The sequence below is a fragment of the Amycolatopsis sp. NPDC059021 genome (assembly GCF_042739895.1).
Lineage (GTDB): Bacteria > Actinomycetota > Actinomycetes > Mycobacteriales > Pseudonocardiaceae > Amycolatopsis.
Genome location: NZ_JBHYIQ010000037.1, coordinates 1 through 55,051 on the forward strand (window position 1 = coordinate 1; position 55,051 = coordinate 55,051).

Here is a 55,051-nt window from a genome sequence, read left to right on the forward strand (position 1 = left end):
GCGGCCTGTTTCGGGCCCACCCCCGGGCATTGTGGACGCTGCCCGACCGGGCCCCAGGTTCAACGTCACGAACGGAGCGTTCGCGACAAGGGTGGGACGCCCAGCCACGCCGTGCCGGTGTCGTGAACGACGCGTTCGAGACGCTCACCGTCCCCAACGGAGCGTTCGCGACAACCTCCGGCGGCCCGAGCCCGCGGACGGCGGTCCTCACGCCCGGCTCACGCGCGGCCGTGGGCGCCCGGAACCCGGCTCCGGGGTCGGCCGCGCCCCGAACGGCTACCCCGATCGGGGGCTTTTCGATGCGCCGTTGTAGCCGGTCGAACGCCCTACCGCGTACTTCACCCGCCCGGCAAGAATCGATCGGCCCCAGTCGGACACACCACGATATTCAGGTGCGGAAACGGCGGACATCTCACGGAACCGGAAGTCAAGCCGCAGCCACCGCGGGAAGCGGGGCGAGGTCGTGGAATCGCTATCGCCAGGAAATGATGAGGAAGGTCTCATGATCCCACCCGAGCATTGGTGGAGCGTCAGTCGAAGTTATGTCTCGGAAATCCTCTCGGTGCTCGCGGCCGCGCCGGATCGTCCTGCCGCGTATTGGCGGGGCAAGGCGTTCTCCGGTGGCGATCTGATTCGCTCCGTGACCGAAACGCTCCACGCGCTGCGTACTTGCGGAGTCGGCAAAGGGGACATGGTCGCGATTCTGGTCGCGCCCAACAGCCCGGAGATGCTCACGGTGCGGTACGCGGCGCATCTGCTCGGTGGCGCCGTCTGCTATCTGCGGACCAGTAATCCCGGGACCAGATCGACGGTCCTTCCGCTGGACGACCAGATCCGGATCTTGCGCGAAACCGACGCCATGACCGTGTACGCCGACGCCGAACACTCCCAGCGTGCCAGGGAGATCGCCGAAGGCGGAGGCGGCCTTCCGGTAGCCCGGCTTGATCACGCGGACCGCGATGGGGCCGGGCAGGTCGACATCGCCGACATCCTGGGCGCCGTATCCTGGGATGCGGACGCGCTGGCCGCGGTCACCTTCACGAGTGGCAGCACAGGACGGCCCAAGGGCATCCGGATGGCGGGCCGGGCATGGGAATGCGCGGTACAGGCATTCATCACCGTCGGTCGCCAGGTCGAATGTGCGACGATGCTGGTGTCGACACCGTTGAGCCATTCCGTCGCCCCGATCGCGGACGCGACTCTCGCACTGGGCGGAGCGGTTCATCTCCTCGAAAACTACAGCGCCGAGGAACTCGTGAAGACCGTCTCCGAAGGAGACATCACGTGGACCTACATGGCGACCACACACGTGTTCCAGCTCATCGACCATCTCCACGAGCAGGGAATTCGCGACATCGAAGCAGCGGGCTTGTCGTCGCTGAAGCGGATTTTCTACAGCGGCAGCCCCGCTGCGCCCGCGCGAATCGCGCAGGCTTTCGCTCTTTTCGGCCCCATCCTGGCGCAGGGATACGGCTCGATGGAGACCGGCCGGGTCACGTACCTCACCCCCGACGAGCATGGTGACCCGTCGCTCGCGACCACCGTCGGGCGCCCTCATCCCCAGGTGGAGGCCGTCGTCTGCGACTCGGAATCGGGCGCACAGCTGGCGACGGGGCAGATCGGCGAAGTCCGCGTGCGCTCTCCGCAGATGATGGACGGCTACACCGGCGACCCGGAACTGACCGCACGCGCTCTTCGTGACGGCTGGTATTTCACCGGAGACATCGGCTATTTCGACGACGAAGGCTACTTGCATCTGACGAGCCGGGTGGCCGAGGTGATCAAGGTCGACGGCGTCAAGGTCCATCCGATCGTCGTCGAGGGAGAAATCCTCTCCCACCCGGGTGTCCGGCACGCTGCCGTCTATGGCGTGCAGGACCGAGACGGGACCGAGCACATTCACGCCGCGATCGAATGCGATCCGGACGCGGTGATCGAGGTGGACAGCATTCGCGACCGTATCGCCCGGTCCCTGTCCGTGGTCCACGTGCCCGAGAAGATCACCGTCCTGAGCACTCTTCCGCTGAACGCCAACGGCAAGCCCGACAAAGTGCTGCTGCGGTCGCAAGGTGCCTGATCACTACGTCGAGATGAGCGAACAGGAAATGTCCGATCAGATCTCCCTCAACCACTGGCTGACCGCGCCGCGTCCGGGCCATGGACTCCATATCGCGGCCGGTCCTGGCGAGTGGTCCTATCATCCGTACGCGGAACTCGCGACGGAATCCTTGCGCACCGCGCAGCGCATCTTGGCCGCCGGGGTCCGGCCCGGGTCGGTGATCGTCCTGGCGGTCGGAGACCCGCTCCAGTTCACGACCGCCTTTTTCGGGGTGCTGGCGGCAGGGTGCACGCCGTCTCCGCTGGCGACGCCCGCCACCTTCGGCAATGACGAGCGATACCTGGAGCACGCCGCCAACATCATCTGCGTATCCGGCTGTACGGCCATCGTTTTCGACGACCTGCTGGCCCGGTACGCCCGCGAGGCTTCCGAGCGCGTCGGGTCGGGGCCGGTGCTCGTTTCGAGCCAAGACTCCGGTTCCGGCGCGGAAGCCACTGCCCCGCTGCCGCTTCCGGACCTGGCGCTGTTGCAGTACACCTCCGGATCCAGTGGTGCGCCCAAAGGCGTGCGCGTCAGTGTCGGCAACCTTGTTTCGACCATCGCCGCGCAACGGGACTGGCTGGGGCTCACCCCGGACGACGTCTTCGCGCAGTGGGTACCGCTTTATCACGACATGGGTTTGATCACCATGGTGCACAACGTGGTGCTGCAGAACAGCCTGTACCTGATGGCACCGCAGGACTTTCTGCGCGATCCCCTGTCCTGGTTGCGCCTGCTCGGGCGGGGACTCGCCACCGCCACCTCGGCGCCCAGCTTCGGCTATGCCTACGCCGCGAAGCGAGTGCGTCCCGAACAGCTCGAGGGGCTCGACTTCTCCCGATGGCGAGTCGCCATCCTGGGCGCCGAGCGCATCGACCCCACCGGTATGGGCCGATTCGGCCGACTGCTGTCCCCCTTCGGGTTCGACCCGTCCGCTCTCGTGGCCGCGTACGGCATGGCCGAGGCGACGCTGGCGGTGACCGGAGTGACTCCCGGGACCGGCACGGTGATCAGGGAGGTGGATTCCCCCGTCATCGCCGAGGGCACTCCGGTCAAGTTCGGCGACGCGGGCGTGCTCGGCGTCGATCAGCCGGCGACGGGCACCTGGCTGACCGGCTGCGGCGCCGCGGTGCCCGGGATGTCGGTCGACATCATCGACGAGCAGGGGGCCGAACTGGCCGAAGGGTATCTCGGCCAGATCCGGGTCCGCGGTACCGCCGTCGCACAGGGCTATCAGGGTGACGTCGCCCCGGGCCGGTTCACCGCCAAGGGATACGAGACCGGGGACGCCGGGATCATCGTCGACGGCACCCTGTTCGTCGTCGGCCGGATCGGGGACAGCCTCAAGATCCGGGGCGCCGCGGTGCACGCCGAGGACCTGGAGCTGGAGATCGCCACCGAACTCGGGGTCACCCCGAACCGGGTCGTGGTCCTGCTCGGCACCGCCGACCTCGTGGATCTGGCGGTGGTGATCCTCGCGTGCGGCGACCGGGAGATCGACCCGCGCCCGATCGCCACGCTGCTGCGGTCGCGGACCGCCGAGTCCGTCGCGCTCGCGATCGTCCGGGGCGCGCCGGATGCCATCGAGCGGACGTCGAGCGGAAAACCGCGCCGGCGGGTGCTCTGGCGTTCGGTGCTCGCCGGCGAGTTGCGCGGCGAAGTGGTCCACAGCACCTGGGGCGAGGTGTCCGGCAAACCGGCTCCGTGGGATTCGGAAATGCGATCCGAAGACGGAGGTCCGCGGTGACCACTGCGATCGACGACGAACTGGAGTCCGTGCTCACCGACCAGCCCGCGAGCGGCACCGAACGGGGAGTCGGCACTCACGCGTTGTATCAGCGTTGGGAAAACCAGCATTGGGCGGTCGGTGAGCTCGACTACGACCGTGATCGCGCGGTGTGGGCGAAGCTGCGTCCGTTTCACCGCCAGGAATTGATGCGCTCACTCGCCGAGATCGAGGTCGGCGAGGCATCGGTCACCGCGACGCTCAGTTCCCTGATCGAGCACGCGCGATTCGAAGGCGATCAGCTGTATCTCGCGACTCAGATCGCCGACGAGGCGCGGCACGTCAAGTTCTTCCAGACCTACCTCGAGCAGGTCATCGGCATCGACGTGGCCGCCGAAACCCCGCAGCTGCGAGCCGGGACCGACTACGGGCACTACTTCGATCCGGAACTGCGGCGGGTGACCAAGAACGTCCACCTGAATTCCGGTGATCCGGTGGCGTGGCAAGCGGCGTCCACGTATTACCACCTGGCGACCGAGGGAATCCTGGCCGCGACCGGCCTGCGCACCACGCGGCGGCTGGCACGCACGCTCGGGCTGCCGGTGCTCGATGCCGGGCTGACGAACGTGACTCGCGACGAATCCCGGCACATCTCCTTCGGGCTCCTGGCCGCACGACGGGCGGTGTCCGAAGGGCTGGGCGCATCGCTGGCCGCGACCTACACCGAGGCGATCGAGCTCGCCGCGCTGGTCCTGGTCGGGCCGCGTACCAAACAACCGACACCGGTCATCCGCGTCGGACTGGAACAGCGCGCCGCCCAGTTGCGGGGCGTGTGGTCGACGGCTCGCGAGCGAGTGGCGCGGCAATTGCACAGTATCGGGCTGCCCGCCGCGGTACCGGCGGCCACGGACGCGTTCGACCGGGCAATCGACCGGGCGCTCGACGCGTACTCCGGTCAATGGGACCTGCCGCATCCGGTCCGGTCCGTGCCGGCCTCGGACGCCGAATAAGAAAGGCTAGGAGAACACGTGGCAGACAGTAAAGTTTCCGCGCAGGTGCGGGAGATCATCACCGAGATGTCGCCGCTCGATGATCACACGGTTTCCAGCGCGGATCGCTTGATGGAGGATCTCGGCCTCGACTCGATGACGCTGGTCGAGTTGTCGCTGGTGCTCGAATCCGAATTCGAACTGGGTCCCATCGACGACGACGCGCCCACGCTGGTCACCGTCGGCGATGTCGAAGAGCTGATCGGCCGAGCCGTCGCGGACCGTATCTGATGAAGGCGGCCGGTGCCCTGCGGGCGCGTTCGGATCTCCCGGTGGACGACTGGCTCGCGACGCTGGACGCGTTGTTCACCATTCCGCCGGGCTATCGGCGGGAGGACGTCGACCGGGCCGGCGCGCTGGATATCTTGCGCTGCTCGGACGAGGTGCTCACCGAGCTGGTGAACGCGGGACTGCCGCACTCCGGTGACGGCGAGCTGTTCGACCGGCACGACCTGTTCAATCTCGCGCTGTACTCGAAGTCCGGGGTTTCGGCCGCGGAAATGGGAATTCGTTTCGCGTTGCGCTGGATGACGCGGGATCCGCACACCTGGTTCCAGCCCATGCGATGGAACTACTCGCTGACCATGACGGGGCCTTCGGGCCACGGCGGAGAGGCGACCTTTTCGGTGGCCAGGCCGCTGCCGGAGGCATTCGGCGGGCAGGTCGAGCGCCTCGACACGACGCCGGGGAACCGGGACGCGGAGACGCCTGGCCCCGACGTCGTCGTGGTGACGGATGGCGACACCGCGCAGGTGGACGCGGTGCTGCGGACCGTCGGGGAACCCCGCACGCTGCGATCGCGCCGATTGCGCGAGATCGTCAGCGAGTATTCACACGGGGACTACCGGTGGGCGCGGATGCCGGAGGAACTGCAACGGCACCCGGAACTGGTGCTGCCCCACGGGGTGGCACCGTGCATTTCGGTCAGTCTGGACCTGGCCGGGAAGGCGCGGGCCGCGGGGTATCCCGCGCGCACTCGGCGGGGCTGGATCCTCGGCATGCTCGATCTCGCGCATTCCTGGCTGGAGGTCACCGACGACGACGGGCAGGTGAAAATCGTCGACCCGATTTTCGCCGGTCTCGCCGACCATGCGGGACGAGCGCATCCGGACTTCCGCGAAGCCTGCTTCGGATCGGCGCTCAATCGCCTGCTCCCGACGGCGCACGAAGCCGATAACGGGCTTTACCACCACAGTCGCGGCGGCACATCGACAGTGCCGAAGTCCACTCTGACGATCCGCGCCGTCAAGGAGCTCAACGCAGTTAAGGGGGAACCGCTATGACGAGCCTGCTGTCTTCGTCCGATCGGCTGGTGACGATTCTCGACCGGCTGGTCGGCATGTCGAAATCCGATTACTACAATCCGTACGAGGTGTTCGACTGGCCGGAGTCGCTGCCGGAGAAGCAGTACTGGATGAGCCCGGAACTGATGTCGACGTACGGGACCGAGGTCGCCGGCGAGCTGTCGGAAGAGCAGCTCTGGGCGATCAGCAAGTGGGAGAGCATCAACTTCTACAGCCTGAACGTCCACGGTATCCGCGAATTGATCGTGGAGATCATCCAGCGGATTCACACCGACGAGTTCCGGATCTCCTCCGAGTACTTCCACCACATGATCGGCGAAGAGAACGAGCACATGTGGTTCTTCGCCACCTTCTGCCTGAAGTACGGCGACAAGATCTACCCGAACACCTCCTTCCGGCTCGACATCGAGTCGGCCGGCCCGTCGGCGCACTTCCTGGTGTTCGCCCGGCTGCTGCTGTTCGAAGAGATCGTCGACTACTTCAACAGCCGCATGGGCACCGACGACCGCCTGCACGAAACGATCAAGCAGGTCAACTACATCCACCATCAGGACGAGTCGCGGCACGTGGCCTTCGGCCGCCAGATCGTCTCGGTCCTGCACGCGGATCTGCGCACGCGGTTGTCGGCGGCGGAACTCGCCGAACTGGAGACTTACGTCAAGCGCTATCTCAAGCGTTCCGTCGAGAGCCTGGTCAGCCCGGCCGTCTTCAAGGATGCCGGAATACCCGATCCGTACGCGCTCCGGCGGCGGATCCTGGCCGATCCCGCGAACGCGGAGTACCAGGCCAAGATCCTGAAGCGGTCGATGAAATTCCTGCTCAACGAGGGCATCCTGTCCGACGACGTGCTGCCGGGGCCGGCATGAGCGGCACCGAGACCACCGATCCCGTCGCGGTCGTCATCGACTACCTGCTGGCGAAGAAGCCGGACCTCGAGGACATCCCCCGCGATCTGGATCTCATCGAGAACCGGATTCTGGACTCGCTCGGATTCGTCAACTTCCTGTACCTCCTGGAGGAATTGACAGGACGGGAGATCACGATGGAGGAAGTGGCCCCCAACGATTTCCGGACCATCGACGCCATCGAAGCGAGGTTTCTTCGATGACCACATCGACATCGCCAGGAGCGGCCGACGTCAGCGCGCGGTCCGGGCTGCCCACCCTCGGCCCGGAGACCTTGCGGTTGCGGGCCGAACTGGAAGCCCTCTACCTCCGCTGGGCGGCGGATTTCGCAGCGGTGCCGGTGCAGTATCCCCCGCTGCTGAGCACCGCGGACCTCGAATCCTTGGACTACTTCAAGAATTTCCCGCAGCTGGCCGTGCTGGGGAGCCGGATCCGTGGCGACGCCGCGGAGAAGTACTCTCGATCCGGACTTCCCGGACCCGCGGTGGAGGCGGCGGATCTGGAGCCTGCCGGGTTCGCCCTGCCCTCCGCCGCCTGCTACAGCGTCTACCTGAGCTTGCGCGGCGCCCGGCTCGCCGGGCCCCGTCGCATCACCACGGTCGCCACGTGTTTCCGGCACGAGACGCACTATGACGGATTGCGCCGGCTGCTGGGCTTCTCGATGCGCGAGATCGTCTGCGTCGGTTCGCGCGCGGATGTGCTGGAGCATCTGGCGCGGAGCAAGCGGATCGTGACCGGTTTCCTCGCCGAGCTCGGCCTGCCGGTCGAGGTGCAACCGGCTACGGACCCGTTCTTCGATCGCGACGGCGCCCGGAGCCTGATGCAGAAGCTGTTCCCGGTGAAGGAGGAATTCGTGTTCGGCGGCGACCTCGCCATCGGCTCGGTGAACTTTCACCGCAACTTCTTCGGCGAACGGCTCGACATCCGGCAGGACGACGGCGAATACGCTTTCACCGGATGTCTCGCCTTCGGCGTCGAACGCTGGATCAGCGCGCTGACTACCCATTTCGGCGAGACGCCGGCGCAACTGGTGGCCCGGATCCGGTCCGCGAGCCGATGAGTGTTCGCACCGAGGCGACCGCGCTCACGGTGTCGGTCGTCGGTCGCCAAGACGGCGATCGCGACGTGTGGGCCTGGTCGGTCGGCAGGCAGGACGACCGGTGGCCAGCGGCGGCTCGGGTGCTGAGCGAGGCCGAGCTGGGACTCGGCGAGCGCCTGCGTTCCCGGACCGCCCGCGCCGAGTTCCGCAAAGGACGCATTGCCTTGCGCACAGTACTGGGCAAAGTATTGGGAGTGTCGCCGGCCGAGGTGCCGCTCGTGCCGACTGCGGTGGGCAAAGTGCGCGTCGCCGGTGGGACTGGTCTTGAGGTCAGCCTCAGCCACGCCGGGGACATGTTCGTGGTCGCGGTCGGCGACCGGGTGCGGGTCGGGGTCGACGTCGAATCGGCCGACCGCGGCGATCTCGCCGAGCACGTGGCCCGGCGCTGCTTTTCCGAGGCCGAGCAAGCCGAATTGCGCGGGCTCGCCGGTGACCGGCGTGACCGGCGGTTCGCCGAGATCTGGACGCGGCGGGAGGCGGTGGTGAAGGCCATGGGCAGTGGCGTGCCGGCCATGCGTTCGGCCGCGGACGTGATCCGTGCCGGCGAACGCTGGCGGACGACCACGCTGCGGCTGCCGGATCCCTACGTCGGAACGCTTGTTTCGGCGCCCGGACAGGACCGATGAGGACAGCGGAAATGATCGACTACATCGTCGTCGGCGCGGGTTCGGCCGGTTGCGTCCTCGCGAACCGGCTGACCGAACGTGGTGACCGCGCGGTGCTGCTGATGGAAGCGGGTCCGCCGGATGCCAGATCCGAGATTCGCATTCCGGCGGCATACCCCAAGGTGTTCGGCACCGAATACGACTGGGATTTCCGGACCGTGGCCCAGCCGGGGCTGAACGGACGCGAACTGCGCTGGCCGAGGGGCCGGACGCTCGGCGGCAGCGCGGCGATCAACGCCCAGATCTGGACCCGCGGGCACCCGGCGGATTTCGACGAGTGGGCGCGGGCAGGCGGCCCGGAATGGCGCCGAGAGCGGGTCCGCGGTCAGCTTGTCCGGGCCGAACGCCCGGTGCCGGGTGACGGCTCCGGCCCGCTGTGGGTGGGCCCGTTGCGTGACCCGGATCCGCGAGCTCGCGAATTCGTGCGCTCCTGCGGTGAAACCGGACTGGCCACTGTGGACGGTCTCGCGTTGTCCGAGGCCGAGGGCAGCGGACTCACCTGGGTGAGCCAGCACGAGGGGCAGCGGTTCAGCGTCGCGGATGGCTACCTGCGTCCGGCACTCGAGCGGGGAAATCTGACTGTGCGGGCCGGAACCTGCGTGCGGCGGATTCTTTTCGACGGGACGCGTGCGGTCGGGATCGAGTACGAGGACGCGGACGGTGTCCGGCGGGAGGAGTACTGCCGGCGGGAGGTGATCCTGGCGGCCGGAGCGATCGGCAGCCCGCATTTGCTGCTGGTCTCGGGGATCGGGCCGCCGGGCGAGCTGGCGCGGCGCGAGATCCCGGTACTGGTCGCGGCGCCGGACGTCGGTGCGCACCTGGTCGACCACCTGCAGGTTCCCGTCATCGGTGTGCCGTCCGAAGCGGGCGAACCGGCTTGGGATCTCCGCCGTTATGTCCAGACCCGCCGGGGACCGCTGAGCTCGAACCTGGCGGAGGCCGCTGCCTTTGTCCGCCTCGATCCCGCGGCTCCCGGTCCGGATGTCGAATTGCTCTGGATGCCGGTGCAGTTTCGCGATCACGGCCGATCCGGTACCGGTGCCGGCAGTACCGTCTGTGTGGTGCTGCTGCGACCCCGCAGCCGGGGACGGCTCGGTCTTGCCGCGGCCGACATCGCGACCGCGCCGACGATCGACCCCCGGTACCTGGCGGACCCTGCCGATACGGAAACCCTGGTCGCCGGAATCCGGTTCACCCTCCGGGTACTGTCCCGATTCCCGGCCGACGCGGCGTTCGAGCCGGAAACCGTCTCGCTTGCCGCGGATGCCGGCACCGGCGAGATCCGTGACTACATATCCCACAATGCCGAAACCCTGTACCACCCGGCGGGGACGTGCCGGATGGGCCAGGACCCGGCCTCCGTGGTCGACCCCCGGCTCGAGGTGCGTGGCGTCACTGGTCTGCGGGTGGCCGACGCGTCGGTCATGCCGCATTTGCCTGCCGCACACCCGAACGCCGCGACGGTCGCGATCGCCGAGAACGCGGCCCGGCTGATCCTGGAAGGGACGCGGAATGCATGACCTGAATGGACGGGCCGACACCGTCGCGGAGGTTGTCGGCCGGTACCGGCGGCATCTCGGCCAGGCTGCCGCGGACATCGCGGAGAAGACCCGCCAGCCCGTCGAATCCACCGGTGAAGGCGCCTGGATCACCGACTCCGCGGGCCGCCGTTATCTCGATTGCGGCGGGTACGGCGTGTTCCTGCTGGGGCACAGCCACCCCGACGTCGTCGGCGCGCTGCAGCGGCAATTGGGTACGCGGGCGCTGTCGACGCGCAGCATGCTCAGCGCGGAACTGGCGCTGGCCGCCGAACGACTCGCCGGAATCGCGCCGCCGGGCCTGGATTACGTCTACTTCGGCACCAGCGGCGCCGAGGCGGTGGAGACCGCGCTGAAGCTCGGCCGGGCCACCGGTCATCGGCGGGTGATCTGCGCGAAGGGCGGCTTCCACGGAAAGACGCTGGGAGCGTTGAGCATCACCGATCGCCTGATCTATCAGCGACCGTTCAAGCCATTGCTGCCCGACGTGTCGACCGTGCCGTTCGGCGATGCCGCCGCCCTGGCCGGCGAGCTGGCCGCGGATTCCCGGCGAGCCTGCGTCGTGCTGGAACCGGTACAGGGCGAAGGGGGCATCCGCATTCCGCCGCCGGGATATCTCCGCGAGGTCCGGGACGCCTGCGATCGCCATGGCGCGATGCTGGTGCTCGACGAGGTGCAGACCGGCATCGGCAGGCTCGGTGCTTGGTGGGGCTGCTCGATCGAGGACGTCGTGCCCGATGTCCTGCTGGCGGGCAAGGGTCTCGGCGGCGGCTGCATGCCGGTCAGCGCGGTGATCGCGACCGACCGCGCGTTCGCCCCGATCAACCGGAACGCGCGTGTCCATTCGTCCACTTTCGGCGGCTCGCCGTTGGCGGCGGTCGCGGTCACCACGACGCTCGATGTCATCGAACGGGATGACCTGGTGGCGCGGTCGGAGCGGCTCGGCGATCGGCTGCTGGCGGAATTCACCGAGATCGCCGCCGTCGCGCCGCAGTTGATCCGGGAGGTGCGGGGACGCGGGCTGCTGCTCGGTATCGAGTGCGCGCGGGTCGAACTCGCGGGGGCCCTGCTCGGCGGGCTGTCGGACGCCGGAGTGATCGCCACCGCGACGCTCGGCAGCGACATCGTGGTCCGGATCTCCCCGCCCGCGATCCTGTCCGACGCCGAATTCGCCTTCCTGTGCGCGGGATTCCGCAGCGCGGTGCGGGAGCTCGTGGCGGGCACCGATGTCCGATCCGGCCCACATTCCGAGAACTAGGGGACGCCCATGACCGAAGCACTCCCGGCAGCACCGCGCTACCTGAACGAAACGGAAGATCCGCGCACCCTGGACCCCGGGGAATCGGACCGCCTGCTGGCCACCGCGCCGTGGCGCCGCTTCGCCGTGATCGGTGACAGTGTCGCCGCTGGAGCGGGCGAGGACGTCGACGGCTACGGCAGCGGCGGGTGGGCCGACCGCATCGCCGCGGCGGTGAAATCGGCCACCGGCAGTCTCGAATACCTGAATCTGGGCAAGCGAGGTCTGCTGCTTTCCGAGGTTCGTGAGCAGCAATTGGCACGCGCCTTGGCGTTCGAGCCGGACCTGGCCGTGGTCGCCTGCGGCGGAAACGATGTGCTGCGCCGGGACTTCGACCCAGACAGGTTCACGCGGGCGTTCACCGATCTGGTAGCCGAGTTCACCCGGCGCGAGATCACCGTGATCACCGTCGGGGTGTTCGACATCTCCCGTGCCGGATTCCTGCCGTCCCGGCTGTCGGCGTTGCTGGGTCCGAAGGTGCGGACGTTCAGTGAGCGCACCGCCCGGGTCGCGGCCGAACTCGGTGCCGTGCATTTCTCGCTGACCTGGCTGGACGCCGCCGAGGATCCTTCCATCTGGAGCGAAGACCACCTCCATATCAACGGCCGCGGCAATGCCATTGCCGCGGCCGTGGCGATCCGGGAGCTGGCGGGCCGGCTCGGGACTGATGCGCGCTTCCCGCGGAAGTGAGAATGACATGACGGACTCGACCACTTCGCTGCGCATCTGCGCACTGTGCGAAGCGGCCTGTGGGCTCACCATCGTCCATGAGCCGGGCAGAGTCCTCGCCGTCCGGGGCGACGAGGCGGACGTGTTCAGCCGGGGCTACCTGTGTCCCAAGGGTGCGTCGCTGGGCGAATTCAACGACGATCCGGACCGTCTCGACGCGCCGCTGGTTCGCCGGGACGGCGAGTTCGTCGAGGCCGGCTGGGACGAGGCATTCGCCGAAGTCGCACGAGGGCTGGGGGCGGTTCAGGCCGCCCACGGCCGCGACGCGGTCGCCTTGTACGTCGGAAACCCGATGGTGCATACGCTCGGCATCTCGCTGTATTTCGCCCCGCTGCGAGAGGCGCTGGGGACCCGGAACGTCTATACCTCGGCGACCTTGGACACCATGCCCAAAAGCGTCGCGTGCGGGCTGATGTACGGCGACCCGCTGGCCATCCCGGTGCCCGACGTCGACCGCACCGATCTTCTGCTGATCCTGGGCGCGAATCCGTTCGAATCGAACGGCAGTCTCTGGACCGCTCCCGACATTCCCGGCCGTATCCGGAAGCTGCGCAAGCGTGGCGGGCGGCTCGTGGTGGCCGACCCCGCCCGCACCCGCACCGCCGCGGCCGCCGATCGGCATGTCCGCATCACGCCCGGCGCCGATCCGTACCTGCTGGCCGGGATCATCCACGTGCTGTTCGCCGAGGATCTGGTCGCACCGGTGAGTTCGGACCGGTTCGACGGCTTGGACGTCGTGCGGGCGATCGCCGCGCGTTTCCCGCCCGAGCGGGTGGCGTCAGCGTGCGGTGTGGAGCCGGACAGCATCAGGGAGCTCGCGCGCGAGCTGAGCACGGCGCGGACCGCGGCGGTCTACGGGCGGCTGGGCACCAGCACAACCCGGTTCGGCACGGTGACCAGCTGGCTGATCGAGGTGGTGAACATCTTGACCGGCAATCTCGACCGGCCGGGCGGCACCCTGTTCGGCCAGGCTCCGCATGCGGTCCCGCGGCCCGCCGAACCGTTCACCACCGGTCGCTGGCACAGCCGGGTCCGGGGCCTTCCGGAGGTGTCGGGCGAGCTGCCCACGGCGACTCTTGCCGACGAAATCGCGACACCGGGCCCCGGGCAAGTACGCGCGCTGATCGGGGTGGCCGGCAATCTGGTGCTCGCGGCGCCGAACGGCGAACGCCTGGACGGAGTCCTCGGCGACCTGGAGTTCATGGTCAGCGTGGATCCCTACCTCAACGAAACGACGCGGCACGCGGACGTCATCCTGCCGCCCCCGCGGCCGCTGCAATCGCCACAGTACGAAGTGGTGCTGGCCCGGCGGGCCGTCCGGCGGGTCGCCCGGTACTCGCCGCCCGCGTGGCCGCTCGAACCGGGGCGGCCGAGCGAGGCCGCGATGATGGCCCGGTTGGTGCACATCGCCGCCGGCCGCGGTCCGGCGCCGCCCCCGGACGCGGTGGACGACGCGGTGATCGACCGGGCATTGCGTGCCGCGGCCGCCCGGCCGGGTTCTCCCCTGGCCGCGCGGGAAATCGGCGAGCTGGCGGCGCGGTTGACGGGGGCCGATTCGGTCGAGCGCCGGATCGATCTGATGCTGCGGCTGGGCCCGGCAGGCGATCTGCTCGGCTCGCGCCCCGGGCTGAACCTGGCGGTACTGAAGGAGAATCCGCACGGCGTCGATCTGGGTGCGCTGGAACCGGCGCTTCCCGGTGTGCTGCTGACCTCGAACCGGAAGGTCCAGCTCGCACCCGGGAAGATCGTGGCCGACGTCGACCGGCTGGAGCGGCGGCTGGACGCACCGCGGCCGGGCTATCAGCTGATCTCGCGACGGCAACTGCGCTCGCTCAACAGCTGGTCGCACAACGTCGGGTCGCTGGCAGGCGGATCGACGGTGTGCCGGTTGCGGATCCATCCCACCGACGCCGCCGCGCTGGGCGTGTCCGACGAGCAGCCGGTGGCTGTTCGCGGCCGACACCGGGAGGTGGTCGCGGTCGCGGAGCTCAGCGAAGCCATCAGGCCGGGTGTGGTGAGTCTGCCCTACGGCTGGGGTCACGGCCGGCCAGGCACCCGGCAGCACAAAGCTGCCGAAGAGCCGGGCGTCAGCATCAACGCGCTGACCGACGAGCAGGAAGTGGATCCCCTCTCCGGCACAGCGGTGTTCAACGGGGTGGCGGTCGAATTGAGCCCGGTCACCGCGTAGCTCCGCCGCTGCGGCCGGGTTCGCCGCAGCGGCGCGTATGGCGTATTCCGGCTTGACGTTTTGTGTGCTGCCGGCGCCCGGCGGGTGCCGTTAGGGTCGCCTGCTTCCGGGACCTCGCAACCGGTTCCGGTGGACCATGGCGGTGATATGGGTGTGTGCCCGGCAGGGAGTGGTGCTGTCGATGACGGCCAGACTTGGCTCCGGCCAGGCCGGAGCCAGGATTACCTACGCGCACATCACGGTGGATGGGCGGCTGCTGCGACGGGAGGTCGAGGAGGGTCTGGAACAGACGGAGTGGGGCCCGTTCCAGGCCGGGTTGTTCGCCGCGGTCGCGCAGGACGTGGACCCGCACCATCAGCGCAGCAACGGGATCACGCTGCCGGACGGGTTGTGGGTGCGCATGGCCGACGCGGTCGAGTTCGAACCGGCGCTGTATCCGCACAACCCGGTGGCCACCATCGTGGTCACCACCCTCGCAGGCCGCAGCCGGCCGTGTTTCGGCGCGATCGTGATCCTGGGCGCCGAGGACCCGGAGACCGGGCTGACTTCCTCGCTCACCCCTGGCCAGCTGGCCGCGATCCACACGGCACACCACCTCGCCCCGCGGTGCCGGGCCCACGAGCGGGAGGCGCTGTGACGGCCGGGCCGGGCAGGGCACCCGTACCTGCGACGCCGGGGTCAGCGACCGTCGCGCTGCAGGGTGTGGCTGGGCGGATAGCCGTAGGTGGCGCGGTAGTGACGGGCGAACCGGCCAGGGTGATAGAAACCCCAGCGCGCGGCGATCTCGGTCACCGTGACACCGCTGCCGGGATCGGCGGCCAGCAGCGCCTGGTGAGCGTGGTGAAGACGGGCCTGACGCAGGTAGCTCATCGGCGTGGTGCCGCGGTGGCGGCGGAAGGCGTGCTGCAGCGCCCGGATGGAGACGTTGGCCGCGGCGGCGATCTCGGTGACGCTGATGTCGTGGTAGGCGTGGTCGTCGATGAAGGCGATAGCCCGGCGCAGCGTGGTCGAGTGGGCGTCGTGGCGGTCCTCGATGGTGGGATCGATCAGCGCGGTGTTGGGGAAGGTGGTCAGTGCCACGGCGGCCAGCAGCCGTCCCGCCGTCCCGGTCACGAGCGGTTCCGCCATGGTTTCGGGACGGTCGCGCACGCTGGTGGCAAGATAGTCCATGGTGGCGATCAGGTGGCGTGCCGTGTCCGGGGTCGTGCTGCGCAGGTCGGTGAAGCGGACCGGCTTCGGGCGGCGGGTCTCCGGCGCGGCGGCCACCTGGTCGAGCAAAAAGAAAGGAAAAGTGACGGCCTGAACGGCGCCGTTGTGCCACCACGCCTGAATGGGGGGATGATCCTCGGTCGTGTTGGACAAATGCACTTCGCCGGGGCGGAAACAGTGCGCGGCGCCACCGTAGCGGTAGTGCACCGGCGCGGTAAGGGGACGGGCGATCATCAGCGAGGGCACGGCCTCCAGGGTGTAGCCGATTTCGGCGCTGTGAACGGCAGTAACGAAAGTGAACGTGTTGGTGATCCGCCAGCTGAGGTGGACGGGTGCGCCTTTCCTGCCAAGGCCCAGCCGGAAATTTCCGCCGTAGATGCCGGTCAGGTACTCGCCCGCCTTGTCGTGGTCGGTGGTCTCGAACAGCACGTGCCGAGGTGCTGCGGGGGCGGCGGCCATCGTGGGAACTCCTTGGCATAACCGAACACTGGCGACGTGGGGGTCCAGCCACCGCCACCGGGACGACGGGCAGCCTCCTCCTCTCGGCGCGGGATCGGGAGCCCCCTCGGAGCACTGTCACGCGGTCGGAGCAACCGGCCGGACGAATTTCCCCCGGCCGGGTGCAACAAGCGTCCCACCGGACTCGGTGATTTGCTTTACGCGCCGAGGGAAACCCCGAATCCCGCTTCGTAAATCCTGCGAAGGACCTCCCAGGACAGCAATTCGATGTTGGTCTGGACAGAGATGACGTGTTCGCCGTCGGCGGTGCTCACCGTGAAGAACATGGCTCCCCAGTAACTGCCGCCCACGCCGCGCAGCGTCCGGCCGCCGGTGGCCGCCTTCTCGAACTCGAACACGCCGAGGCCGTATCGGGTGTGCGGCAACCAGTTGGCGCCTTCGGTGGAGACCGTGGTCCACATCTGGCGGTGCTGAGCAGGCGGCAGCAGGGTGCCGCTCGCCAGCGCGCCGACGGCGCGGATCATGTCGCCGGTGGTGGAGACGATGTTGCCGGGCTCCCACGAGGTGTTGAATTCGGTGACGTCGAGCGGATCGAGCCCGGGATCCTCGAGCAGCGACTCCCAGTTCTCCCCGGTGACCGCGGACATGTCGGTGCCGTCCTTGAAGAACTGCCGGGAGTACGCGCGCGGGTGCGGCTCACGGTAGCTCGTTTCCCCGCGCGGCCGCACGTAGGTGCTGGTCAGGCCGAGCGGCCGGAAGACCCTGCGTTCGACCTCCTCGGCGAAGCTGTTGCCGGTGATCTTCTCGATCATCGCCTCGGCGAGGTAGAAACCGCCGTTGGCGTACAGGAAGCGTTCGCCGGGCTCGCCGGCCGGCGGCTGGGAGACCGTCATCCGGAACAGGTCCTCGGTGGTGAATTCGTCGAAGCGATGCTCGAGGAACGCGGCACGGGTGGCGTAGCGATCGGTCAGTTCCGGCGCCAGCCCGGTGGCGAACAGGCCACCGGTGTTGCTGAGCAGGTGCCGGATGGTGATCTTGTCGCCGTCGTAGCCGTTGACGTCCAGCACGCCCGGCAGCCACGTGTTCACCGGGTCGTCGATGCTGAGCCTGCCCTCGGCCTCCAGCCCCAGGAGCACCGTGGCCATGAACGCCTTGCTGCCGCTGCCGATCTGCGCGTATTCCCCCGGTCGACGGCGGGCGCCGGTCTCGCGATCGGCCACGCCCGCGGTGCCGAACCAGGTCCGGCTCCCCTCCTTGACGTCGACGACGATGCCGGGGACGCCGACCTCGGCCACGGCCCAGTCGAGTACCTGCTGGATATCGGTGTTGGTCATGTCGCTGCCTTTGCGTTACGAACGTTTCTGATATCAAAAAAGTTACGTTGCATACACGATATGGTCAATCAGCTTCCACTGACGCAACGACTGAATATGCAGGTCAGAGGCCATGATTCGTTGCGCGGCGCTGTCGGCTAATGCAATGATCATGTTGCGTTATGGTGTTCCGACACCGAGGAGTCAGGGGTAGGAGATGGCCGGCGAAAGACTCACCAGGCAGGACCGGCGGCAGATCGCCGCAGGATTGCGTGACGGGCTGACCTACGCCGCGATAGGCCGCGGCATCGGGCGGCCGACCTCGACCGTCACCCGTGAGGTGATGCGCAACGGCGGGCCGGGCGGCTACCGCGTCGACCAGGCCCACCGGGCCGGAACGCGGAATGTGCGCAGCCGCAAGACCACTCCACCGGCTCCGCCGCCGCGAGGTGCCGGACTCGGCGGGCGCGATCCGCGGGTCGTGCACGGGGTGGCCGCGCACAGCACGGAACTGTTCGTCCAAACAGGACTCCCGAGGATGATGGCCAGGGTGCTCTCCGCGCTCCTCACCACCGACAGCGGCAGCCTCACCTCGGCCGATCTCGTGCGACGCCTGCGCGTCAGCCCCGCCTCCGTCTCCAAGGCCGTCGGCTACCTGGAGGCAAGGGAAATCATCAAACGCGAACGCGATCCCCACCGCCGGGCGGAACGCTACGTGGTCGACGAAGACATGTGGTTCCAGGCCATCATGGCCAGCGCGCGCATCGACATCCAGATCGCCGACGCCTGCGAGACGGGCGCACGGAGACTCGGCGCCACCACCCCCGCGGGCACCCGGCTGGAGAACATGAGCCAGTTCCTCCGCCGCGTCAGCGAGGACCTGACCCGCTCGGCCCAGCACTGGCGCCAGGTCTACGCCACCCACGCGCCTGCCAGGACCGGCGACGAGTCCGCGGTCGAACTCGGGGACTGAGGTGCTGCCCCGCACCGGAAGAGAAGCACCTTCCCGGCGGGCCGGGCAGGATTCTCGGCACCACACCCGGAGAACGGATGCGCCGATGAACGAACTGCCCGAGAACGCGCCCGACGACGTCGTATACCGCTATCTGCGCACAACGATCAGCACGTTGGTCACGTCGGCGGCGGAGGACATCGGCGACCGCACGGTCCCCGCCTGCCCGGAATGGACCGTCCGCGACCTCCTCGCCCATCTGGCGGACATCGCCGCGCTCGTCACCCGCCGGCTGGGAGGCGAACCGGACACCGACGCGGAATCAGCCGCCCAGCACGGCTCGGTCCGCGTCGTGCTCGACGCGTGGGCGGTCCTCGGCGAGCAGGTGGCCTCCCTCATCGCGGGAGGCGGCGGCCACCTGATGATCATGGACGCGCTGAGCCACGAACTCGACCTGCACCGGATCCTCGGCACCGCGCCCGAGCGCGGGCACCCGGCCTTCCGGAACTCGCTCGACGTCGTCGTCCGCGGAATGGGCGAGCACCTCGCCAAGCACGACGTCCCCGCGCTCGAGGTGCGAGCGGCAGGACAGCGGTGGTCACTGGGAGACGGCGCCCCCGCGGCGACGGTGACCGGCGCCGACTACGACATCCTGCGCTCGTTCACCGGCCGCCGCTCCAGCGACCAGATCCGGGCCCTGGACTGGAGCGCCGACCCCGCTCCCTGGATCCCCGCCTTCACCTGGGCGGCCTTCCAGCCACCTGCCGCCCCCACCGAGCCCATGGCCGGCGAGGACGGCCTGCCACGGCAGTGGCGTTAACGCCTGAGCACTGAAGCCGTGTCAGGCGGAGACGGTGACTCCGCCCTCGGGGCGATCGGTGGACAGGCTGAGCTCCTGCCAGGTGTCGATGTCGTTCTGCACACGCCGGCGTCCGGCCGCCACGAGGCGCAGGGCGTCCGAGCCGAGCAGCAGGTGCACGGGTGGCGTTTCGGCGTCGAGCACGGTGAGGATGGCCTGGCCGGCGCGGTCGGGATCGCCGATCCCCTGGCCCGCCAGTGCCTGGCGGCGGGCGCGGATCGGCTCGAACAGCTCGTCGTAGTCGGGGATGCCGCGGGGCACGCGGGCCAGCGACCTGCCCGCCCAGTCCGTCGCGAACGCGCCGGGGGCCACCGCGGTCACCCGCACCCCGAACTGCGCGACCTCCTGTGCGAGTCCGTCGGTGATGCCCTCCATCGCGTGCTTGCTGCCCTCGTAGAACGACAGGCCGGGGAACGTGGTCATCCCGCCCATCGAGGTGATCACGAAGATGTGCCCGCTCCGCCGTTCGCGCATCCCGGGCAGCACCGCCTTCATGGTGGCCACCGTGCCGAACACGTTGACCTCGAACTGGCGGCGCAGCTCGGCCATCGGAGCCTCCTCGAAGGTGCCCTCGACGCCATAGCCCGCGTTGGCCACGAGCACCTCGATCGGCCCCAGCGCGGCTTCGGCGGCGCGCACGGCCGGCTCGATCCGGTCCTCGTCGGTCAGGTCGAGGACGAAAGCCCGTGCGCGGTCGGGGTCGAGGGACTGGAAGGCGGCCGCGTGCCGCTCGGTGCGCACCGTGCCGGCCACCCGGTGCCCGGCCGCCAGTGCCTGCCTGGCAATCGCCAGTCCGAGCCCGGTGCTGACACCGGTGACCAGGAATGTCTTGCGCATCAAGGATTTCCTTTCATGGGTGCGGGGGCTGCGGACTCGCTGCCCCAACTGGCGAGCAGCCGCAGGCGCTCCTCACTGGGAGAGCCGGTCGGGGCGGAGTAGACCAGCATCGACAGGCTCGGGTCGGCGACCGGGGTGAAGATCTCGAACTGCAACTCGAGGTCACCGACGAGGTGGTGGTGGATCCGTTTCCTGCCGGTGCTGCGCTCGTGGACACGGTGCTCGGACCACCACGCCGGGAACTCCGGCGACCGCACCATCAGCTCGCCGATCAGGGTGGCGATGCGCTGGTTGCGGGGCTGGTCCGCGGCGGCCAGCCGCAGCACGTGGACGTAGTCACGGGCCACGCGCTCCCAGTCGCACCAGACCAGGCGCGCGCGGGGATCCAGCAGCGTCCAGCGGACCATGTTGCGTTCCCGGCGGGGCAGGGCGGCGATATCGGGAAACACCAGTGCCCACAACGCGTTCCCGGCGACAATCTCGAGATTGCCGTCACGGACGTAAGCGGGGCACAGATCCATCGACTCCAGCACCTGGCGCATCGCCGGCCGCAGTCGCGCCGAGTGCCCGCCGCGGTCCCGCGTCCCGGACGCGGTGCCGGCGAGGGTGAACAGGTGCCGCCGCTCGATGTCGTCCAGCCGCAGGGCGTCGGACAGGGCGAGCAGCACCTGCTCGGAGGGCTGTCCGGCGCGGCCCTGTTCGAGCCGGGCGTAGTACTCGGCGCTCACCCCGGCCGACCGGGCGACCTCGCCGCGCCGCAGGCCGGCGACGCGGCGACCGGGACCGGCCTCGACCGGGAGCCCGATCTCCTCCGGGGTGAGCCCGGCGCGGCGGGCGCGGAGGAAGTCGCCCAGTTCCTTGTTGACCATGCCTCAAGTCTGAGCTCGCCGTGATCATCCGCCAATGGGGTAGGTGGCCCTGCGAGGACCACCCAGGCAGATCCCCAGGAGCGGATCGGTCACCGGACGGCGCGGTCCTGGACGCGGCGGGCGACGGCGAGCACGACCGGTGCCGCGAGCCAGCACAGGTACGCGCCGGTGTTCGTGGTCAGGAACGAGACGGGAACGGAAATTCCGAACACCGCGGCCAGGCAGATGCTGCGCACCAGGCTCTGGGCGAGCTCCCGGGGCGGGACGCCCGTGCGGTACAGGTGTTCGCGCCGGATCTCCCGGATGATCAGCGCGAACGTCGCGGACGCCAGGACCTGCGCGATCGCGTAGAGGCTGAACCGGGGCGGGAAGGCGCCGGCCGCGGTGATCACCCGTGTCGCGAACGGCATCAGGACCTGCATGAACAGCCAGGCCAGGGTGAGGCTGGTCAGGCGGCTGCTCAGCGAGCCGACATAGCGGAAGATCTCGTGGTGGGCGCGCCAATGGGCGGCGATCACCGCGAAGCTGAGCACGAAGGCCAGGTACTCCTTGCCGTGCTCCCCCACCGAACTCAGCATCGCGCCGGTGGTGTCACCGGTGGGAATGGGGAGATCCAGTGCCAGCAGGGTGAGCGCGATCGCGATCACCGCGTCGACGAACACGGTGAGCCGGTCGGCGGCGACCGCCCGCGCCTGGCCGGTCTCGTCGCCGGGTCGGTGGCTGAGATGAGTCGTCATGGTGAGAACCAGTTCCCGCGGTGTCAGGCGGCGATTTCGGCGGCAGGCCGGGGCGTGGCCGCCAGTCGCCGGGAGCGCACGGCCAGGATGATCATCACGGCCGGGATGAGGATGTCGGTGATCAGGACTCCGCCGGTGTTGCCGGGCGCGTGGTCACCGCCCGCGAACCACTGGTAGACGTGACCGACCACGGCTCCCCACAGGAACATCCCGGCACCGAGCCCGATGGTGATCCGCTCCCGCGCCGACGCCGACGCGGCGCGGAATCCCATGACGGCCAGCCCGAGGTTGGCGAACGCGATCTCGAACAGGAACGGCGTCCGCCCGAAACCGATCGCGGTGGCCATCACGTCCGGGACGGCGAGGAACGCGACCGTCATCCACAGACTGCCGATCCCCATCGCGCCGATGGCCCACCAGCGCTGCCAGATCTCCAGCCGTTCCCGGGCCGAGGCAGCACGGCGGGCCCGCACGAACGCGCCGATGGCCGGGACCAGGATCCAGACGACAGGGAAGGCTGACTGGGCGAGGTAACTGACGTTGTCCATGCCCTCATTCTTACCTAGTTAATATTAACGTGTCAACACTCTGCTACGCTGATGCCATGGACGAAGGACTCGCGGACCTGCTGCACCGGGTCGTCATGCTCCTGGGCGAGGCGACCCGGCGGCGCACCGATGATCGTGACGGCTTGACCTACAGCCAGATACGGCTTCTGGGCACGCTGGAGGACATCGAGCCGGTGACACAGCACCGGCTCGCACAGGCACTGTCGGTATCCGACCCCGCGATCAGCCGGGCACTGCGACCACTCGAAGCGGACGGCCTGGTCCAGATCACCATCGACCCCGAACACGCCCGGCGACGACTGGTCCGCCTCACCGAGACCGGCCGGAAAGCCTTCCACACCGCCGGAAAACCCCTCTACGACGAATTCCGCACCGCACTCATCGCCGCCGGCTTCCCCTACGAACGCTACCTCCAAGACACCCTCCGGCTGGCCGAAATCCTCACCCCCGGCTGAGCGCCCCTCCGCGTTCCGCGACCGGGAAAGCCCAGGCGGAGAGGGAAAACTGGTTGAGCGAACATCGTCGCCGCGACGATCATGTCCGGGTGATCGAAACCTCCGTGTCCGCGCCTGGTGGCGTACGGATCGCCACACAGGATCACGGGGGCACCGGTCCCGCGATCGTGCTGCTGCACGGCCGGGGCCGCGACCAGCAGGACTGGCACCGGTTGCTGCCCTTACTGCGGAAGGCCGGTCTGCGTCCGGTGACGATGGACCTGCGGGGGCACGGCCGGTCGAGCGCGGCGCCATGGGGATGGGCGGAGGCGGTGGCCGACCTCGAAGCCGTTGTCGATCACCTTGGCCTGGACCGGCCGGCGATCGTCGGGCACTCCCTCGGCGGCATGGTGGCGGCGGTGTGGGCGCGCGAGCACCCGCGGTGCCCGCTGGCGGTGAACGTGGACGGCCACCCCGGCCCTGCCGGCCCGCACAGCTACGACGAACCGGACCCGGCCGCGGCCGCCGCGGCACACGCCGTGGTCACCGCTTTCGAGACGGAACTCGACGCCGAGGAGGGGCCCGACCCCGGCTGGGAGCAGTACCTGTCGACGTTCGAGGGCTTCGACCTGCTCGAGATCTATCGCAAGACTCGCTGCCGGCTGCTTGTTGTGTCCGCCGAGCACGACGAAGACGAGGACGATCTCCCACCAGAGGTGGCCGCAGCCTTCGCGTCGCACCGTCGCGGCATCGCACGCGATCTGGCCTTCGTGGCCGGGCAAACGCCCTTGTTCTCCGCCACCAGCCTGCCCACCACGCACGACGTCCACCTGGAAGACCCCGCCGGGCTGGCCCGGCTGGTGTTGGCGGAACTCGCTTAGCCCGCTTCTGCCGCTCCCTGGCAAGCAGGACCGAACCCACCTACCGAACCGGAGAAACCGATGACCCGCACCGCCATCGACGCCGCTTCCGCTGTCGCCGTCGGCCCCTACTCCCACGCCGTCGATACCGGGAGCCTGATCCTGCTGTCCGGCCAGACCCCGCTCGACGGGAGCACCGGGGCCTTGGTGGACGGCGGGATCGCGGCGCAGACCCGTCAGTGCTTCACGAACCTGTTCGCAGTGCTCGCCGCCGCCGGCCTGTCCCCCGACGACGTGCAGAAGTGCACCGTCTTCCTCACCGACATGAACGACTTCGCCGCGATGAACGAGGTCTACGCCGAGATGTTCGACCAGCCCTATCCCGCTCGCACCACCATCGGCGTCGCCGCCCTGCCGCTCGATGCCGCGGTCGAGATCGAAATCATCGCGAAACGCCGTTGAACAGCCAGCAGTGTCGTGAATGGTCCATTGGGGACGCTCAACGCCGTCAATGTCCCATTCGCGACACTCCAGCGCCGGGCCCCGTGTCCCGAACGCGCCGTTCAGGACGCTCACCGTCCCCAACGGAGCTTTCGAGACATCGGCACCACCACAGCCCACCCCACCCGGGGTCAGCTGTTCCGCCGGCGTTTCCGGCGTCCCGCGGTGCATTCGTAGATGAAGCCGAAGAGTGTCATGGAGAACATGCCGGACTGGACGACGGCCAGTCGTTTGCCGGCTTCGGCCTGTGTGGCGGCGCGCCAAGACCCGGAGGACAGCACGGCGGCCGCGCCGGCGAGGTTCATCGCCGCCCACACGAGGTTCAACCGCGGCGAGGAGTCCTCGCCGCCCAACGGGGTCAGACAGCGCTTTCCCGTGAGGCCCATGACCGCGTGCGGGATCACGTTGACCAGCAAGGCACCGGCGAGCAAGTCCCGTTTCATGACATTCCTTCCAGTCAGCTGGAGATCGAATCCGTTCGGCGGCGCCTCAGCCGCCACGCGAACGCGAAACACGGCAGGGCGGGAAGGAAGCCCACGAACAAGGCGGGCAGACTGCCGTGACGGACGGCCAGCAGGTCCGTCGCTCCGGCTACGACGAGCAGCACGATGTACCACGCGGCCAGTCTCCTGCCGGACATCGCGGTGTGCCCGCGCCTCGCACAGCTCGGCACGCCCCCGCGCCCGGCCAGTGCCGCAGCGAAGATCGCCGGCGCCATGATCAGCAAGGCGCCCACGGCGCCGTCCGGGGAGAGCAGCTCGCGCGGCGCCACGCCGACCACGGCGAAGAAGGCCACGGTGGCCACACCCCACGCCGTCAAGGCGCCGGCACCGGGCATGCGCTCCGCGTGTTCCGCCTCGAGATCACTCACCCGGCGCCCCCTCCCCTCGCGTGACGGCCATCGTGCACTCCACCCATAAATGAACGGTGTACATTCAGCTGACACAGCACGCTATATGAACGGTGGCCATATGACAAGCCCCGGGCGCCGCCGCGGCGCTCCGCCCGCCGGACAACGCCTGACCAGGGACAAAGTGATCGACACGGCGACCGGGCTGATCGAACGCGACGGCGTCGACGCCTTCAGCCTGCGATCCCTGGCCAAAGAACTGGACGTGCGCCCGGCCGCCCTCTACAACCACGTCGCGGGATTGGACGACCTGCTGGCCGCGGTCGCCGCCGGGTTCCTCGCCGGTTTCGAACTCGCCGAGACCGCTGCCTCGTGGCCGGACTGGGTCCGGGCGGTGGCATCGGGAATGCGCCGGCGCATGCTCGCCCGGCCCGCACTGGCCGGACTGGCGCTGTCCCGGGCTCCCGCGACCACCGCCGGGCCCGCGCTCATGCGCCGGTTCCTCGATCACCTGACGGCCGCGGGCGTCTCGCCCGCGACAGCCCACGTCGCCTGGCACGCGGTCCTGACCGTCGTGATCGGATCGGTCCAGCAGGAACGCGCCCGGGATCGCGACCAGGCCGACACCTTCGAGGCCGTCCTCGGCGTCACCGTCGACGGACTCGTCGCGGCCGCGAGCGGACCGCCCGACGACCAGGCCCTCGCGCTTCTCGGCAACCACGCGGTGGAACTCGACTGAGAAGCCGGCGCCGATCAGCGACACCCTCGAGCCAGGTTACCCGTCGGTAGCATATTGCCGGCGTATCGAAAAGCGCATACGGGACGGCAACAGCCCGCCGGTTTGACTGGGCGGCATGACCTCCAGCGAATCAGCCAGGACGGCGGTCCGCCGCACCCGGTCGCCGGCGTCCCCGTCTTCCACGCCCGGTCCCGCGGCAGGCATCACGATCTATGGTTGCGAGCAGGACGAGGCCGTTTTGTTCCGGGAACTGGCACCGTACTGCGGTGTCACGCCGACCATCACCGACGCCGCGGTGTCCGAAGCCACTGTCACGCTGGCATCCGGAAACCGATGCATCAGCGTTGGTCATAAAACGCGCGTCACCAACTCCACCCTTCGCGCGCTCGGCCGAGCCGGTGTGCGGTATATCTCCACCAGAAGCGTCGGATACAACCATATCGACGTGGAGTACGCGGAAAGCGTCGGAATCTCCGTCGAGAACGTCGCTTATTCGCCCGACAGCGTGGCCGACTACACGCTGATGCTGATGCTGATGGCGGTACGGGGCGCGAAATCCCTCGTCCGGCGCGCGGATGTTCATGACTACCGGCTGAACGACACGCGCGGGAAAGAGCTGCGTGATCTGACCATCGGGGTGATCGGGACAGGACGCATCGGCGTGGCGGTCATGGACAGGCTGCGCGGCTTCGGCTGCCGGGTACTGGCCCACGACAGCCGGCCCAGGAACTCCGCCGATTACGTTCCTCTCGACGAGTTGCTGCAGCTGAGCGACATCGTCACGCTCCACATCCCGCTCGACGCGGGCACGCACCACCTTCTCGATCGCCGGCGTATCGAGCAGCTGAAATACGGCGCGTTCGTCATCAACACCGGGCGCGGTCCCCTCATCGACACCGAGGCCCTCGTCGCGGCCTTGGAAAGCGGCAGGCTGGGCGGCGCGGCGCTGGACGTCATCGAAGGCGAGGAAGGAATCTTCTACGCCGACTGCCGGAACAAGTCCATCGAAGGCACTCCACTGGCGCGGCTGCAAAGCATGCCGAACGTGCTCATCAGTCCGCACACCGCCTACTACACGGACCACGCACTGAGAGACACCGTGGAAAACAGTCTCTTCAACTGCCTGAATTTCGAAAGCGGGAAACAGCATGGCTAGGGTGAAGGTCGGCATCTTGTTCGGGGGTGCTTGCGAGGAGCATCCCGTCTCCCTCAAGTCCGCCCGGGAGTTCGCCAAGAACCTCGACACCGGGAAGTACGAACCGTTCTGGATCAGAATTTCGCAGAGCGGTGCCTGGGAGCTTTGTGACGGTGTGAGCCCGGACGGGGAAAGTAGCGACGGCCGGCCGGCCGTGCTGTCACCGGACCGGGCCGTCCGCGGCCTGCTCGTCCTGGACCACGGGAAGTACGAAGAGATCGGCCTGGACGTCGTGGTGCCCGTCCTGCACGGCAGGTTCGGCGAGGACGGCGCGATCCAGGGCCTGCTGGAGCTCTCCGGCATCCCCTACGCGGGCTGCGACATCCAGAGTTCTGCCTTGTGCATGGACAAATCCCTCGCCTACGCGGTCGCCCGCGACGCGGGGATCGCCACACCGAAGTTCTGGAGCGTCTCGCCGGGCGAGGCTCTCGATCTCGACCAGTTCACCTATCCCGTCTTCGTGAAGCCGGCTCGTTCGGGCTCGTCCTTCGGCGTCAGCAAGGTGTACTGCGAGGAAGAGTTCCCGGACGCGCTGGAAACCGCGCGGCAGTTCGACTCGAAGGTACTGATCGAAGAGGCGGTCATCGGCAGCGAGGTCGGCTGCGCCGTCCTGGGGAATGATCCGGATCTGACGGTCGGCGAGGTGGACCGGATCGCGCTGACCCATGGCTTCTTCAAGATCCATCAGGAGACCGACCCCGAAAGCGGCTCCGAGAACTCGACACCGATCGTTCCCGCGGACATCCCGGCTGAGACGCGCGCGCTCGTCCAAGAGACAGCGAAGGCCATCTACCGCGCCCTCGGCTGCGGCGGGCTGGCCCGGGTGGACATGTTCCTCACCGAAGCCGGCGAAGTAGTCCTCAACGAGGTCAACACCTTGCCCGGCCTCACCTCCTACAGCCGCTATCCGCGCATGATGGCCGCTGCCGGGCTGCCGATGGCCGAGGTGATCGACCGGCTCGTGTCGCTGACCTTGGCGGGTAGCCGGCGATGAAGGCCGATTTCGTCTTCGTGGACGAGCTCGTCCCCGGAATACGATGGGACGCCAAGTACGCCACCTGGGACAATTTCACCGGCAAACCGGTGGACGGCTACCTCGCCAACCGTATCGTCGGTACGACGGCTTTGTGCGCGGCTTTGGAAAAAGCGCAGGAAAAGGCCGCGTCCCTCGGCTTCGGCCTGCTGCTCTGGGACGGTTACCGCCCGCAACGCGCTGTCGACAGTTTCATGCGCTGGTCGAAACAGCCGGAGGACGGCCGGACGAAACAGCGGCACTATCCGAACATCGACCGGCCCGCGATGTTCGAGCGGGGATACGTGGCCACCAGGTCCGGCCACAGCCGGGGCAGCACGGTCGACCTGACCTTCTACCGGCCGGCCACCGGCGAACTCGCCGCCATGGGCGGCGACCACGATCTGATGGACCCGATCTCCCATCATGGCGCGCGCGGAATCACGGAAGCCGAAGCGAGAAATCGCCGGCATCTCTGTTCCATCATGGAGGCCTGCGGTTTTGCCCGCTACGACGCGGAATGGTGGCATTATTCACTGCGCGACGAACCCTATCCGGACACCTATTTCGATTTTCCCATCACCAGTGCCGAAAGTCTGCTGGTCCATGGCTGAGATCCGGTGGGCGGTAAGGAAGTCCCGGGCGTGACGGCACCGCGCGTCGTGGTCGCCGGCGGCCATTCGGCAGGGCACATCGAACCCACGATGAACTTCGCCGACGCGCTGCGCCGGCTGGAGCCCACGGCCGAGATCACCGCTCTCGGCACCGTCCGTGGCCTGGACACCACGCTCGTCCCGGCCCGCGGCTACCCGCTCGAACTCATCCCGCCGGTACCGCTGCCGCGCGGCCTGAACCGGGCCCTGCGGCACACACCGGGCAGGCTGCGCGCCTCGGTGCGAGCGGCCGGGGCCGTGCTCGACCGAGTGCGCGCCGAGGTCGTAGTGGGCTTCGGCGGCTACGTGGCCTTCCCCGCCTATCTCGCCGCCCGACGGCGAGGCCTGCCGATCATCGTCCACGAGGCGAACGCCCGGCCCGGAGTGGCCAACCGGCTGGCGGCCCGGATGACGCCGCACGTGTTCACCGCCGCGCCGGGTGTCCGGCTGCCGCATGCCACCGCCGTCGGTATCCCGCTGCGCCCGGAGATCGCCGGGCTCGACCGGCCCGCGCTGCGCGACGCGGCCCGGCGGCGGTTCGGCCTACGGCCCGACGGGCCGGTGTTGCTGGTCACCGGCGGTTCGCAGGGCGCCGGGGCGATCAACGCCGCGGTGTCCGGCGCGGCCGCGGCGCTACGGGCGAGCGGCGTGCAGGTACTGCACATCACCGGACAGCGGCACGTGGTCGACGTGCCGGACGGTGCCCCGCCCTACGTCGTCACCCCGTACGTCGACGAGATGCGGTACGCCTACGCCGCGGCCGACTTCGTGCTCTGCCGTTCGGGCGCGATGACGTGCGCCGAACTGGCCGCTGTCGGCCTGCCCGCCGCGTACGTCCCGCTGCCGCTGCGCGGTGGTGAGCAGCGGCTGAACGCCGAGCCGGTCGTCGAAGCCGGTGGGGCGTTCCTCGTCGACAACGCCGACCTCGACCCGGCCTGGATCGAGACCGCCCTGATCCCGGTGCTCACCGACCCCGGGCGACTCGCGGCGATGTCCGCCCGCGCGTCGGCGTCCGGCGCCCCGGACGCCGACGTCGTGCTGGCCCGGCACGTGCTCAGCGTGGTCGCCGGGCGACGGAGGTGTCCGGCGCCTCGGCGGGGAGCCGCACCGTGACGCGGAGCCCGCCGTCGAGCCGGGGGGTGAGGGTGAGGGTCCCGTCATGTGCTTGGGCGATGCTCTTGACGATGGCCAGCCCGAGGCCGACGCCCGCGTGGTCACTGCGGATGCGTTCGGTGCCGCGCTGAAACGGCTCGACCAGCGTGGAAACCAAATGCGGGGAAAGCTTCTTGCCGGTGTTCTCGACGGTAAGGACGACGTCATGGGGATACGCGCCGGTCATGACCCGCACGATGCCCTGTTCGGGGAGATTGTGGACGATCGCGTTGTGCACGAGATTCGTGGTCAGCTGCAGCAGGAGTGTGTGGGAGCCGACGACGGGGGCCACGTCGCCGGAAGTCTCGATGGTGAGGCCGCGTTTTTCCGCGAGGGGAAGGAGTGTTTCAGAGGCTTCTTCCGCTATCAGGGAAAGGTCGACGGGCTCACGGGTGAAGGACCGTCGATCGGCGCGGCTGAGCAGGAGCAGCGCTTCGGTGAGATCGATCGCCCTGCTGTTGACGTAGTTGAGGCGCTCGACGAGTTCACCCGTGTCGCGGCCCGGATCGTTGCGGGCCACGTCGAGCAGTGTCTGCGTGATCGCCAGTGGGGTGCGCAGTTCGTGGGAGGCGTTGGCCGCGAATCGCTGCTGTTCGGCGACGTGTGCTTCGAGCTGTGCCAGCATGGCGTCGAAGGCGTCGGCGAGCTCGCGGAACTCGTCTTCGCGGCCCTCCAGCTCGATCCGGTGCGAGAGCGACCCGCTCGCCGCCCTGCGGGTGGCCTGGGTGATGCGAGTCAGCGGGGCGAGCATGCGACCGGCGAGAAGCCACCCGCCCAGCAGGCCGAACACCAGCAGGAACAGCAGCGCCGCGGCGGCGGCCTGCACGAAGCCGCCGATGAGGGAGGAGCGGATCAGGATGCCCCCTGGCACCTCCGCCTCGGCGGGCAGGTGACGCAGGACGAACACCCACACGACCGCGAGCAGCAGGATGCCCGCGACCATGAGGAACCCGGCGTAGCTGAGGGTGAGTTTGAGGCGAACGCTCCAGCCGGGATCCCTAGCCACGGTCCTGTCCCCCGCGATCGGCGTCGATGCGGTAGCCGACGCCGGGCACCGTGGCGATCAGCCAGGGTTCGCCCAGCCGTTTGCGCAGGGCCGAGACCGTGATGCGCACGGCGTTGGTGAACGGGTCGGCGTTCTCGTCCCACGCCCGTGCCAGGAGTTCCTCGGCGCTGACGACGCCACCTTCCGCGGCGACGAGGACCTCGAGCACGGCGAACTGTTTCCTGGTCAGCGCGACGTAGCGGCCGTCGCGGTAGACCTCGCGGCGGAACGGATCCAGCCGCAGTCCCGCGATCTCCCGCACGGGCGGCCTGTTGTGCGCCCGCCTGCGGTCGAGTGCCCGGAGGCGGAGCACGAGTTCCCGGAGTTCGAACGGCTTCGTCAGGTAGTCGTCGGCGCCGAGTTCGAACCCGGTGGCCTTGTCGTCGAGCCGGTCGGCGGCGGTGAGCATCAGGATCGGCATACCGCTGCCGGAAGCGACGACGCGTTTGGCGATCTCGTCACCGGAGGGGCCCGGAATGTCGCGATCGAGGACGGCGATGTCGTAGGAATTGACGCTCAGCAGTTCCAGCGCGGTGTCCCCGTCACCGGCGATGTCGGCCGCGATCGCCTCCAGGCGCAGCCCGTCGCGGATGCCTTCTGCCAGATAGGGTTCGTCCTCGACGATCAGCACACGCACATTCTCGATCCTACGAGCAGGCGCATATCGCCGGCATATCCAAAACCGCGTACGCGCCGGCAACACCGTATCGCCTTGGCTTGGCGGTATGACCTGCAGCGAACCAGCACGAACGACGACCGGCCGGCTTCCCGGCGGCCTGGTGACCACGACCCGCCGGATTCGCAGGACTCTCGCCGCCGGTCCGCGAGTCGTCATCGCGGCGGTCGTCAAGGCCCTCGGCTACCGGTTGGTTCGCGTCCAGTACCACGGCACGCTCGGCGAGGCCGATGGTGCCGTCCCCCGCGGCACGACGGTCTTCGACGACGAAGTTCCGGCCGTGGCCAACCTCGATCCGGCTCTCCTCGGTGCCCTGCGCGAGGCCGCGAAGGACGCCGCGAACGACGGCGTCGAATTCTTCGTCAACAGTGGCTGGCGTTCACCGGAGTACCAGAACCGGCTTCGCCGGGAAGCGGTTTCCCGGTACGGCTCGGAAAAGGAGGCCGCCCGCTGGGTGGCCACCCCCGGCACGTCTCCCCACGTTTCGGGGAACGCGGTCGACATCGGACCTTCCGAGGCCAAGGCGTGGCTGTCCGAGCACGGCGCCCGGTACGGGCTGTGCCAGATCTACCGCAACGAACCCTGGCACTACGAACTGCGCCCCGAAGCCGTCGAACACGGCTGCCCGCCGATGTACCCCGACCCTTCGCACGACCCACGAATGCGACAGTGAGCCAGTTTCTTCGGCACCACCAGCGCGGGCGCCCGACGACGGGACGGTCAGGATCACGAGTCCGGGTTGTCCCGGCTCCGGAAGCCGCCTTCCGCACCGGGGAGGCAAGATTGCTGTTCCCAAAGGGCATACCCGCGTCGGCGTGACATACCCGTGACATGACCTGCCTACCGTCGCGATCGATGATGCCCCGTGCCAAGGAGCGGTCTTTGTCTGCGCCGAGCGATACCCTTCCGCTGCCACTGCCCCGCGAACGAGAGTGCCCTTTCGGCCCCGCGCCCGAGATCGCCGGCCTCCGGCGGGAGGCACCGGTGACGAAGGTGCTGTGCCCGACCGGGATCGAAGCCTGGCTGGTCACCCGCTACGCCGATGTCCGGGAGGTGCTGGGCGACCAGGAGCGGTTCAGCGCCCGGTCGGGCCAAGCCGGTCACGTGCTGCTGAACCAGCCTCCCGGTGCCGCCGTCGAGGAGGGCGACTTCAACCGGATGGACAGCACGGATCACCTGCGCTTCCGCCGGGTGATCGCGCCCGCGATCACCACCGTCAAGCGCACGGAGCTGTTCCGGCCGCTGGTGCAACGGGTCGTCGACGAACTGCTGGACGCCCTGGCGGGCGAAACCGGTCCCGTCGACCTGCACGCCAGGTTCTCCACGCCGCTCACCTCATCGGTCATCGCCGAGTTGCTCGACGTCCCGCCCGAGGACGGGGTGCTGTTCCACAACGCCGCCAGGGCGTTGTTCGACGGGCACGTCGACACCGAGGAGCTGGAGGCGGTGAAGGTCCCGCTGTACGCCTACGTGGCCGAACTGGTGGCCCAGCGCGTTCAGGAGCCCGGCGAGGACGTGATCAGCGTGATGGCCGCCAAGGCACAGGCGGCTGATCAACCACTCACCCAGCTCGAACTAACAAAGGTGGCCTCGGGCCTGCTGGCCGCCGGCTACGACACCACCGCGAGCCTGATCACCTACGGCATACTGGCGTTGCTGCGCAACCCGGACCAGCTCGCGCTGCTCCGCGAGGATCCGAGCGCGGCCCCGAACGCCGCCGAAGAACTCCTTCGCCTGCTGAGCAACGGAAGCGGCCTAATGCGAGTGGCCACAGTGGACACCGAAATCGCCGGCACCCGCATCGCGGCGGGCGACTACGTCGTCGTCGCGCTCCAGTCCGCCAACCAGGACCCCGAGCGGTTCCCCTTGCCCGAACGGCTCGACCTCGCCAGGCCGCGTGGTGCACACCTGGCTTTCGGCCACGGTCCGCACCAGTGCCCCGGCCAGCACATCGCCCGGCTGGAGCTGACCACCGTGCTGGCCACGCTGCCGCGCCGGATCCCGTCGCTGCGGCTGGCGGTGCCGTTCGAGGAGGTCCCGTTCAAGAAGGACGCCGCCGTGCTCGGGCCCGCCCGGCTACCGGTCGCCTGGGACGAGGTGCTGCCCGCCGGGTAAGCATCCGGCTGTGTCGCGCGTCACGGAATGCCTGTCGATCTTCAGCGCTACACAAAGATAAGCGACGTTGTAGCCAAGGAGTGACATGTCCCCCACCACCGCCCCGGAAGAAGCCGCCCCGCTGGCCGTGCCGGCGCTCGACGACTTCGACTTCCCGCTGACCGACGGCGCCGCCTGCCGCATCGACGACCCTGACTGCGAAGCCTGCCAGTGAGGCGACTGTCCATTTAGGATGGAATGGAACCCGGCCGGTGCCACGGCTCCGCGGGGCCACCGCCCGGGCCTTTTCCGCCGGGGGACGGGTCAGGCGGTGGGAGCGGTTCCCGGGGTCAGCGCGCCGACGTCGACGGTGTGGCTGTCCGGACCGGCGTCGACCGGGCCGAGACCCCAGTCGAGGGTGACGTTCGGGTTGATGTAGTCACCGTGGGCGTTGGAATCCGACGGCGCGCTGAACGTGACGCCGTTGGGCGTCTGCTGCTGGGCGTCGGACCCGATGGCGGTCCAGTGCAACGGGACGTAGGCCGAGGAGCCGTCGACCAGCGCGACCGGCGGTGCGTCGGCCGGAGCCTGGTTGTCGACCAGCACATCGTGCGCACCGACCAGGCCGACGTGGAGCTTGCCCGGCAGGAGGCAGCGTTCCCCGGGGTTGGCGGTGAACTGGATGGCCGCGTTGCGGTTGCCCGCGCCGGCCCCGCCGTAGACCACCTTGCTGGTGAACTGGTTCGAGGTGCACGGGGAGACACTCGGGCCATAGCCGTTGTCGGCACTCGCGGTACCGGCGGCCAGCGCGGTCAACCCGGCGGCGGCTCCCGCGACGGCGAGGGCGGCGACGCTGCGGCGAAGGTAGGTGCGGGCTGTCATGGCTGCCCCTTTCCGGTCGTGCCCGGGCGGACCTTCCACCCGGCGGCCGGGCGATCGGCCGGTGATTCATTCACCTCGATCGCCCTCACCCCGGAAGACGTCCACGCGGCGGACGGGGTGCATCACTGTGGGATCACCCGCACCCAGGCAACCCGAACCCGCCTCACACGTCACCACAACGGAAGCGCGCGAAGCCTCATCGATTCTGCCCGAATTCACCCGCCGCACTATCCAGGCGGCCTCGATGACGAGCCGATCGAGCTGCTCCTTGCCGACCACCGCGTCAGCCAGGACACCTTGGCCGAGGACGACACGCTGTTCGCCACCCACCTGCCCTCTGGGCAGGCAGCTGCTTCCGACGCCGCGGCACGCGTCGTAGATCCGTCCCGCTCAGCATGATTGGTGCGAACGCCGGACGCCGAACACCGGCCGAGTCCGCCAGAATTCCCCTACCATGCCTGACAATTTCACGCCCACCGGCGCGTCGGAAGCGGCGGCCGACCGGCTGCTCGCCAACGTCGAGAAACCCAGCCCCGCCCGCATCTACGACTACCTGCTCGGCGGCGAGAACCACTACGCCATCGACCGCGAGTTCGGCGACCGCCAGAAGCGCGTCATGCCCGACATCGTGCGCGCGATGCAGGCGAACAGGGCGTTCCTCGGCCGTGCCGTCCGCTGCGCCGTGGCGCAGGGGATCCGGCAGTTCGTCGACATCGGCTCCGGCCTGCCCACCAAGGGCCAGGTGCACGAGATCGCCGACGAGGCCGCCCCCGGCGAATGCCGGGTCGTCTACATCGACAACGAGCCGATCGCCTACGCCCACGCCGACGCACTCCTGGGCACGCACGCGGACCGGCGCCGCCACCACGCCCTCTATGCGGACCTGCTCGAGTACACCGACCTGTGGCACCAGGTGTCGACGATCGACGGAATCGACCCGGAGGAACCGACCTGCCTGCTCGTGGTGGCGTTGCTGCACTTCATCACCCCCGAACAGGCCCCGGAAAAGGCACTGGAGTTCCTGCGCGACTGCCTCCCGGCCGGGTCACTGCTGGCCATGAGCCACGGCTGCGACGAGCTGGACGACCCCGGCATCCAGCAGGTCGTGCGCAACTACTCGACGGAGTCCACCACCCAGACCTGCCTGCGCACCCGAGCCGAGTTCACCGCGTTCTTCGGCGACTTCGAACTGCTCGACCCGGGCGTGGTGTGGGTACCGCAATGGCGGCCGGACAACGACTCCGTCTGGAGCGAACACCCCGCCACCTCCCGCTACCTGGCCGGCGTCGGCCGGAAACCGGCCCCTCTCCCCCACGCCGGGGCTTGATCGTCATCCCGATGACAGTGGGTCACGGGCACGATGTACACTCACTCCTCAGCAGGTCCGAGTGGCGGAATGGCAGACGCGCTAGCTTGAGGTGCTAGTGCCCTTAACGGGCGTGGGGGTTCAAGTCCCCCCTCGGACACACTCGTTAACCATACGCAGAGAGGCCGTCACCATGACGGCCTCTTTTTCGTGGTGGCAGCGCGTCCAACCTGGCATAGACCTCCGCCCGGTCGATCGTGACCGCTTCCGGTAGGTGCCTCAACTCAGCCTCCGCGGCCTGCCGCTCGGCCTGCGCGGTGTTAATCCTCGAGCCGCTTCGCCACCACCGCCCGGCCGGTGTCGCAGAAGGCGCGTCGCCGGATGGTTCAGGCGCTAATGTCGACGCTGAGGCGGACCACGGAGGAATGGGTGTCGGAAGACTGGACGGCGGTCGCGAAGGCCATCAACGAGCGCGTGCATGAGCTCGGATGGCGGCAACGCGAGCTTGCCGAGCGCTCTGCCGTGTCGCAGGCGATTGTGCGGGAAATCCAGCATCAAACGGTGGAGCGCAAGCGAAGTGCGCGAACGCTCGAAGCCCTCTCCACCGCGCTGGGCTGGCATCCACAGCACCTGTCGGCCTTGCTGAACGGCCGGATGCCCCCGACGCTCGGAGAACCGAGAGAAGACCTGAACGATGCGGTGTCCGCACGGCTCGCCGTCATCGAGCGGAAGCTGTCCGCCATCACGGAACAACTCGCCGATCTGAGCGCCGACCTTGCCGTATTGGTGCGTCGCGGAGAAGGCGGAAGTGAATAGCCGCTGGGCTTCCAGTTCCCCGCCGGCCGCGGACGAGGTTCGTTCTCGCTGTCTGTCATGGCACCGAGAAACGCCATTTCGCCAATGCGCAGCAGCTGGCGTCGGCTGACGCACCCGTGTTATTTCCGGAGCTCGAAGCCGGTCCGAGCGAGCGCGGCCATGAAGCTGAGAACCTCTTTGAGCGCGGCCCTTACCGGTCACCTCGGCCGTGACGTTCTCTCGAAGGTTCCGCAACTCGGCGGCCAGTGCTTCGAAATCCACTACTCTTACTTTCTGTTCTAATCGGCTGCCTTGCACCCCCAGGGAAGTTATCACCATTGTCGCCGATCACTTCACGATTACCGGGTCCGCGTTGGCAAGCCCCCATGGAACGGCGGTTTCAGCGCAGCTTGCCGAAGAATTCCCGTACGTCGTCGATGAGCAGGTCGGGAGCCTCCATCGCGGCGAAATGGCCGCCACGGCCGAACTCGGACCAGTGCACGATGGTGTGTTCCCGTTCGAGGGTGCTCCGGATCGACACGTCCATGGGGAACACCGCGACCCCGGTCGGCACCGTGGATCGCTCGTTCGCGCCCCAGGCTCCGGCGTGCGCGGTCTCGTAGTAGCAGTTGGCCGAGGAGCCGGCGGTGCCGGTCAGCCAGTACAGCATTACGTTGGTGAGCAACAGATCCCGGCCCACGGCGTCCTCGGGCAGTTCGGCGGCCGGATCGGTCCACTCCTTGAACTTCTCCACGATCCAGGCCAGTTGCCCGATCGGCGAGTCGTGCAGCCCGTGTGCCAGCGTCTGCGGCCGGGTGATCTGGATCATCGCGTAGCCGGACTGCTCGGTCTTCATGTACTGCAGGTGCTTCAGCCGCGTCTGCTCGGCCTCGGTCAGCTCCTGGTCCGGGTCGACATCGGTGAACGCGGCGAGCCCGTTCGCGTGCACACCGACGACCTTGCCGGGGTCGAGCCGCCCGAGCCCCGGGGCGACGACCGCGCCCGTGTCGCCGCCCTGCGCGCCGTAGCGGTCATAGCCGAGCCGGTTCATCAGTTCCGCGAAGGCCCTGGCGATCCGGTTGGTGTCCCAGCCGGTTTCGGTGGTGGGCCCGGAGAATCCGCTGCCGGGGATCGACGGGATCACCAGGTGGAACGCGTCCGCCGGGTCGCCGCCGTGCGCTCGCGGGTCGGTCAGCGGGCCGATGACGTTCAGGAATTCCACGATCGAGCCGGGCCAGCCGTGGATCAGGATCAGCGGCAGCGCGTCCGGCTCCGGCGAGCGGACATGCAGGAAGTGGATGTCCTGGCCGTCGATCTCGGTGGTGAACTGCGGGTAGGAGTTCAGTTCCCGCTCGTGGGTCCGCCAGTCGTAGCCGTCGCGCCAGTAGTCGGCCAGCCCCTTGAGATAGCTCGCCGGCACCCCGCGGCTCCAGCCGGCGCCGGGCAGGTCCGTGGTCCACCGGGTCCTGGCCAGCCGGTCCCGCAGGTCGTTCAGCTCGGCCTGGGGGATGTCGATGGTGAAGGGCCGGATTTCGCTGTTGTTGTCCATACGAACGACTCTAGGAGCCGGTTAGGTCAAGTTCGGTCCTAGCCGGATGGCAGACTTCACATCATGTGGGAAACCTCGGCACGTCTGTTGCGACTGCTCTCGCTCCTGCAGACCCGACGCGACTGGTCCGGCACCGAACTGGCGGAGCGGCTGGAAATCACTCCGCGCACCGTGCGCCGCGACATCGACCGGTTGCGTGCCCTCGGCTATCCCGTGCTGGCCACCGCAGGCATCGCCGGTTACCGGCTGGGGCCAGGCGCGAACCTGCCACCGCTGCTGCTCGACGACGACGAAGCCGTCGCGGTCGCGATGGGCCTGCGCACCGCCGCCGGCGGTTCGATCACCGGCATCGAAGAGACCTCGGTGCGCGCCCTGGCCAAGCTCGAACAGGTTCTGCCGTCCCGGCTGCGCCACCGGATCAACGCCCTGCACTCGGTGACGGTGCCGATGGCCAACACCGGACCCACCGCCGACCCGGACACCCTCACCGCCATCGCCGCCGCCTGCCGCGACTCACTGCGCCTGCGCTTCGACTACCGCACCCACGACGGAACCGGCAGCGTCCGTACGACCGAGCCGCACCGGCTGGTGCACACCGGACGACGCTGGTACCTCGTCGGCTGGGACGTCGACCACCAGGACTGGCGCACCTATCGCGTGGACCGCCTCCGACCACGCACGCCCACCGGCCCCCGGTTCGCCCCGCGCACCCCGCCGGACCCCGATCTCGGCGACTACACGTCACGGGCGATCTCCACCTCGGCCTACCGCTATCAGGCCCGGTTCACCCTGCACGTCGACGCCGAGACCGCGGCAGAGCGCATCACCCCCACCAGCGCGGTCCTGGAGCCGATCGACGAGCACAGCTGCACCCTGCTGGCAGGGTCCAACTCACTGGACGAGCTGGCCATCTATGTGGCAGGCAAAGGATTCGAGTTCCGCGTGCACGAGCCCCCGGAACTCGTCGAGCACGTCAAGACGCTCGCCGCCCGCCTCTCGAAAGCGGCGGATTAGCAGCCACAGTCGAACGTGCCCCTGTGACGTGATCGGCGGGCGGGGCGTAACCCGTGCGTGTACTTCCCGGTGTCGGCTCCCCTTCGAAAAGGAGACAACGTGCGGCACAAGATCACGCGCGCCCTTGCCCTGCTGGCGGCGCCGTTCGCGCTCGCGAGCACCGTCACCGCCGGCCACGCGGCAGCGGCGGCTCCCGTTCGTTATCAGGTGACCATGATCAGAGCCATGAACGGCGCGGTCGGCAACATACCTTTCGCGCTCAACGCGGCCGGCCATACCGCGGGATTGGGGTCGTTCCCCGGCCTCGGCGCCCAGACCGGCTACCTCAGCACCAGCCCGACGCAGGTGACCGAGTTGCCCGGCGTGGTACCGGGCGACCCGGCTTTGGCGCACGACAGCGCGGCGTTCGGGATGAACTCCTCCGACACCGTCGTCGGCTCCGCGCGGCAGACGCTGCCCATCCGGCAGACCGCGGTGGTGTGGCGCAACGGCGTCCCGACCGATCTCGGCATCCTGCCCGCCGACGATCAGGTCGAGGCGCGTGCGATCAACGACGCAGGCCAGATCGCGGGCAGGGGCGTCGACACCGGTGTCGCCTGGCTCTACCAGGGAGGAAGGACCACGGTGCTGCCGCCGCTGCCCGGTGGCCGGGTCGCCGGGGCGTTCGGAATCACCGCGGACGGCCAGGTTCTCGGATTGTCCACGACGACGAACGACGTCACCAACGCCGAGGCCACGGTGTGGCGCAACGGCAGCCCGTCCGGCCTCGGTTCGTTGCCCGGCAGCACGTGGTCGGAGGCGCACGCCATGAACTCCGGCGGGATCGCGGTCGGCGCGGCCGGGGTCGGCGGTGGCGAGTTCGCGCCCCGGCACCCGGTGATGTTCGCGGCGGGCAAGGTGATCGACCTGTGGCCGGATCTCGGCGGGAGCACGTTCGGCACCGCCTTCGCGATCAACAAGGACGGCACGATCGTCGGTGACGGCCGCGACGGCTGGGTGTACCGCGGCGGCGTCCGCACCGATCTGACCACGCTGATCCCGCCGGATTCCGGCCTGACCATCACGGCGGCCTACGGTATCAACGACGCCGGTCAGATCGCCGCCTCGGCGGCCAAGGTGGGCGACCGCCATCAGCGGTTCGCGGCGCTGCTCACGCCGGTCACGGACTGACCGTCCACAATGGAGCACCAGGGGCAGGGCTCGCGAGAGTCCCTGCCCCTCTCGTGCGCAAATCAGTGGTCAGTACCACCGCTGGTCGACGTGCAGGTGGCAGTCCCACAGCACGAGCCGTGTCCCGTTGGCCGTGCTGCCGTTGTTCGCCAGGCCCACGCACTTGCCCGAAGGGGTGTTGACCAGTGCGTTGTTGCCATCGCCCAGATCCCGCCACGACCACTGCTGGTCGGGGTTGAGGTGACAGTCCCACAGCACCAGTTCGGTGCCGTTGGCGGTACTGCCGTTGTTCGCCAGCCCGACGCACTTGCCGTTGGGGTAGCCGGAGGCGAAGCTGCGCAACGAGCGGCCGTCCAGCCCGGGGTACCACCGCTGGTCGACGTGGAGATGGCAGTCCCACAACACCAACCGGGTCCCGTTGGCCGTACTGCCGTTGTCCGCCAGCCCGACACATTTGGGGGCGGCGGCGCTGATGATCGGAGACGCGGCGGCGGCCTGTGCCGCGCCCGCCGGCGGGGCGGAGAGTGTCGCGCCGGTCAGCAGCCCGGCGAGAATGATTCCCAAGGTTCCCAGTACGCGTTTCACCTTGCTCCTGCTCATCGGTGCCCTTTCTGGAATTGGCTGGGAAGTGCGCGTTTCGACCATAGGGAAGACACGCCACGCCCGGCCGGGCCGCTCGGGCGACGGTTCGCGGCCTGATTTCCGCGCGAATCGGCCTGCCGGTTTTCTGCCCGGACGTTCGCTCCGCGGACCGTTGACTTCACGACGCCGCGGTCATGGAGTGATCAGGGATGTGAACGCGGCACGGATGTCGGCGTCGGACGCGGTGACGTATTCCTTCGGTGGCGGGCCGAGCTCGATCGTGCCGAAGTGAGAGTAGGTGAAGGTCTCGGGACAACTCGCGCCGCCGATCTCCACCGTGGTCTCGACCACGAGCTTTCCGGTCCGCAGCTCGTAGGCCTTCACCGGAATCGCGATCTTGTGGAAGGTCACGTCGCCACGGAGCTCGGGCCGTTTCTCACTGTGGTAGGGGCAGGTCTGGACCGGAGTTCCGTAGTCCGTCTTGCCCGCGCAAACCACCAGCACGGCCTCGGCGGCGTCGGTTCCCCGCCACTCGGCGGGAAGTTTGCCGGTGTACTCGTCGCTCCCGTAGAACAGTGCACGGTTGGTTCCTTTGCCGTAAGGGGCTGCGCCGCTGTATTGCGCCGGTTTGTCGCAGTAGGCAGGTTGTGCGCTGGCCGGCCCGCGCAGCAGGCCGCGGACGTTGGCCAGTTCGATGGCCAGCGTGGCCTTCTTGACCCCTTCCTCAGCCCTGCCGGTGAGTTCCTGGCCGGAATACCGGTCCAGGAACTGCTGATACCGCGCCCGTGCCTGCTCCCATTGCTCGGCGGCCGCGAGTTCGTCACCGCATCCGACGAGTGCCGCGGGGGCGATCCGCCCGACAACGGCGGCCGACCGGTCCAGCACGGTGTTGTTCTTGTGCCGCCAGAAAAGCCAGTCGCTGATCGCCGCGGTGTGGCAGGCGTTCTTTGCGGGTAAGCCGTTGAGGAACCCGTCGAGGGTCACCTCGGCCATCTTCTCATGGCCGGGCAGCTGGGCGAGAATCGAGGCGAGTCCGTCGAAGCCCGCTTTCAGGGCGTTGACGTCGCCTGCCGACGCGGCGGTGAGCCCGGCTTTGGCGGTCCGCAGCCGACCGCAGGCCTGAACGGTCTTCTCCCCGCGCACGGTCATCGGGGCGTCGGCCACGCGATGACCGAACCACACCTTGCGCAGCGCGGTTTCCGCTTGCCCGCAGTCGCCGCTGTGGCGGGCCTCGGTGACGGTGTGCTCGATCCTGGCGGCGTCGAACCGAAGGAGTCCGAAGGCGAGCAGCACAGGAATCGCGACCGCGAGGGCGATGATGCGCTGCCTGCGCACCACGACTCGCTCAGCGCGCCGTCGTGCGAGGAACCACCCGTGCGCGATGAGCGCCGCCCACCAGAGGACCACGCCCGCCTCGAGCCACACCGACCGGGCGACCGTGACGAGGAGGGTGACGAGCGCGGCCGTGACCACGAGGCTGAACACGGCGAGTTTGCGTCGCCCCAGTAACAGATATCCGACGCTCAGCAGCGAGGCATTGGCGAGGGCGACGGCCACCGGGTCATGGCTCCGGCGAACCGGCGCGGCTTCCGGTGTGACCTGCGTCGGGTAGTCCATCTCGGTCCCTTGGTCGGCAACGGGTGACGGGCGACGCCGATTGTCGTGCCCGGCACCCGGGACCGGTCCCCGAAAGGACTGCGGGTATTCAGTGTTTGCGCACCGCGCGCAGATACTCGCGATTCATCGTGGTGATGCTGAAGAAGGGAATGCCCTTCGGGCAGGAGGCCACGCACTCGCCGACGTTGGTGCAGCCGCCGAAGTCCTCCGCGTCCATCGCGGCCACCATGTCCAGCACCCGCGACTCGCGCTCGGGCTGCCCTTGCGGAAGAACGTTGAGGTGCGTGACCTTCGCCGCGGTGAACAGCATCGCCGAGCCGTTGGGACAGGCCGCCACACAGGCACCGCAGCCGATACAGGTGGCGTTCTCGAAAGCGGTTTCGGCGTCCGGCTTGGGCACCGGGGTCGAGTGCGCTTCGGGAGCGGCGCCGGTCGGGGCGGTGATGTAGCCACCGGCCTGGATGACGCGGTCCAGCGCGGAGCGGTCGACGACCAGATCCTTGAGCACCGGGAATGCCTTGGCACGCCAGGGTTCCACGTCGATCACGTCGCCGTCGCGGAAGGCACGCAGGTGCAGCTGGCAGGCGGTGGTCTGCTCGGGGCCGTGTGCCCGGCCGTTGATCACCACACCGCACATGCCGCAGATGCCCTCGCGGCAGTCGTGGTCGAACGCGACCGGCTCCTCACCGGCGACGATCAGCGACTCGTTGAGGACGTCCAGCATCTCCAAAAAGGACATTTCCGGGGTGACGTCGTCGACGGGATATTCGACCATCTTTCCCGGCGCCCCGGGACCCGTCTGACGCCAGATACGCACGGTCAGTTTCACGCATAGCTCCGCTGGGTCGGGTGAACGTGGTCGAACTGGAGAGCTTCCTTGTGCAGGATCGGGACTTCGCCGTTGTACTGCCACGCCGCGACGTGGCTGAAATGCTCGTCGTCACGCTGGGCTTCGCCGTTCGGCGTCTGATACTCCTCGCGGAAATGACCACCGCACGACTCTTCGCGCACGAGCGCGTCGAGGACCATCAGCTCGGCGAATTCGAAGAAATCCGCCACCCGGTTTGCTTTTTCGAGTTCCTTGTTCAGCTCCGCGCCCGCGCCGGGCACCTTGACCGAGCGCCAGAACTCCTCGCGCAGCGCGGGAATCCGGTCCAGTGTCTTGCGGAGGCCGCCCTCGGTGCGGGCCATTCCGCAGTGATCCCAGAGCAGGGTCCCGAGTTCGCGGTGGAACGAGTCGACGGTGCGCGTTCCGTCGATCGACATCAGCCGCCGGATCCGTTCCCGCGCCTCCTCCGAAACCATTGTCACCTCGGGGCTCCGCGCATCGACGGGCTCCAGTTCGGCGGACGCGAGGTAATGGTTCATCGTGGTCGGCAGCACGAAGTACCCGTCGGCCAGCCCCTGCATCAACGCCGACGCGCCGAGCCGGTTGGCGCCGTGGTCGCTGAAGTTCGCCTCGCCGATCACGAACAGCCCCGGGATCGTGCTCTGCAGGTCGTAATCGACCCAGAGCCCGCCCATGGTGTAGTGCACGGCCGGGTAGATCCGCATCGGCACCTCGTACGGATCCTCCGCGGTGATGCGCGCGTACATCTCGAACAGGTTGCCGTACTTGGCTTCGACGGCGGGACGTCCCATGCGCGCGATGGCGTCGGCGAAGTCGAGGTAGACGCCGAGGCCGCCCGGCCCGACACCGCGTCCGGCATCGCACTGGTTCTTGGCCGCCCGCGAAGCGATGTCGCGGGGAACCAAATTGCCGAACGACGGGTAGAGCCGCTCGAGGTAGTAGTCGCGCTCGGCTTCGGGGATCTCGTCCGGAGGGCGGGTGTCACCGGCACACTCGGGCACCCAGATCCGCCCGTCGTTGCGCAGCGACTCGGACATCAGCGTCAGCTTCGACTGGTGCTCTCCCGAACGAGGAATGCAGGTCGGATGGATCTGCGTGTAGCAGGGATTGGCGAGGTACGCGCCCCGCCTGTGCGCACGCCAGATCGCGGAGGCGTTGCTGCCCTTGGCATTGGTCGACAGGTAGAAGACGTTGCCGTAACCACCGGTGGCCAGCACCACCGCGTCCGCGAGATAGGTGTCGATCGCGCCGGTGACCAGATCGCGCGCGACGATGCCGCGGGCACGTCCCCCGACGACGATGAGATCGAGCATTTCCGTGCGCGGGTGCAGTTCGACGTTCCCGGCGTCGATCTGGCGGGACAGCGCCTGATAGGCGCCGATGAGCAATTGCTGACCTGTTTGACCACGCGCGTAAAAGGTGCGGGCGACCTGTACGCCACCGAACGAACGGGTGTCCAGCAGCCCGCCGTACTCGCGGGCGAAGGGCACTCCCTGCGCGACGCATTGATCGATGATCTCGCCCGACAGCTGCGCCAGACGATAGACGTTCGACTCCCGCGAGCGGAAATCGCCACCCTTGACCGTGTCGTAGAACAGCCGATAGGCCGAGTCGCCGTCGTTCCGGTAATTCTTCGCGGCGTTGATCCCACCCTGCGCCGCGACCGAATGGGCCCGGCGTGGCGAGTCCTGAAAGCAGAACTGGATGACATGATAGCCCTGTTCGGCCAGGGTGGCCCCGGCCGATCCCCCGGCGAGGCCGGTGCCGACCACGATGATCCGGTGCTTGCGGCGATTGGCGGGATTGACCAGTTTGGCGCCGAACCGGCGTTCGTCCCACCGGCGTTCGAGCGGGCCGCCGGGGGCCGCGGTGTCGGTGATCGGGTCACCCACGAGGTAATCGGTCAATTCAGCTCACCAATCCGGTCATGACGCCGAGTGGAACGAGCGCGAAACCCGCCGTGAGCACGACCGCCACCGTCGATCCGAACACCTTGATGGCTTTGTCGCGGCCCGGCCGGTTGAGGCCCAGTGTCTGCGAGGCACTCCAGAAACCGTGGTTGACGTGGATGCCGAGCAGCACCACCGCCACGAGGTAGATCAGAGTGATCCACCAGATCCGGAAATCGTTGACGACGTTGCGGTAAGGGCTTTCCGGATCGAAGGCCGGATGTACCGCGCCCACCGTCAGATCGAGCAGATGCCAGACGATGAAGAGCGCCAGGATCACCCCGCCGTACCGCATCGTCCGGGTCGCGAAACTCGCGCGAGGACGTTGCCCGTGCACATAGCCGACCGGCCGCGCCCGCTTGTCGCGCACCGTCAGCTGCAGCGCCGCTGTGAAGTGCAACACCACCGCCACCAGCAGCACCGCCCGCTGGATCCACAGAAACCAGGAGTAGGGCAGCACGGGCTCGCCGATGGTGCGCAGCCAGGCCGCGTAATGGTCGAATTCGCCGGAACCCAGGAATACCTTCAGATTCCCCAGCATGTGCGCGATCAGGAAGGCCAGCATGAGCAGACCGGTGATCGCCATGACGGCCTTCTTGCCGATCGTGGTTCTCCAAAGGGAGCGCACGGACTGGGTGCGCGTCATTGTGCTGGCCACCTCCGCACGGTAGATCGCCCACCAGTATTGGTCAAAGTTCTAAAAGCTCTCGTCGCGATAGGCGTCGGCTATCATGCCTCCATGCAGTTCCATCAGCTCGAATATTTCGTGGCGGTGGCCGACACACGTCACTTCACGCGGGCCGCGGCACAGGCGGGTGTGGCCCAGCCGTCGCTGTCGCAACAGATCCGTGCGCTCGAACACAGCCTCGGCGCCCCGTTGTTCCACCGGAACCGCGGCAACATCGAGCTCACCGAGGCGGGCGAGCGGCTGCTCCCGATCGCCCGGCGCGTCCTGGCCGACGCCGAAACGGCCCGGCAGGAGATCCGGGCGCTCGAGGACCTCGACACCGGACGGGTGCGGCTCGGGGCGACGCCGTCGCTGTGCACCGGGCTGCTGCCGCCCATCCTGGTGGCGTTCCGGCAGGCGCATCCGGGCATCGAGCTCGTCGTCCACGAAGGCGGGTCGCGCGATTTGCAGACCGAGCTGTCCGAGGGCTCGCTCGATCTCGCGCTGGTCATCGACTCGCGCCTCACGAACGACTCCGTGCTGGAGACCATCCCGCTGTTCGTCGAGGATCTGGTCGTGGTGTCGCCGCTCGACGCGCCACGGCCGGTGCGCCGTTCCCGTATGGACATCCGGGATCTCGAGGGACGTCCGCTGGTGATGTTCCGGCCCGGCTACGACCTCCGGGAGACGACCTTCGCCGCGTGCCGCGCCGCCGGGTTCGAGCCCACGCTCGCCATCGAGGGCGGGGAGATGGACGCCGTGCTCGAATTCGTCAACGCCGGGATGGGGCTGGCGGTCGTGCCGGCCACCATGGTCCGGGACCGGTTCCGGGGCACGCCGATCGCCGGGCCCGGCCTGACCAGGACGGTGTATCTGGCCTCCCGGCGCGGTATGGCGCCACCCCGTGCGGCGCGTGCCCTGCAGGGCGAGATCGTCCGCATTCTCGGCGAGACCTCCGCGGCCGGACAGCTGCCACCCGGCGTGCGCACCGTCTGACCCGCGCGGTGGCCGGGATGCGGCTGTGCGCGGATCCGGTGACTATGGTCAAAGTGGACAGAGGAGGACCGATGGCAGACGTGCTCGGGCCGGACTACGAGACGACCGAGATACCGCTGGGCACCGACGACGAGGGAGAGGTCCTCGCCACGCTCGTCACCCGGCGGGCCGACCCGCCGCGGCGGCGCGCGGTGCTGTACGTCCACGGGTTCGTGGACTACTTCTTCCAGTCCCATCTCGCCGATTTCTATCTCGCGCAGGGCTTCGACTTCTACGCGCTGGACCTGCGCAAGTACGGCCGCTCGCTGCGCCCGCACCAGACCCCGAACTTCGTCACCGACCTCACCGAGTACTTCCCGGAGATCGACGAGGCCGTCCGGATCATCCGCGCCGAGCACGACGTCGTGCTGCTCAACGGCCATTCGACCGGCGGACTCGTCGCGTCGCTGTGGGCCGGCCGGGTGCGGGGCCGGGGGCTGGTCCAAGGACTGTTCCTCAACAGCCCGTTCTTCGAACTGCCCGAAGCCGCTTTCAAACGCGTCGCGGCCGGTGCGCTGGCCGGAGTCCTGCGGCGCGCGCGTCCGATGGCCGAACTGCCCGCCGGGGTCTCGCCCGCCTACGCGCAGAGCCTCCACCACACCTTCGGCGGGGAATGGGACTTCGACCTCACCTGGAAACCCGTCGAGGGCTTCCCCGTGCGGACGGCCTGGCTCGCCGCCATCCACCGGGGACAGCGCCACCTGCGGGCCGGGCTCGACATCGACGTGCCCGTCCTCGTCATGATCTCGGCGAAGTCGGTGAAACCCGGCAAGAACACCGATATCGGCCAGGCCGACGCGGTCCTGAACGTCACCGACATCGCCCGCCGGTGCGTCGGCCTCGGCCCGCATCTGACGCTGATCCGCATCGACGGCGGCCTGCACGACCTCGTCCTGTCGCCGCGGCCCGTGCGCGAGCACGTCTTCACCGAGCTGACCCGGTGGCTCAAGGCCTATCTGCCGAGCTGAACGGTGCTTTCCCCGAATCCGAATTGAATGGTTCAGCGTTTGCGGATGGAGACGGCATTCTGGCCGAGACCGCCGGCGCGCGGATAAACGCATTGATACGCCGCGACGATGGCGAGCAGCTCCCAGCCGGACGGCGCGTTCTGGATTCCGCAGATGACGATCGTGAAGCCCGACGACAGCCCGTTCAGATTCGTCACGGATTGCAGGTTGTTGAGCAGCCTGTCGGGCGTCTTGCTCCCTTCACACGAAGCCGTGTACGACCACGAGGTGGCGTAGAAACCGCTGGGTGGCGGCATTTGACACGCCGAAACAGCACGGCCCGGTGGCGTGTCCCGCACATCGGTGACCTGTTTCGCGTTGTAAACCCCGCTACCCGGCGTACCGCAGAGGTACGAGTCGTAATAGGCGGTGATCATCCAGCCGGTGGCGGGGGCGGAATTGATGCAGATCGTCTGGGATTGTCCCGCTGGTGAAGCCTCGGCCGGGGCGGCGACGGCCATGAGGAAAGTGAACACGACAAGGATTCCAGCCAGGCGTCTCATGGCGCTCCTGTGCGGATCGAGGGGTCGACGACCATGTTTGTGTTCGGGAGAGCAAGTAATGCGAGGCTACCCGCGATGACACCAGGGAAGTGACCGCTGAGCAGCCGAACCTCGTTGCTCGTTCCCGGGTCCGCGACAGGCGGCCGAATAGTCCATTGTGGATCTTCGCGCTGGACCCTCACCGGCCTGATCCAGACGAACATCGGCAGCGAACCGGGCGACGACGGCAGGCCCTTGTTCGACGGGACCACGGCGCTGGGTCTGACCATCGGCGCGACGGGCGACTGCGCGTCCGGCGGCGACTCCTACTTCGAACCGGTCACCACCGTGCTCGCCGCCACGGGCGCCACGCTTCCCTGAAGCAGCACCGAGAACGGCGTCAGGCCGAGGGCATCGCCTCGCGGTAGGCGTTCACCGACTCCGTCAGCCGGTCGAGTTCCGCGCGCAGGCGGGCGAGCCCGGCTTCGTCCAGTCCCATCGCCTCGCCGACCACGTTCGGGATCCCGGCGGCCTTCTCGCGCAACGCCGTACCCGCTTCGGTGAGGCTGACCCGGACCGCGCGCTCGTCGTCGGCCTGACGATCGCGGCGCACCAGCCCGGCCGTCTGCAGGCGCTTCAAAAGCGGCGACAGCGTGCCGGAGTCGAGGTTGAGCTCGGTACCGAGTTCCTTGACCAGCCGGTCGTCGCGCTCCCAGAGCGCGAGCATCACCAGGTACTGCGGATACGTCAGGTCCAGGTCGGCCAGGACGACGCGGTAGAGCGACGTCACCGCGCGCGAAGCCGCATACAGCCCGAAGCAGAGCTGGTCATCGAGACATAGCGACAGGGGTTCAGCCATCACGTCCTCCTCAACCCTCCATCCTGCGCCCTCAGCGCATCCGCACGCAACTCAAGTGCCGTAAATCTCATCATGCCCAACTCAGTTGTGCACAACTTAATTGCGAGCTACCTTCTTGGTTGTCACACCGAACCCAGGAGGCAGTCATGACCGCCAACCCGCACAACCTCGCCCTCGAACCCGCCGCACAGGCGTTCGCCGAGGCCACCGACCAGCCGCCGTACCTGTTCCAGCTCCCGCCCGCCGAGGGACGCAAGGCCGTCGACGCGGTCCAGGACGGCGAGATCGCGATGCCCGCGGCGGACATCGAGACCCTGTCGGTGCCCGGCGGCCCGAACGGCGACGTCGAGACGCGGATCGTCCGTCCGGCGGGCGCGACCGGGCCCCTGCCGGTGATCGTCTACATCCACGGCGCGGGCTGGGTGTTCGGCGACTTCCACACCCACGAACGGCTAGTGCGCGAACTCGCGGCGGGCACCGGCGCGGCGGTGGTGTTCCCGGAGTACAGCCGATCGCCGGAAGCGCGCTACCCGATCGCGATCGAGGAGAACTACGCCGTCGCGAAGTGGGTCACCGAGCACGGCGCCGAAAAGGGGCTGGACAGCACCAGAATCGCGATCGCCGGCGACTCGGTCGGCGGCAACATGACCGCGGCGCTCACGTTGCTGGCCAAGCGCCGCGGTGACGTCGTCTTCCGGCAGCAGGTGCTGTTCTACCCGGTCACCGACGCCAACTTCGACACCGAGTCGTACCTGAAGTTCGCCGAGGGCTATTTCCTCGGCCGCGAAGGCATGAAGTGGTTCTGGGACCAGTACACGACCGACCCGGCCCAGCGCGCGGAAACCACCGCGTCCCCGCTGCGCGCGAGCCTCGACGAACTCGCCGGTCTCCCGTCCGCCTTGGTGATCACCGGTGAAGCGGACGTGCTCCGCGACGAAGGCGAGGCCTACGCGGCGAAGCTGCGTCAGGCCGGCGTGCCGGTGACCGCGGTGCGGTACCAGGGGATCATCCACGACTTCGTGATGGTCAACGCGCTCCGCGAAACCCACGCCGCCGAAGCCGCCATCGCCCAGGCGATCGCGGTGCTGCGGAACGCACTCACCCTGAGCTGACCGAGAACCCTGCTGCCGCAAGCACTTCCGGCAGCAGGGCCTCAGCCGGACTCGGCGATGTCCTGATACTCCCGATAGTCGGTGTCGGCGACGAACCGGGCGGCCGCGGCAGCGAAGTACGCCTCGTTCGCGGTGATGCCGAGCCCGGCCACGAACCGGTTCATGAAGTTGAACAACGCGCACACGGACACCGCGTCGTGCAACGCCTTTTCGTCCCAGCCCTCGGCAAGTACCGCTTCGGCGTCCACTTTGGTCAGTCGCGACGGGGCCAGCGTCAGCGTGCGGAGATAGCGCAGCAGTACCTTCCACCGCTGTTCGACCGGCGCGGTGTCCAGATCGGTGAGCAGCGCAGTCAGCCGTCCCTCCGGGAGACCGAACGCCTCCGCGGTGGCACCGTGCACGCCATGGCAGTACGCGCAGTCGTTCAGGCCGGAAACATAGGCGGCGATCAGTTCCCGTTCGGCGAGCGAGAAAACCGACGGACCGCGCAGCAGGATCCGGTGGTAGTCGGCCAACGGCGCGACCCCGGCCGGATAGGCCCGGAAGACGTCCATCAGCACCGCGTCTTCCGGCAGAGACGGCAGATAGGACATGGGACTCCTTACGCCGCGTTGAGCACCTTCGACGGATTGGCCGAGCTGACCTCGCGGATTTCCTCGTCGGTCAGCCCGAACGCCCGCATGTGGGCGATCAGCAACCGCAGCGCCTCCACCGTGTTCGGGAACAGCGGCTCCCCCGCGTCACTGGACAGCGTGACGTGGTGGGTGCCGGCCTCCTGGATGGTCCGGCACATCACCGCCGGGTCGATGCCCAGCAGCGGGGAGATCTCGTCGTAGGTGAAGTTCAGGTACACCCCGGCCGAGGTCAGCTCCTTCATCTGGGCGAGCGACAGATCGAGGAAGGGGCTGAACGGATGGTCCACCACGGCCTTGGTGATGTTCAGGTCGCGCACCTGCTCGGCCATCGCTTCGATCTCGCGATGCGTGGCGTGCGCGAAGGAGATCATCACGTCGTGGTCGGCGGCCATCCGGAAGACCTCGCGGTACTCCGGCTTGAGCCTGCCGTGCTCGTCGATCGTGTAATTGCCCACCTGGAGCGCCTTCTCCCAGGGCAGCGGATCGGTCCACGCGGCCGGGTCGGCGTTCTTGTCGAACCAGATCGCCTTGCCGCCGACCTTGCTCAGCGTGTTGGCGCTGCGGAACACCGGCATCCAGATCGCGGAGATCCCGCTCTCCAGCTGCTTTCGGGCCGCCTCGGTCACCGAAAGGCCGCGCGTGTCGGTGCAGATCCAGCCCGACCATAGCCGGATCGGCTCGATGTCCATCTCGTCGGCCCACCGGTGCAGCGGGTCTTCGAGCGCGCGGACCGCCTCGGCCGGACCGGACAGGTCGGGCCGGTTCATCCCGGGCATGCTCTTGTACAGTAAACCTTTCATCCCGCTCGCCGAGGCCAGTTTCGCGATGGACAGCGCGTCCTGCTGGCCTTCGTGGGCGTGGCAGTGGAGATCGACCGCGTCCTTCACGCCGTGCACAGCGGGCGGGCGCAGGATTTCCGACCGATACAGCATCCTCGCCTTGTAGGACGTCAGGAACCGGTCGTGCGGCGCGTTGTTCGGCCGCCGCAGCCGTGCCTCGGCGAGGAGTTCGGCGACCTCGTCGATGTCGTCCACGGCTTCACTGGGGACTGTCATGCTTGTACCTCACGGGATCGAGAGTTTTCCTTGCGCAGAGCCACGAGATCCCGGCTCAGTTCCTTCGGGGCGGACACCCCGCACAGGGCCAGCGCGTTCTCCAGCTCGGACCGCATCAGCTCGAGCACCTTGGCCACCCCGGCCTCGCCGTCCGCGGCCAGGCCCCAGACGATCGGCCTGCCCAGGGCCACCGCGTCGGCACCGAGCGCCAGCGCCTTCACCACGTCGGTGCCGCGCCGGACACCGCCGTCGAGCAGGAGCGGAATGCGCCCGGACACCGCGTCGGCCAGCACCGGCAGCTGCGCGATGGTGGCCGGTGTGGTGTCGAGCTGACGGCCGCCGTGATTGGACACCACGATCGCGTCCACGCCGTTGCGCACCGCCAGCCGGGCGTCGGCGGGATGCAGCACACCCTTGAGCACGATCGGCAGCCGGGTCATCTCGCGCAGCTTTTCGATGTGCTGCCAGGAGATCTCCGGCGAAAGCGTCACCCGCCGCACGTTGCCCGAATCGCTGCCGCCCAGCCCGCGCAGGTTCTCGCACTGGACGTCCTCGGGGAGCTGGTGGAAATCGTTGCGGTCGTTGCGTTCGTGACGCCCCAGCGCCGCCGAGTCCACGGTGACCACCAGTGCGCGGCAGCCCGCCGACTCGGCCCGCTGCACCAGTGCCCTGGTGAATTCCTGGTCCGGCTGGACGTAGAGCTGGAACCAGAGTTTCGGGTCGGTGCCGTCGAGTACGCCGCGAGCCTCCTCGGCGATCCGTTCCACCGCGACGGTGGACAGCATGGCGACGGTCATGATCACGTCCGCCCTGGCCGCGGCGCGCACGGTGGCCAGCTCCGCCTCCGGATGCGCGATCCGGTGAAAGGCGGTCGGTGCCAGCAGCACCGGCATCGCGGACGGACAGCCCAGCAGGCTCGTCGCAGGCTCGGGATCCTCGGCGCCGCGCAGGATCCTGGGCACCAGCTCGATCGCGGCGAACGCCGATTCGTTGGCCCGGACCGTGTGCTCGTCCTGTGCGCCACCGGCGAAGTAGTCGTAGTACACCGGATCGAGGCGGTCGCGGGCGGCTCGTTCGAACTCGCGGAGATTGACCGGCGACAGATCCATGGTCATGGCGTGGGCTCCGATCCCCGCGTCAGGCGACGGCCGGTGCGCCGCTGAGTGCCCCGGCGACGAATTCGCGCAGTGGCAGCCGGTACTCGTCCTCGTCGGTCCATTCGTTGTAGATCTGCTCGGGCAAATGCTTGACCGACACCAGTTCGCCGTCGCGGAAATGCCGTACCACCGGGTGCATGTAGCGGTCCTCGTTGGCCGGATCGGCTTCCCACGCGCGACCGGCTTCGACGTCGAACGGGTCGATCGCGGAATGTCCGGCGCCGTATTCCAGCGAAACGGTGATGACGGTGCCCTTCGCGCCATAGCCCGGTTTGTGCAGCAGATCGAACGGCATCTCCTCGTGGTACCGGGCGTTACTCGACCCGGCGGGCACGGACACGAAATCACACAAGAAACCGAACTGCTGGAAAAGCGCGGAGGTGTGGTCGAGCCGGTCCAGCAGCGCGTCCGCGATGGCCTCCGGTTCGGCGGGCAGCATCCGCGACGGCCACTCGGCGCCGTTGTAGCGGTGCGCCAGCACCTGACTCAAAGCGCGTACCCCGTAACGGAATCCGTGGATGAACGCGCTGGTGTACTTCTTGAAATCACGGGACTGGGTCAGTGTCCCCGCGAAGAACAGATCGGGGACGTTCACCGACTCCCATTCTTCGGTCAGTTTCGGGAACCGGTCCTTGATGGTCAGCTCCGGCCGCGCGCCCGCGCCGAAAATGCTGTCGTCCAAGGCGAATCCGGTGCAGGTGAGCACCCGGTCGTAGACGAGCGTGACAGTTTTGGGCCTGCGTGCGTAGGTCAGCGTCACGTGATACTCGCCGTCGCGCCGCTCGATCCGGTCGATGGTCGCGTCCAGCACCATGTTCTGCGTCTTGAGCTGGTAGGTGTCGAGGAAGTTGTTGTTCACCGCGCGCAGATGGCCGATGAAGTGGGTACGCCAGGCGAACTTCAGCGCGCTGGGGCCGAGCACGTGGATCCGCGCGGCGTGCTCGTTGAGGTTGTCGGCGGTCTCGAAACCGGAGTTGCCCTTGCCGATGATCAGCACCCGCTGATCGGTGAACTCCCCGGGATCGACCGGCATGTCCCAGTAGCTTTCGGTCGTTTCGATGCCCGGGATGTCGGGCACGTAGGAACGGCCGAATCCGGTGGCCACGACGACGCGCTTGGCGGTGATCCGCTCGCCTTTCCCGGTGGTCGCGACGAAGTCACTGGGACGCTCCAGCGCAACGATCCGGGTGTCGTACCGGATGTTCAGGCCGTACGCGTCGGCGAAATCGGCGAGGTAGCGCACGTAGTCGCCGGCGTCCGGGAAGAACTTGCCGGTGTACTCGGTGAACCGCAGCTTCGGATCGTCGGACAGCAGCGAGTTCCAGTCCATCCGCAGGTTCCGCTCCGCGTCGTCCGAACCGGTGTGCGGCTTGTTGATCGAGATCATCCGCCGGTGCCGGGGGAAGGTGCGGAACGTCGTGCCCGCCGATTCGCCCGCCTCGACCACCAGGTAGTCGCTGCCCGCCCGGTCGAGGAAGTACGCGAGCTGGGTGCCCGCCGGACCGGCTCCGATGATCAGGTACTCCACGGTTTCGCTGCCCACGCCACGACCTCCCGCTACTCGCCCGGCCGAACCAAGCCGGACCGTATCCGCGAGTTCTCAGGAAAACCTCAGAGCCGTCGGCCGGGGGTCGAGGTCCGTGAAGGCCTCCTTCACAGCGCTCAGCGCCGGTAAGGGGGGCAGAAAGGCGCCCGTGTGGACAAAGGACGGTTCA

Annotated in this window: 59 protein-coding genes and 1 tRNA gene; 37 read left to right on the forward strand and 23 right to left on the reverse strand. The window is 68.3% G+C overall.

Annotated elements, in window-relative coordinates; all coding sequences use genetic code 11:
* The first annotated feature begins 502 nt into the window (after positions 1-502).
* The 14 genes from ACFWX1_RS22115 (at position 503) to ACFWX1_RS22180 (ending at position 15,235) form a co-directional block, all read left to right on the forward strand.
* A complete protein-coding gene (locus ACFWX1_RS22115) occupies positions 503-2,077 on the forward strand; it encodes a class I adenylate-forming enzyme family protein (RefSeq protein ID WP_378390091.1) in 1,575 nt (524 codons plus the stop codon).
* Positions 2,070-3,845 (forward strand): AMP-binding protein, encoded by a 1,776-nt coding sequence (locus tag ACFWX1_RS22120; RefSeq protein WP_378390093.1) that lies wholly within the window; start codon positions 2,070-2,072, stop codon positions 3,843-3,845. Before ACFWX1_RS22115 ends, ACFWX1_RS22120 begins: the two co-directional genes overlap by 8 nt.
* On the forward strand, positions 3,842-4,834 hold the full coding sequence (locus ACFWX1_RS22125) for a ribonucleotide-diphosphate reductase subunit beta (protein ID WP_378390095.1): 993 nt from the start codon (positions 3,842-3,844) through the stop codon (positions 4,832-4,834). Before ACFWX1_RS22120 ends, ACFWX1_RS22125 begins: the two co-directional genes overlap by 4 nt.
* 18 nt (positions 4,835-4,852) lie before the next feature.
* Positions 4,853-5,104 (forward strand): acyl carrier protein, encoded by a 252-nt coding sequence (locus ACFWX1_RS22130; RefSeq protein WP_378390097.1) that lies wholly within the window; start codon positions 4,853-4,855, stop codon positions 5,102-5,104.
* Entirely contained in the window at positions 5,104-6,156 is a 1,053-nt protein-coding gene (locus ACFWX1_RS22135) for a transglutaminase domain-containing protein (protein WP_378390099.1), read from the forward strand. Before ACFWX1_RS22130 ends, ACFWX1_RS22135 begins: the two co-directional genes overlap by 1 nt.
* A complete protein-coding gene (locus tag ACFWX1_RS22140) occupies positions 6,153-7,043 on the forward strand; it encodes a diiron oxygenase (RefSeq protein WP_378390101.1) in 891 nt (296 codons plus the stop codon). Before ACFWX1_RS22135 ends, ACFWX1_RS22140 begins: the two co-directional genes overlap by 4 nt.
* Entirely contained in the window at positions 7,040-7,285 is a 246-nt protein-coding gene (locus ACFWX1_RS22145; RefSeq protein WP_378390103.1) for a hypothetical protein, read from the forward strand. The genes ACFWX1_RS22140 and ACFWX1_RS22145 overlap by 4 nt, the downstream gene beginning before the upstream one ends.
* A complete protein-coding gene (locus ACFWX1_RS22150) occupies positions 7,282-8,142 on the forward strand; it encodes an aminoacyl--tRNA ligase-related protein (RefSeq protein WP_378390105.1) in 861 nt (286 codons plus the stop codon). Before ACFWX1_RS22145 ends, ACFWX1_RS22150 begins: the two co-directional genes overlap by 4 nt.
* The gene (locus ACFWX1_RS22155) at positions 8,139-8,807 is read left to right on the forward strand and encodes a 4'-phosphopantetheinyl transferase family protein (protein ID WP_378390107.1); all 669 of its coding nucleotides are present in this window, start codon (positions 8,139-8,141) and stop codon (positions 8,805-8,807) included. Before ACFWX1_RS22150 ends, ACFWX1_RS22155 begins: the two co-directional genes overlap by 4 nt.
* Before the next feature lie 11 nt (positions 8,808-8,818).
* On the forward strand, positions 8,819-10,366 hold the full coding sequence (locus ACFWX1_RS22160) for a GMC family oxidoreductase (RefSeq protein WP_378390109.1): 1,548 nt from the start codon (positions 8,819-8,821) through the stop codon (positions 10,364-10,366).
* On the forward strand, positions 10,359-11,642 hold the full coding sequence (locus tag ACFWX1_RS22165) for an aspartate aminotransferase family protein (protein WP_378390111.1): 1,284 nt from the start codon (positions 10,359-10,361) through the stop codon (positions 11,640-11,642). Before ACFWX1_RS22160 ends, ACFWX1_RS22165 begins: the two co-directional genes overlap by 8 nt.
* Positions 11,643-11,651: 9 nt before the next feature.
* Positions 11,652-12,371, forward strand: a complete 720-nt coding sequence (locus ACFWX1_RS22170; RefSeq protein ID WP_378390113.1) for an SGNH/GDSL hydrolase family protein — start codon at positions 11,652-11,654, stop codon at positions 12,369-12,371.
* 7 nt (positions 12,372-12,378) lie between these two features.
* Positions 12,379-14,598 carry a molybdopterin-dependent oxidoreductase gene (locus ACFWX1_RS22175; RefSeq protein WP_378390115.1) on the forward strand — a complete coding sequence of 740 codons (2,220 nt, stop codon included), beginning with the start codon at positions 12,379-12,381 and terminating at the stop codon, positions 14,596-14,598.
* A 181-nt stretch (positions 14,599-14,779) separates the two neighbouring features.
* On the forward strand, positions 14,780-15,235 hold the full coding sequence (locus tag ACFWX1_RS22180) for a hypothetical protein (protein WP_378390117.1): 456 nt from the start codon (positions 14,780-14,782) through the stop codon (positions 15,233-15,235).
* A gap of 41 nt (positions 15,236-15,276) precedes the next feature.
* Here ACFWX1_RS22180 and ACFWX1_RS22185 read toward each other — a convergent pair whose 3' ends face one another.
* Together ACFWX1_RS22185 and ACFWX1_RS22190 are read right to left on the reverse strand one after the other, a co-directional pair.
* On the reverse strand, positions 15,277-16,266 hold the full coding sequence (locus ACFWX1_RS22185; RefSeq protein ID WP_378390119.1) for a helix-turn-helix domain-containing protein: 990 nt from the start codon (positions 16,264-16,266) through the stop codon (positions 15,277-15,279).
* Between the two features lie 197 nt (positions 16,267-16,463).
* Complete coding sequence (locus ACFWX1_RS22190) at positions 16,464-17,600, reverse strand: serine hydrolase domain-containing protein (protein ID WP_378390121.1); 1,137 nt, start codon at positions 17,598-17,600, stop codon at positions 16,464-16,466.
* Positions 17,601-17,796: 196 nt separating this feature from the next.
* Between ACFWX1_RS22190 and ACFWX1_RS22195 the strand changes: the two genes are divergently transcribed.
* Both ACFWX1_RS22195 and ACFWX1_RS22200 read left to right on the forward strand, forming a co-directional pair.
* On the forward strand, positions 17,797-18,552 hold the full coding sequence (locus tag ACFWX1_RS22195; RefSeq protein WP_378390123.1) for a MarR family transcriptional regulator: 756 nt from the start codon (positions 17,797-17,799) through the stop codon (positions 18,550-18,552).
* Positions 18,553-18,637: 85 nt separating this feature from the next.
* A complete protein-coding gene (locus ACFWX1_RS22200) occupies positions 18,638-19,351 on the forward strand; it encodes a maleylpyruvate isomerase N-terminal domain-containing protein (protein WP_378390125.1) in 714 nt (237 codons plus the stop codon).
* 21 nt (positions 19,352-19,372) lie between these two features.
* On the opposite strand, the gene ACFWX1_RS22205 is transcribed toward ACFWX1_RS22200, so the two are convergent.
* The 4 genes from ACFWX1_RS22205 to ACFWX1_RS22220 form a co-directional block, all read right to left on the reverse strand.
* Entirely contained in the window at positions 19,373-20,227 is an 855-nt protein-coding gene (locus tag ACFWX1_RS22205; RefSeq protein WP_378390127.1) for an oxidoreductase, read from the reverse strand.
* Positions 20,227-21,096 carry a helix-turn-helix transcriptional regulator gene (locus ACFWX1_RS22210; RefSeq protein ID WP_378390129.1) on the reverse strand — a complete coding sequence of 290 codons (870 nt, stop codon included), beginning with the start codon at positions 21,094-21,096 and terminating at the stop codon, positions 20,227-20,229. Before ACFWX1_RS22210 ends, ACFWX1_RS22205 begins: the two co-directional genes overlap by 1 nt.
* Before the next feature lie 89 nt (positions 21,097-21,185).
* On the reverse strand, positions 21,186-21,833 hold the full coding sequence (locus tag ACFWX1_RS22215) for a TMEM175 family protein (protein WP_378390130.1): 648 nt from the start codon (positions 21,831-21,833) through the stop codon (positions 21,186-21,188).
* 23 nt (positions 21,834-21,856) lie between these two features.
* Complete coding sequence (locus ACFWX1_RS22220; protein WP_378390132.1) at positions 21,857-22,381, reverse strand: DUF6790 family protein; 525 nt, start codon at positions 22,379-22,381, stop codon at positions 21,857-21,859.
* A 56-nt stretch (positions 22,382-22,437) separates the two neighbouring features.
* Between ACFWX1_RS22220 and ACFWX1_RS22225 the strand changes: the two genes are divergently transcribed.
* The 3 genes from ACFWX1_RS22225 (at position 22,438) to ACFWX1_RS22235 (ending at position 24,158) form a co-directional block, all read left to right on the forward strand.
* Positions 22,438-22,857 (forward strand): MarR family winged helix-turn-helix transcriptional regulator, encoded by a 420-nt coding sequence (locus ACFWX1_RS22225; protein ID WP_378390134.1) that lies wholly within the window; start codon positions 22,438-22,440, stop codon positions 22,855-22,857.
* 89 nt (positions 22,858-22,946) lie between these two features.
* Positions 22,947-23,717, forward strand: coding sequence for an alpha/beta fold hydrolase (locus ACFWX1_RS22230; RefSeq protein ID WP_378390136.1), 771 nt, complete (start codon positions 22,947-22,949; stop codon positions 23,715-23,717).
* Positions 23,718-23,777: 60 nt separating this feature from the next.
* A complete protein-coding gene (locus tag ACFWX1_RS22235) occupies positions 23,778-24,158 on the forward strand; it encodes a RidA family protein (RefSeq protein ID WP_378390138.1) in 381 nt (126 codons plus the stop codon).
* A 170-nt stretch (positions 24,159-24,328) separates the two neighbouring features.
* Here the strand turns inward: ACFWX1_RS22235 and ACFWX1_RS22240 are convergent, their stop codons facing one another.
* On the reverse strand, positions 24,329-24,640 hold the full coding sequence (locus ACFWX1_RS22240) for a hypothetical protein (protein ID WP_378390140.1): 312 nt from the start codon (positions 24,638-24,640) through the stop codon (positions 24,329-24,331).
* 14 nt (positions 24,641-24,654) lie between these two features.
* Complete coding sequence (locus ACFWX1_RS22245) at positions 24,655-25,068, reverse strand: hypothetical protein (protein ID WP_378390142.1); 414 nt, start codon at positions 25,066-25,068, stop codon at positions 24,655-24,657.
* A 100-nt stretch (positions 25,069-25,168) separates the two neighbouring features.
* Between ACFWX1_RS22245 and ACFWX1_RS22250 the strand changes: the two genes are divergently transcribed.
* The 5 genes from ACFWX1_RS22250 to ACFWX1_RS22270 all read left to right on the forward strand — a co-directional run bounded on the left by ACFWX1_RS22250 (position 25,169) and on the right by ACFWX1_RS22270 (position 29,759).
* Positions 25,169-25,786 carry a TetR/AcrR family transcriptional regulator gene (locus tag ACFWX1_RS22250; RefSeq protein WP_378390144.1) on the forward strand — a complete coding sequence of 206 codons (618 nt, stop codon included), beginning with the start codon at positions 25,169-25,171 and terminating at the stop codon, positions 25,784-25,786.
* Between the two features lie 115 nt (positions 25,787-25,901).
* Entirely contained in the window at positions 25,902-26,942 is a 1,041-nt protein-coding gene (gene vanH / locus ACFWX1_RS22255; protein WP_378390145.1) for a D-lactate dehydrogenase VanH, read from the forward strand.
* Positions 26,935-27,975 carry a D-alanine--(R)-lactate ligase gene (vanA, locus tag ACFWX1_RS22260; protein WP_378390147.1) on the forward strand — a complete coding sequence of 347 codons (1,041 nt, stop codon included), beginning with the start codon at positions 26,935-26,937 and terminating at the stop codon, positions 27,973-27,975. Before vanH ends, vanA begins: the two co-directional genes overlap by 8 nt.
* Entirely contained in the window at positions 27,972-28,607 is a 636-nt protein-coding gene (gene vanX / locus ACFWX1_RS22265; RefSeq protein WP_378390149.1) for a D-Ala-D-Ala dipeptidase VanX, read from the forward strand. Before vanA ends, vanX begins: the two co-directional genes overlap by 4 nt.
* Positions 28,608-28,637: 30 nt before the next feature.
* The gene (locus ACFWX1_RS22270) at positions 28,638-29,759 is read left to right on the forward strand and encodes a glycosyltransferase (RefSeq protein ID WP_378390151.1); all 1,122 of its coding nucleotides are present in this window, start codon (positions 28,638-28,640) and stop codon (positions 29,757-29,759) included.
* On the opposite strand, the gene ACFWX1_RS22275 is transcribed toward ACFWX1_RS22270, so the two are convergent.
* Complete coding sequence (locus ACFWX1_RS22275; RefSeq protein WP_378390153.1) at positions 29,701-30,804, reverse strand: sensor histidine kinase; 1,104 nt, start codon at positions 30,802-30,804, stop codon at positions 29,701-29,703. The two genes, ACFWX1_RS22270 and ACFWX1_RS22275, sit on opposite strands and share 59 nt — an antisense overlap.
* Positions 30,797-31,480 carry a response regulator transcription factor gene (locus ACFWX1_RS22280; protein ID WP_378390155.1) on the reverse strand — a complete coding sequence of 228 codons (684 nt, stop codon included), beginning with the start codon at positions 31,478-31,480 and terminating at the stop codon, positions 30,797-30,799. Before ACFWX1_RS22280 ends, ACFWX1_RS22275 begins: the two co-directional genes overlap by 8 nt.
* Positions 31,481-31,568: 88 nt before the next feature.
* On the opposite strand from ACFWX1_RS22280, the gene ACFWX1_RS22285 reads away from it, so the two are divergent.
* From ACFWX1_RS22285 to ACFWX1_RS22295, 3 genes are all read left to right on the forward strand, one after another.
* Positions 31,569-32,192 (forward strand): M15 family metallopeptidase, encoded by a 624-nt coding sequence (locus ACFWX1_RS22285; protein ID WP_378390156.1) that lies wholly within the window; start codon positions 31,569-31,571, stop codon positions 32,190-32,192.
* Between the two features lie 311 nt (positions 32,193-32,503).
* Positions 32,504-33,634, forward strand: a complete 1,131-nt coding sequence (locus ACFWX1_RS22290) for a cytochrome P450 (protein ID WP_378390158.1) — start codon at positions 32,504-32,506, stop codon at positions 33,632-33,634.
* Positions 33,635-33,719: 85 nt separating this feature from the next.
* Positions 33,720-33,848, forward strand: a complete 129-nt coding sequence (locus tag ACFWX1_RS22295; RefSeq protein ID WP_378390159.1) for a hypothetical protein — start codon at positions 33,720-33,722, stop codon at positions 33,846-33,848.
* A gap of 89 nt (positions 33,849-33,937) precedes the next feature.
* Here the strand turns inward: ACFWX1_RS22295 and ACFWX1_RS22300 are convergent, their stop codons facing one another.
* The gene (locus tag ACFWX1_RS22300) at positions 33,938-34,495 is read right to left on the reverse strand and encodes a DUF4232 domain-containing protein (RefSeq protein ID WP_378390162.1); all 558 of its coding nucleotides are present in this window, start codon (positions 34,493-34,495) and stop codon (positions 33,938-33,940) included.
* A gap of 18 nt (positions 34,496-34,513) precedes the next feature.
* Here ACFWX1_RS22300 and ACFWX1_RS22305 point away from each other — a divergent pair, with 18 nt between their 5' ends.
* The 4 genes from ACFWX1_RS22305 to ACFWX1_RS22320 all read left to right on the forward strand — a co-directional run bounded on the left by ACFWX1_RS22305 (position 34,514) and on the right by ACFWX1_RS22320 (position 36,617).
* Positions 34,514-34,894: a hypothetical protein gene (locus ACFWX1_RS22305; RefSeq protein ID WP_378390164.1), complete on the forward strand. Its 381-nt coding sequence runs from the start codon at positions 34,514-34,516 to the stop codon at positions 34,892-34,894.
* A 55-nt stretch (positions 34,895-34,949) separates the two neighbouring features.
* Complete coding sequence (locus tag ACFWX1_RS22310; RefSeq protein ID WP_378390166.1) at positions 34,950-35,822, forward strand: SAM-dependent methyltransferase; 873 nt, start codon at positions 34,950-34,952, stop codon at positions 35,820-35,822.
* Positions 35,823-35,877: 55 nt separating this feature from the next.
* Positions 35,878-35,961: transfer RNA gene (locus ACFWX1_RS22315), tRNA-Leu, on the forward strand.
* 269 nt (positions 35,962-36,230) lie between these two features.
* A complete protein-coding gene (locus ACFWX1_RS22320; RefSeq protein WP_378390167.1) occupies positions 36,231-36,617 on the forward strand; it encodes a helix-turn-helix domain-containing protein in 387 nt (128 codons plus the stop codon).
* 379 nt (positions 36,618-36,996) lie between these two features.
* Here the strand turns inward: ACFWX1_RS22320 and ACFWX1_RS22325 are convergent, their stop codons facing one another.
* Positions 36,997-38,145 carry an epoxide hydrolase family protein gene (locus ACFWX1_RS22325; protein WP_378390169.1) on the reverse strand — a complete coding sequence of 383 codons (1,149 nt, stop codon included), beginning with the start codon at positions 38,143-38,145 and terminating at the stop codon, positions 36,997-36,999.
* A gap of 63 nt (positions 38,146-38,208) precedes the next feature.
* On the opposite strand from ACFWX1_RS22325, the gene ACFWX1_RS22330 reads away from it, so the two are divergent.
* Positions 38,209-39,159, forward strand: coding sequence for a helix-turn-helix transcriptional regulator (locus tag ACFWX1_RS22330; protein WP_378390171.1), 951 nt, complete (start codon positions 38,209-38,211; stop codon positions 39,157-39,159).
* Between the two features lie 99 nt (positions 39,160-39,258).
* Complete coding sequence (locus ACFWX1_RS22335; protein ID WP_378390173.1) at positions 39,259-40,329, forward strand: hypothetical protein; 1,071 nt, start codon at positions 39,259-39,261, stop codon at positions 40,327-40,329.
* A gap of 69 nt (positions 40,330-40,398) precedes the next feature.
* On the opposite strand, the gene ACFWX1_RS22340 is transcribed toward ACFWX1_RS22335, so the two are convergent.
* The 5 genes from ACFWX1_RS22340 to ACFWX1_RS22360 all read right to left on the reverse strand — a co-directional run bounded on the left by ACFWX1_RS22340 (position 40,399) and on the right by ACFWX1_RS22360 (position 45,973).
* Positions 40,399-40,929 (reverse strand): RICIN domain-containing protein, encoded by a 531-nt coding sequence (locus ACFWX1_RS22340; protein ID WP_378390175.1) that lies wholly within the window; start codon positions 40,927-40,929, stop codon positions 40,399-40,401.
* Positions 40,930-41,103: 174 nt separating this feature from the next.
* The gene (locus ACFWX1_RS22345; protein WP_378390177.1) at positions 41,104-42,528 is read right to left on the reverse strand and encodes a hypothetical protein; all 1,425 of its coding nucleotides are present in this window, start codon (positions 42,526-42,528) and stop codon (positions 41,104-41,106) included.
* A gap of 88 nt (positions 42,529-42,616) precedes the next feature.
* Positions 42,617-43,357 (reverse strand): succinate dehydrogenase/fumarate reductase iron-sulfur subunit, encoded by a 741-nt coding sequence (locus ACFWX1_RS22350; RefSeq protein WP_378390179.1) that lies wholly within the window; start codon positions 43,355-43,357, stop codon positions 42,617-42,619.
* A complete protein-coding gene (locus ACFWX1_RS22355; RefSeq protein WP_378390181.1) occupies positions 43,354-45,285 on the reverse strand; it encodes a fumarate reductase/succinate dehydrogenase flavoprotein subunit in 1,932 nt (643 codons plus the stop codon). The genes ACFWX1_RS22350 and ACFWX1_RS22355 overlap by 4 nt, the downstream gene beginning before the upstream one ends.
* A 1-nt stretch (position 45,286) precedes the next feature.
* On the reverse strand, positions 45,287-45,973 hold the full coding sequence (locus ACFWX1_RS22360; RefSeq protein WP_378390253.1) for a succinate dehydrogenase cytochrome b subunit: 687 nt from the start codon (positions 45,971-45,973) through the stop codon (positions 45,287-45,289).
* A gap of 93 nt (positions 45,974-46,066) precedes the next feature.
* On the opposite strand from ACFWX1_RS22360, the gene ACFWX1_RS22365 reads away from it, so the two are divergent.
* Positions 46,067-46,990, forward strand: a complete 924-nt coding sequence (locus ACFWX1_RS22365; RefSeq protein ID WP_378390183.1) for a LysR family transcriptional regulator — start codon at positions 46,067-46,069, stop codon at positions 46,988-46,990.
* Positions 46,991-47,061: 71 nt separating this feature from the next.
* The gene (locus tag ACFWX1_RS22370) at positions 47,062-47,997 is read left to right on the forward strand and encodes an alpha/beta hydrolase (RefSeq protein WP_378390185.1); all 936 of its coding nucleotides are present in this window, start codon (positions 47,062-47,064) and stop codon (positions 47,995-47,997) included.
* Positions 47,998-48,029: 32 nt separating this feature from the next.
* Here ACFWX1_RS22370 and ACFWX1_RS22375 read toward each other — a convergent pair whose 3' ends face one another.
* Complete coding sequence (locus ACFWX1_RS22375) at positions 48,030-48,512, reverse strand: hypothetical protein (protein WP_378390187.1); 483 nt, start codon at positions 48,510-48,512, stop codon at positions 48,030-48,032.
* A gap of 141 nt (positions 48,513-48,653) precedes the next feature.
* On the opposite strand from ACFWX1_RS22375, the gene ACFWX1_RS22380 reads away from it, so the two are divergent.
* Positions 48,654-48,899 (forward strand): hypothetical protein, encoded by a 246-nt coding sequence (locus tag ACFWX1_RS22380; RefSeq protein ID WP_378390188.1) that lies wholly within the window; start codon positions 48,654-48,656, stop codon positions 48,897-48,899.
* 19 nt (positions 48,900-48,918) lie between these two features.
* Here ACFWX1_RS22380 and ACFWX1_RS22385 read toward each other — a convergent pair whose 3' ends face one another.
* Positions 48,919-49,377 carry a MarR family winged helix-turn-helix transcriptional regulator gene (locus tag ACFWX1_RS22385; RefSeq protein WP_378390190.1) on the reverse strand — a complete coding sequence of 153 codons (459 nt, stop codon included), beginning with the start codon at positions 49,375-49,377 and terminating at the stop codon, positions 48,919-48,921.
* Positions 49,378-49,523: 146 nt separating this feature from the next.
* Here ACFWX1_RS22385 and ACFWX1_RS22390 point away from each other — a divergent pair, with 146 nt between their 5' ends.
* Positions 49,524-50,489, forward strand: a complete 966-nt coding sequence (locus ACFWX1_RS22390) for an alpha/beta hydrolase (protein WP_378390192.1) — start codon at positions 49,524-49,526, stop codon at positions 50,487-50,489.
* Between the two features lie 41 nt (positions 50,490-50,530).
* Here ACFWX1_RS22390 and ACFWX1_RS22395 read toward each other — a convergent pair whose 3' ends face one another.
* Genes ACFWX1_RS22395 through ACFWX1_RS22410 form a run of 4 tightly spaced genes read right to left on the reverse strand, consistent with a single transcriptional unit; the run spans position 50,531 to position 54,879 of the window.
* Positions 50,531-51,082, reverse strand: coding sequence for a carboxymuconolactone decarboxylase family protein (locus ACFWX1_RS22395; RefSeq protein ID WP_378390194.1), 552 nt, complete (start codon positions 51,080-51,082; stop codon positions 50,531-50,533).
* A gap of 8 nt (positions 51,083-51,090) precedes the next feature.
* The gene (locus tag ACFWX1_RS22400; RefSeq protein ID WP_378390196.1) at positions 51,091-52,179 is read right to left on the reverse strand and encodes a DUF6282 family protein; all 1,089 of its coding nucleotides are present in this window, start codon (positions 52,177-52,179) and stop codon (positions 51,091-51,093) included.
* Positions 52,176-53,294, reverse strand: a complete 1,119-nt coding sequence (locus ACFWX1_RS22405; RefSeq protein WP_378390198.1) for an alpha-hydroxy acid oxidase — start codon at positions 53,292-53,294, stop codon at positions 52,176-52,178. Before ACFWX1_RS22405 ends, ACFWX1_RS22400 begins: the two co-directional genes overlap by 4 nt.
* Before the next feature lie 22 nt (positions 53,295-53,316).
* The gene (locus tag ACFWX1_RS22410) at positions 53,317-54,879 is read right to left on the reverse strand and encodes an NAD(P)-binding domain-containing protein (RefSeq protein ID WP_378390200.1); all 1,563 of its coding nucleotides are present in this window, start codon (positions 54,877-54,879) and stop codon (positions 53,317-53,319) included.
* Positions 54,880-55,051: the final 172 nt, after the last annotated feature.

Coding starts and splice junctions, on each gene's coding strand:
- ACFWX1_RS22115 (WP_378390091.1), top strand. CDS start 503: ATGATCCCACCCGAGCATTGGTGGAGCGTCAGTCGAAGTTATGTCTCG.
- ACFWX1_RS22135 (WP_378390099.1), top strand. CDS start 5,104: ATGAAGGCGGCCGGTGCCCTGCGGGCGCGTTCGGATCTCCCGGTGGAC.
- ACFWX1_RS22140 (WP_378390101.1), top strand. CDS start 6,153: ATGACGAGCCTGCTGTCTTCGTCCGATCGGCTGGTGACGATTCTCGAC.
- ACFWX1_RS22145 (WP_378390103.1), top strand. CDS start 7,040: ATGAGCGGCACCGAGACCACCGATCCCGTCGCGGTCGTCATCGACTAC.
- ACFWX1_RS22150 (WP_378390105.1), top strand. CDS start 7,282: ATGACCACATCGACATCGCCAGGAGCGGCCGACGTCAGCGCGCGGTCC.
- ACFWX1_RS22155 (WP_378390107.1), top strand. CDS start 8,139: ATGAGTGTTCGCACCGAGGCGACCGCGCTCACGGTGTCGGTCGTCGGT.
- ACFWX1_RS22160 (WP_378390109.1), top strand. CDS start 8,819: ATGATCGACTACATCGTCGTCGGCGCGGGTTCGGCCGGTTGCGTCCTC.
- ACFWX1_RS22165 (WP_378390111.1), top strand. CDS start 10,359: ATGCATGACCTGAATGGACGGGCCGACACCGTCGCGGAGGTTGTCGGC.
- ACFWX1_RS22170 (WP_378390113.1), top strand. CDS start 11,652: ATGACCGAAGCACTCCCGGCAGCACCGCGCTACCTGAACGAAACGGAA.
- ACFWX1_RS22175 (WP_378390115.1), top strand. CDS start 12,379: ATGACGGACTCGACCACTTCGCTGCGCATCTGCGCACTGTGCGAAGCG.
- ACFWX1_RS22180 (WP_378390117.1), top strand. CDS start 14,780: ATGACGGCCAGACTTGGCTCCGGCCAGGCCGGAGCCAGGATTACCTAC.
- ACFWX1_RS22185 (WP_378390119.1), bottom strand. CDS start 16,266: ATGGCCGCCGCCCCCGCAGCACCTCGGCACGTGCTGTTCGAGACCACC.
- ACFWX1_RS22190 (WP_378390121.1), bottom strand. CDS start 17,600: ATGACCAACACCGATATCCAGCAGGTACTCGACTGGGCCGTGGCCGAG.
- ACFWX1_RS22195 (WP_378390123.1), top strand. CDS start 17,797: ATGGCCGGCGAAAGACTCACCAGGCAGGACCGGCGGCAGATCGCCGCA.
- ACFWX1_RS22200 (WP_378390125.1), top strand. CDS start 18,638: ATGAACGAACTGCCCGAGAACGCGCCCGACGACGTCGTATACCGCTAT.
- ACFWX1_RS22205 (WP_378390127.1), bottom strand. CDS start 20,227: ATGCGCAAGACATTCCTGGTCACCGGTGTCAGCACCGGGCTCGGACTG.
- ACFWX1_RS22210 (WP_378390129.1), bottom strand. CDS start 21,096: ATGGTCAACAAGGAACTGGGCGACTTCCTCCGCGCCCGCCGCGCCGGG.
- ACFWX1_RS22215 (WP_378390130.1), bottom strand. CDS start 21,833: ATGACGACTCATCTCAGCCACCGACCCGGCGACGAGACCGGCCAGGCG.
- ACFWX1_RS22220 (WP_378390132.1), bottom strand. CDS start 22,381: ATGGACAACGTCAGTTACCTCGCCCAGTCAGCCTTCCCTGTCGTCTGG.
- ACFWX1_RS22225 (WP_378390134.1), top strand. CDS start 22,438: ATGGACGAAGGACTCGCGGACCTGCTGCACCGGGTCGTCATGCTCCTG.
- ACFWX1_RS22235 (WP_378390138.1), top strand. CDS start 23,778: ATGACCCGCACCGCCATCGACGCCGCTTCCGCTGTCGCCGTCGGCCCC.
- ACFWX1_RS22240 (WP_378390140.1), bottom strand. CDS start 24,640: ATGAAACGGGACTTGCTCGCCGGTGCCTTGCTGGTCAACGTGATCCCG.
- ACFWX1_RS22250 (WP_378390144.1), top strand. CDS start 25,169: ATGACAAGCCCCGGGCGCCGCCGCGGCGCTCCGCCCGCCGGACAACGC.
- vanH (WP_378390145.1), top strand. CDS start 25,902: ATGACCTCCAGCGAATCAGCCAGGACGGCGGTCCGCCGCACCCGGTCG.
- vanA (WP_378390147.1), top strand. CDS start 26,935: ATGGCTAGGGTGAAGGTCGGCATCTTGTTCGGGGGTGCTTGCGAGGAG.
- vanX (WP_378390149.1), top strand. CDS start 27,972: ATGAAGGCCGATTTCGTCTTCGTGGACGAGCTCGTCCCCGGAATACGA.
- ACFWX1_RS22285 (WP_378390156.1), top strand. CDS start 31,569: ATGACCTGCAGCGAACCAGCACGAACGACGACCGGCCGGCTTCCCGGC.
- ACFWX1_RS22295 (WP_378390159.1), top strand. CDS start 33,720: ATGTCCCCCACCACCGCCCCGGAAGAAGCCGCCCCGCTGGCCGTGCCG.
- ACFWX1_RS22300 (WP_378390162.1), bottom strand. CDS start 34,495: ATGACAGCCCGCACCTACCTTCGCCGCAGCGTCGCCGCCCTCGCCGTC.
- ACFWX1_RS22310 (WP_378390166.1), top strand. CDS start 34,950: ATGCCTGACAATTTCACGCCCACCGGCGCGTCGGAAGCGGCGGCCGAC.
- ACFWX1_RS22325 (WP_378390169.1), bottom strand. CDS start 38,145: ATGGACAACAACAGCGAAATCCGGCCCTTCACCATCGACATCCCCCAG.
- ACFWX1_RS22330 (WP_378390171.1), top strand. CDS start 38,209: ATGTGGGAAACCTCGGCACGTCTGTTGCGACTGCTCTCGCTCCTGCAG.
- ACFWX1_RS22340 (WP_378390175.1), bottom strand. CDS start 40,929: ATGAGCAGGAGCAAGGTGAAACGCGTACTGGGAACCTTGGGAATCATT.
- ACFWX1_RS22345 (WP_378390177.1), bottom strand. CDS start 42,528: ATGGACTACCCGACGCAGGTCACACCGGAAGCCGCGCCGGTTCGCCGG.
- ACFWX1_RS22360 (WP_378390253.1), bottom strand. CDS start 45,973: ATGACGCGCACCCAGTCCGTGCGCTCCCTTTGGAGAACCACGATCGGC.
- ACFWX1_RS22365 (WP_378390183.1), top strand. CDS start 46,067: ATGCAGTTCCATCAGCTCGAATATTTCGTGGCGGTGGCCGACACACGT.
- ACFWX1_RS22370 (WP_378390185.1), top strand. CDS start 47,062: ATGGCAGACGTGCTCGGGCCGGACTACGAGACGACCGAGATACCGCTG.
- ACFWX1_RS22385 (WP_378390190.1), bottom strand. CDS start 49,377: ATGGCTGAACCCCTGTCGCTATGTCTCGATGACCAGCTCTGCTTCGGG.
- ACFWX1_RS22390 (WP_378390192.1), top strand. CDS start 49,524: ATGACCGCCAACCCGCACAACCTCGCCCTCGAACCCGCCGCACAGGCG.
- ACFWX1_RS22395 (WP_378390194.1), bottom strand. CDS start 51,082: ATGTCCTATCTGCCGTCTCTGCCGGAAGACGCGGTGCTGATGGACGTC.
- ACFWX1_RS22400 (WP_378390196.1), bottom strand. CDS start 52,179: ATGACAGTCCCCAGTGAAGCCGTGGACGACATCGACGAGGTCGCCGAA.
- ACFWX1_RS22405 (WP_378390198.1), bottom strand. CDS start 53,294: ATGACCATGGATCTGTCGCCGGTCAATCTCCGCGAGTTCGAACGAGCC.